This is a genomic window from Acidovorax sp. LjRoot117, assembly GCF_964252695.1.
Taxonomy (GTDB): Bacteria; Pseudomonadota; Gammaproteobacteria; order Burkholderiales; family Burkholderiaceae_C; genus Acidovorax.
In genome coordinates this window covers 111,352-166,154 of sequence record NZ_CAXUPO020000004.1, presented here as the reverse complement: position 1 = coordinate 166,154, position 54,803 = coordinate 111,352, and the positions used below count along the sequence as shown (strand labels likewise).

The window sequence follows — 54,803 nt, the reverse complement described above, 5'->3', positions numbered from 1 at the left end:
TCTCTGCGCGGGCGGAAGCCGTGTGGAGGTCCGCTGCAGAGCCGGCCGCAAGGCCAGTCGGTACGGCCTGATCCCACAGGTTTTCTCGCCAAGAGTGATGGATTTCACGGCGCGATCCGGTGGCGGCGCCGCATGCGGCGGCCGCCCGGGCGTGCCCATCTATGCTCGACCAATGCCCCAGTTCATTCGCTCGTTCACGCTGCTCATCGCGCTTCTTGGCAGCCTGCTCTTTGGCGCCTTGCTGATCACCTCCCTGCTGCAACCCACCTGGGTCGAGCACACGGCGCGCGACATGATCCGCCAGCACATTGAAAAGAAAACCGGCGAGAAGCTGCAGGCCCTGGATGAGCGCTTTCTGACCGGGCGGGCGCGGCTTCTCTGGCAGGGCAAGGAGCAAGAGATCGAAGCCGCCCGCCAGGCGCTGTCGGCAGGCCTGCCAGCGCGCGTGGCTGCCATAGCCGCCGAGATGGGCATTCCCGCCTGCGAGTGCCGCAAGCGGCGCGAGCAGCGCCTGCAGCTGGAGATCGGCACGGCGCAGCAGATGCAGGCCCGCCTCGACGCGTTGATCCGCACGGCTTACCTCGACACGGCAGACAAGCTGCTGCGCGAGCTGCGCATCTTCAGCGGCGCGAATGCGCTCGCGTTTGCCTTGCTGCGGCTGGCCGCATGGCGGCGCCGCGGTGCACAAGCGGCGGCGCTGGTACCGGCCGCGGCCACGCTGCTGGCGGCTACGCTGATCTGCAGCGGCGTGTACCTGTGGGGCCAGAACTGGCTCTCCACCATCGTCTTCGGCAGCTACGTGGGCTGGGGCCAGTTGGCCTACATTGCGGTGGTGTACGCGTGGCTGTGCGACCTGTTGTTCAACCAGGCCCGCGTGAGCGGACACCTGTGCCACGGCATGGGGAAGCATCTCCGTATCACCTTGCTGAAAATTTTCTCACCATGCGCATCGCTCTCGTCTCCGACATTCACGGCAATCTGGCAGCCCTCGAAGCCGTGGCGGCCGACATCCGCCAGCGCGGCGCCGACCGGGTGGTGAATCTGGGCGACAACCTCTCGGGCCCGCTGCTGCCGCGAGAGACGGCGCAGTGGCTCATGGCGTCGGGCTGGCTGTCGCTGGCGGGCAACCACGAGCGGCAGGTGCTGCACCTGCAGCCCGGGCGCGGAGGCCCATCGGACCAGTATGCGCACGCGCAGCTCACAGAGGCCGAGTTCGCATGGATGCGCACGCTGCAGCACCGCGTGCGCCTGACCGACGACGTGCTGTTGTGCCACGGCTCGCCGCGCAGTGACCACGAATACCTGCTGGAGACGCTGGACGGCCACGCCCTGCGCCTGGCGCGGCCCGCAGAGATCCGCGAGCGACTCGATGTAGAGACTGCGGTGCCTGTGATCGCCTGCGGGCACACCCATGTGCCGCGCGCAGTGCGGCTGGGCGCGCAGTTGCTGGTCAACCCCGGCAGCGTGGGGTTGCAGGCGTACAGCGACGACCACCCCGTCTACCACGCGGTGGAATCTGGCACGCCCGATGCGCGCTACGCGCTGATCACGCTGCACGGCGGCCAGTGGCAGGTGGAGCACATCGCCGTGGCTTACAACCATGACGCGATGGCGCTGCTGGCCGAGCAGCGGCAGAGGCCGGATTGGGCGCATGCGCTTCGCACAGGGTACATGCCCTGACGCAGATCGTGCGCCTCAGGCAGGGCCGCAATGCAGCGCACCGCTCAGCCGTGCACCCGGCGTGAATCCGCTGGCGCCTGTGCGCGGTCGTGCAGGCCGTAGTCGCGCACCACGGCGGCCACGCGCAGGCGGTAGTCGGCAAAGATGCCAGCGCGGCCGGCCTGCTGGGTGCTGCGGTGGGCCTCCACCTGGCGCCAGCGGGCCACGGCCTCTTCATCCCGCCAGAACGAGAGTGACAGCAGCTTGCCGGGCTCGCTCAGGCTCTCGAACCGTTCGATGGAAATGAAGCCGTCCATCTGCTCCAGCGCGGGCCGCAGCGCGGCGGCAGCGGCCAGGTAGGCGTCCTTGCGGCCGTGTGCGGGCAGCACCTCGAAGATCACGGCCATCATGGGGCGGACTCCACAGCGTGCGCGGGCAGGCCCAGCGTGCCTTCGACGCCCTGGGTGAAGGTGCGCTCCTCGCGCAGGATGAAGCGCTTTTCCTGCGCCATCGCAAAGTTGGCGCGGCCTTCGGGGTCGGTGCGCAGGCGGGCGCGGTAGGTCTCGTACGCGGCCAGCGAGTCAAAGCCGATGAGGCCCCACGCCTCGTAGTTGGTGCCCTCGTGCGGCAGGAAGTAGCCCAGCAGGTGGCCACCGCAGCGCGGGATGATCTGCCCCCAGCGGCGCGCGTATTCGGCGAACTGCTCGCGCTGGAAGGGGTCGATGTCGTAGCGGATGAAGCAGGTGATCATGGTGTGATGCCCGGGTCGGGATGCGTGTGGTGTGTGAGGGTTTGACGATAGGCGCTTGACGGCCCGGGATGGTTCGCCCAACATCGAACCATGAAAGACGGCCCCCACATCGCGCGCATTGCCGCGCTCATCGGCGACAGCGCGCGCGCCGAAGTCCTGACCGCACTGATGGCCGACCGCGCCCTCACCGCCACCGAGCTGGCGGACGTCGCCGGCGTCACCAAGCAGACCATCAGCGCGCACCTGGCCAAGCTGCTCGACGCCGGCCTGCTGTCGGTGGAGAGCCAGGGCCGGCACCGCTACTTTCGCCTGGCCGACCGCGACGTGGCGCAGTTGCTGGAGTCGCTGATGAACGTGGCGTTCCGTGCAGGCGCCGTGCGCTTGCGCGCAAGCCCGCGCGAACCCGCACTGCGGCGCGCCCGCGTCTGCTACGACCATCTGGCGGGCGAAGTGGGCGTGCAGTTGCACGAGGCGTTGCTGCGCCAGGGCTATCTGCACGCTGCCGATGGCGGCCTCGCGCTGACCACGGCGGGTGCCGAGTGGTTTGCCCAGCAAGGCATCGACACGGCCGTGGTGGAGCGCCAGCGGCGCATGCTGTGCCGCCCCTGCCTGGACTGGAGCGAGCGGCGCCACCACCTGGGCGGCGCGCTCGGTGCCGCGCTGCTGCAGCGCTTGGTGGAACGCGGCTGGGCGCGGCGCGACAAGGACTCGCGCGTGGTGCACTTCTCGGCCGAGGGCGAGCTGGCCCTGCGCGCATGGACGGCGCCTGCCGCTGGCGAGGCAGCGAGCAACGACACGGCCCACCGCCCCCGTCTGGCGAATGCGAAAACGAAAGCGCAGGTGGGCCTGTGAAGACCTTCGCACTCTTCGTGGCCACAGCGCTGGCCGAGATCGTGGGCTGCTACCTGCCGTGGCTGTGGCTGCGTCAGGGCAAGCCGGCATGGCTGCTGGTGCCCGCCGCGCTGAGCCTGGCGCTGTTTGCCTGGTTGCTCACGCTACACGACACCGCCGGCGCGGGCCGCGTGTATGCGGCGTACGGCGGCGTCTACATCGGCGTGGCGCTGGCCTGGCTGTGGGCAGTGGACGGCATACGGCCCACGCCGTGGGATGTGGCGGGGGTGCTGGTGGCGCTGGCGGGCATGGCGATCATCGTGTGGCAGCCCATGAAGTGAGTAACCGATGGGGTGCAGGCGGATGGATCGATCGCGCTGGCTGCCAGCGTGCGCAGAGCGGGGGTTTGTATTGAGGCTCTGCTGCTCACGCCCCCTCTCCCCAGCCCTCTCCCGCGAGGGGAGAGGGAGTTTTGGGGGGCTGTCTGCGGCTCTGTTGCCGTTGTGTGCGGCGAGATGCAGTGGATAAGAATGCTATACAAAGAATAGCTTTTAGCGCTCGTAGAAAGCGCGCCAGAGGCCATTTCCACCAGAGTCGTACCCTACCCCGGCTTTGACCCCCTCGCCCCTCGCGGGAGAGGGTCGGGGAGAGGGGGCCGTCTTCCGCGCACTACGGCTGCTTCACCCCAGCCACCTTCCAACCAGCAACCCGCCAACCCTCAATTCACCTTGATCAACCGCCAGTCGATGCGGTTGTCCGGCCGCTGCACCAGATCCACGTTCTTCTTCATGGCCCAGGCCAGCATCTGGTTGTGCAGTGGAATGTTGGCCACGGTGTCGTTTTGCAGTTGCAGCCCTTCGGTGAGCAGCCGGTTGCGCACCGGCAGGTCGATCTCGGTCTTCACGCGGTCCACGATGTAGTCCATGCGTTCGTTGCTGTAGCGGCCCAGGTTGTAGTTGCCGTCGCCGCCGGTGGTCTTGGTGCGCGTGAGCGACTGCAGGGTGTACAGCGCATCGAACGTGGGCACGCCCCAGCTGAGCAGCGCGATGCTGGCCTCGTGCCGCTGGGCCATAGGGTAGTAGGTGACGGCCGGCAGCGTGCGCAGCTTGGCCTTGACGCCCACGCGCGCCCACATCGAGGTGATGGCCTGGCACAGCCCTTCGTCCTGGATGATGGCGTTGTTGCTGCAGGCCAGGTCGACCTCGAAGCCGTCCTTGTAGCCCGCATCGGCCAGCAGCGCCTTGGCCGCGTTGGGGTCGTAGGGCAGGCGCTTGTCCACCGCCTCCGTCCAGCCGTTGACCAGCGGCGAGACGATGGCGCCCGTGGGCTTGGACATGCCGCGCATGGTCACGCGCTGCAACGTACCGACATCGATGGCCTGGTAGAGCGCCTTGCGCACCCGCATGTCCCTGAGCGGGTTCTTGCCCTTGATGTTGCTGCCCGGCAGCTCGTCGCGGAACTGGTCCATGGCCAGGTAGATGGTGCGGTTCTCGACCATCTCCATGACCTTGAGATTGGGGTTGGCCCGAAGCCGCTCCAGGTCCTGCAGGCTGGTGTCGCGCACCATGTCGACCTCGCCGGACAGCAGTGCCGCGATGCGCGTGGCCTCGGACTTGATGGGCGTGTAGGTGATCTCGGTCACGTTGCCCTCGGTCTTGCCGGCGTTCCACCACAGCGGGTTGGCGGCGAACACGATCTTCTGGTCGGGCACCCATTCCTTGAGCACGAAGGGCCCGGTGCCCATGGCGTTGCGGTGCGAAAACGTTTCGTCCTTGGCCTTGATGTCCTTGGGCTCCACCGCGTTGTTCTTCTCGGCCCAGGCCTTGCTCATCACGCGCAGCTCGGTCAGCTGGTTGAGCAGCACCGGGTTGGGGTTCTTCAGGAAGATGTCGATGGTCTCGCCATCCACCTTCGCGATGCGGTCCATGCCCTGGGTGTAGATGGCGTAGGTGGACGTCTTGCTCATCGCGCGCTGCAGCGAATACACCACGTCGTCGGCCGTCATGGCCGAGCCGTCGCTGAACTTCACGCCCTGGCGCAGCTTCAGGCGCAGCTGCGTGGGGGTGACCTGCTGCCACGAGGTGGCCAACAGCGGCTCGACCTTGAGCGTGCGGCTGTTGAACATCACCAGCGACTCGTACACCGCCGCATGGATGCCGTTGCCCAGGGCGCTGTTCTGCGAGTGGATGTCCATGGTCTGGATGTCGCTGGAACCGGCCCATTTGAAAGGCTTTGCGCCCGCGATGGCGGGCACCATGCACGCCATCACGGCCGCCAGTGCAGGGGCGGATAGCAGCGAAGAACGATCGAAACGCAGGCGCATACAAACCTCCAATGTGTTGTCAGCACGCAATGTGCAATAGCTCCCCGCTTCTGCGGATATGGAAATCCCTGGGGTGCGGCACCATGGGCGAGCCAAGGGCCTCGCGGTGCATGCACATGACATGCCACCGCCCGGCGCTGCATACGGTCCATTACATCTCTTACACGCAGGCCTGGGAGTTTCACGGCCAGAATCGCCGGTCCTCCTTTGCTCGACCCCGATCCCACCATGCCAGGGCTCTCCCTTCGCACTGTCTTTCGATGGGCCGCCGTCGCGGCCTCTGCCATTGTGCTGGCGGCCATGGCCACGCTGGGCTATCTCTTTGCCGTGGAAGACTACGTGACACGGCCCGGCTCGCCCGTGTACTACCTGGGCATCTCGTCGCTGGTCCGCGATGTACAGGTGCCCGACGGGGCGCAGGGCCGCGAGTACTTCGGCTCGGTCGGCGATGGGAACAAGCCGGCCCAATCGCAATTGAGCTTCAAGGTGCCGCCTGCAACCGCCGATGCGGTCTGGGACGCAATGACCCGGCAACTGCAAAACCTGGCCCTGCACTCCGTCAGCACCGGCGGCAACGACCCGACCGTGGCCAGCAACAAGCACACCGTCTCCCCGGGACTGCGGGAGGCGCAATACACCTCTGCCAAGCACGACCTGGTCCTGCTGACCACTTATGAGGACAGCGATGGGGGAACCCCGTTGATCCGCTTCGAAATCACCCACTTCGATTGATTCGACCAAGACGCCGCCCTTCGTGCCGGGCACTTCCTTTCCTCCACTTCCCCGTTGAACACCCATGTCATCTCGCTCGGACATTCCCAATCGCCTGATCTACACGTGCAATTGCGGCTGGATCGATATTGGCCACCTGGTGTCGGTCGAGAAGCCGGCCAACCGCCATGCGAGCGCCGCCTATCTGTGGAAGGACGTCTCGCTGGAACGCGGCCTGCAGGTCACGGGCAAGCCGGACCACCATCTGGTGATGTACCGCCAGGGGATGCGCAAGTTCGGCCTCTCGCGCGACTTCACGAAGTTCTACTTCATCCGCAAGGGCCTGCCGCTGGCCACCCAGCGCTCGGTGGCGCTGGCGATCTTCAAGGAAGTCTCGTTGGGTTTCGAAGACGTGCAGGCCTCGCTGTCGGCCTTCACGGACAGCGGCTTCAGCGAAGAAGATCTGGTGTCGAACCTGCTCGGCTTCTACGTGGCCGTGCTGGGCAATGTGGACTGGCGCAACCACTGCAAACCGGTGTCGGCAGAAGCCTCGCGCGTTGTCTGGGACACGCTGGGCCCGGTGGGTTCGCGCAAGAACCGCCAGTTCGTCCCCAAGCTGCATGCCTGCGAAGAGTGCAAGACCCAGCACCACATCACGCAGCCCGTGTTCCCACCCATTTTTTCGTCCATCCGCCCGGCCCAGCAAGGCGCAGATTTTTTTGAAGCCACGGACGCCACGCCCGGCCTGCCCGTCCCGGCGCACATGCTGTCCACCTTGTTCGTCTGATCGCGCCGGCGCGTGGCGCGCTACCGCTACCGCTGCTGGAGCGGCTCTGGCGGCGTCGGCGTCGGCGTCAGCGGCGCCAAGGGATAGCGCGCGGCACCACGCGCCGTGCCCACCTGCAGCAGGTTGACCACCCCCATCACGTCGTCCACCAGTTCCACGGCCTTTTCCATCGCCAGCGCCTGCTCGGCCGACTGCACGCAGCCCATCAGCGTGACCAGGCGGCGCTCGCCCAGCACCCACACGCTGGTATCGCCAAAGCGCCCGTCCTCGCGCAAGTAGTGCTGCACCCGCGGGATGATCTCGGCGTCGTACAGGTACGAGTTGGGCAGCCGGCAGCGCCCCACGCGGTGGCAGCTGCCGCCGTGCTGCGAACGCACATGCGCGAGCTCACGCACCTCGGCCTCGGTGTAGAGCGGGCCCTCGGGCACGGGGCAGGCGCGCATGGCGGACGTGACCTGCACGAACGGGTCGTTGAAGGCGTTGGTGCGGGCTGGCGCCGGGGCGCCAGCGCCTTGCGCCAGGGCGACAGACGCCGTGTTGGCCAGGATTGCCACGACGCACACGGAGCGCAGCAGGCGCCCAGTCAGGACGAGGTGCATGGAAACCACTTCCTTTCGGCAAAAGAATGCGCCATGGTACGGCTCAGCGCCCCCCTGTTCGCACCTGCGGATTCCACCCCGTGCTCAGCAACATGCGGCGTTGGCCTGCAGACGGCTGGGCCGATGTGGTGATGATGGCGGACAGTCGCCCAACATCAAGCGCTCACTATTTCATAGCAAAGAGGCTAATTCCATCCAGCGGCAGCACTGCTTTTTATCTGCAGCCCGCGTCCCTGACCATCACGCCATGCCCAGCGACCTCATCGTTCACCGCCCCGAAGGCCTGTACTGCCCGCCCGGCGACTTCTACATCGACCCCTGGCGACCGGTCAGCCGGGCGGTGATCACGCATGCGCATTCGGACCACGCGCGCATGGGCTCGGCGCACTATCTGGCGCACACGGACAGCGAAGGCACGCTGCGCAACCGACTGGGTGCGGACATCGACCTGCAGACGCTGGCCTATGGCGACGTGATTGACCAGCAGGGCGTGCGCGTGTCGCTGCACCCTGCGGGGCACGTGCTTGGCTCGTCGCAGGTGCGCATCGAGCATGGCGGCCAGGTGTGGGTGGCGTCGGGCGACTACAAGCTGGAGGACGACGGCACCTGCCCGCCGTTCGAGCCGGTGCGCTGCCACACCTTCATCACCGAGTCGACCTTCGGCCTGCCCATCTACCGCTGGCCATCGCAGCCGGTGCTGTTCGCTGACATCAATGCCTGGTGGGCTGCGAATGCCGCAGCGGGCAAGGCCAGCATCCTGTACGCGTACGCCTTCGGCAAGGCGCAGCGGCTGCTGCACGGGGTGGACCCGGACATCGGCCCCATCGTCGTGCACGGCGCGGTGGACCCGCTCAACGCCGTATACCGCGCAGCCGGCGTGGCACTGCCGCCCACGCTGCGCGTGACGGACCCGGGCGTCACCAAGGCCGAGCTGCGCCGCGCGCTCGTGCTGGCCCCGCCCTCGGCGGCGGGCACGCCCTGGCTCAAGCGCTTTGGCGAGCATTCAGATGCCTTTGCCAGCGGATGGATGCTGGTGCGCGGCGCACGCCGCCGCCGCGGCGTGGACCGGGGCTTCGTGATGAGCGACCATGCCGACTGGCCCAGCCTGCAAAAGGCCATCGGGGCCACCGGGGCCGAGCGCGTCATCGTCACCCACGGCAGTACCGAGGTGATGGTGCGCTGGCTGTGCGAGCAGGGCCTGGACGCGCAGGTGTTCAAGACCGAATACGGCGCCGACGACAACGAGGACGACGCCAACGCAGCGCCCCCTGCGGCCCCTGCCGAGGAGCCGGGCACGCAACCCGAGGCCGCGCCATGAAGGCGTTTGCCGAGCTGTTCCAGGCGCTGGATGCCACCACCGGGCAGTCGGCCAAGCTGGCGGCGCTGGTGGCCTACCTGCGCGCGGCGCCGCCGGCCGATGCAGCCTGGGCCACCTACTTCCTGGCGGGCGGCAAGCCGCGCCAGATGGTGCCCACCAAGCGCCTCAAAGCCCTGGCGCAAGAGGCCGCCGGCCTGCCCGAATGGCTGTTCGAAGAAAGCTACCAGGCCGTGGGCGACCTGGCAGAAACGCTCGCGCTGCTGCTGCCTGCGCCGGTGCAACCCGTAGACCTGCCGCTGGCCGAGTGGATGGCCCAACTGCTGCCCCTGCGCGCGCTGCCGCCCGACGAGGCCGACGCCCGCCTGCGCGCGCAGTGGGACAGGCTGGCACCCGAGCAGCGCTTCGTGTACTTCAAGCTCATCACCGGCAACTTCCGCGTGGGCGTGTCGCGCCTGCAGGTGACGCAGGCGCTGGCCACGGTGAGCGCGCTCGACCCCAAGCGCATCGCCCACCGGCTCATGGGCTACACGCAGATCGGCCGGCAGCCCGCAGCAGGAGACTACAGCGCGCTCGTGGCGCCCGTGGGCGAGGCTGCGGATGGCGACGCGGGCGATACGGTGGATGCCGGCATGGCAGGCCAGCCCTACCCCTTCTTCCTGGCCCACCCGTTCAGCCAGCCCGTGGCCGAGATGCCTGCGCTGCTCGGCACGCCCGGCGACTGGCTGGTGGAGTGGAAGTGGGACGGTATCCGCGCGCAGATCGTGCGGCGCGGCGGCGCGGTGTGGGTGTGGTCGCGTGGCGAAGAACTGGTGACCGACCGCTTTCCTGAACTGGCCGAGGCTGCCATGGCGCAGTTGCCCGATGGCTCGGTGGTCGATGGCGAGATCCTGGTGTGGCTGCCCGGCGAGCCGCAGCCCCGCCCCTTCGCCGACCTGCAAAAACGCCTGGGCCGCAAGACCCTGGGCCCCAAGCTGCTGCGCGAGCTGCCCGTGGTGCTGGTGACCTACGACCTGCTCGAACATGCGGGCCAGGACCTGCGCCAGCAGCCCCAGCAGGCGCGCCGCGCGCTGCTGGAGGCGCTGCTGCAACCACCGGCCGATGCAGCGCAAGGAACACTCGCAACCACCGAACCGTTCACAGCGGGCTTGCCGAAGCGCGGCGCTGGACTTCGACAGGCTCAGTCCGAACGGATGGTGGAGCTTGCCCCCGAACCCACACCCGCGCCCACGCCCTCTGCCACCATCGCACCGCAGCAGACCCTGCGCCTGAGTACGCTGCTGCACGGCGCCGACTGGGACGACCTGGCGCGCCAGCGCGAGGCCGCGCGCGGCATGGGCACCGAGGGCTTCATGCTCAAGAACCGCCAGGCGCACTACGGCGTGGGGCGCACCAAGGACGTGGGCGTGTGGTGGAAGTGGAAGATCGACCCCATGAGCGTGGACGCCGTGCTCATCTACGCCCAGCGCGGCCATGGCCGCCGCGCCAGTTTGTACAGCGACTACACCTTTGCCGTGTGGAACGGCCCGCCGGACGACCCTGAACGGCAACTGGTCCCGTTCGCCAAGGCGTACTCGGGCCTGACGGATGTGGAGATCGGCCAGGTGGATACCATCGTGCGCAAGACCACGCGCGAGAGCTTCGGCCCCGTGCGCAGCGTGGATGCGACCATGGTGTTCGAGCTGGGCTTCGAGGGCATCGGCAAGAGCCCGCGCCACAAGAGCGGCATCGCGGTGCGCTTTCCGCGCATGCTGCGCTGGCGCAAGGACAAGACCGTGGCCGAGGCGGACACGCTGCAAACCTTGATGGCGCTGTTGCCAGGGCAGGACGCACCGCAATGAGCACCGTTGCCAAGGCCCAGCCGCGCCGCCCGCGCAAGCCGTTGCCCACCGTCGCCCTGAGCGCCGCAGCGGGCTGGATGGCGGCGCGTGGCTGGCAACCCTTCGGCTTTCAGCAAGAAGTGTGGCGCGCCCTGGGCGAGGGCCGCTCGGGCCTGCTGCACGCCACCACCGGTGCGGGCAAGACCTATGCGGTGTGGCTGGGTGCGCTGCAGCACCTGGCGCTGGCTGCGCAGGCACCAGCGCTGGCGCCGACAGGGACATTGCCTGGACGGGCGACACCCCCACCCGTTCGGGCTGAGCCTGTCGAAGCCGGGGCAGGCTCCATCGAGGCTGCGACGTCCTCGGCCAGCACCAGCGACCGCACCGCCCTGCGCAAGCGCCGCGCAGCAGCCCCGCCCCTCACGGTGCTGTGGATCACCCCCATGCGCGCCCTGGCGGCCGACACGCTGCGTGCGCTGCAGGCCCCGCTGCCCGACCTGGCGCCCGACTGGACCAGCGGCCTGCGCACCGGCGACACCGCCAGCGGCGAGCGCGCCGCGCAGGACCGCCGCCTGCCCACGCTGCTGGTGACCACACCCGAAAGCGTGTCGCTGCTGCTGGCCCGCGCCGACGCCCACGAGCGCCTGCGCCATGTGCAACTGGTGGTCGTGGACGAATGGCACGAGTTGGTGGGCAACAAGCGCGGCGTGCAGGCGCAACTGGCGCTGGCCCGCCTGTCGGGCTGGAACCCGGCCTTGCAGGTGTGGGGCATGTCGGCCACGCTGGGCAACCTGCAGGAGGCGCTGGACACGCTGCTGCCCCGCCCTGCCCCGGGCGCCCCCGCGGCACCACCGGCCGTGCTGGTGCAGGGCCGCGTGGACAAGGCGCTGCAGGTGCAGGTGATGCTGCCGGCCAAGGTGGACCGCTTTGCCTGGGCCGGGCACATGGGCCTGGCACTGCTGCCGCAGGTGGTGGAGTCCATCGAGGCCTGCGCATCCTCCTTGGTCTTTACCAACACGCGCTCGCAGGCCGAGCGCTGGTACCAGGCCCTGCTGGAGGCGCGGCCCGACTGGGCCGGCACCCTTGCGCTGCACCACGGGTCGCTGAGCCAGGACGTGCGGGCCTGGGTGGAGAACGGCTTGAAAACCGGCCTGCTCAAGGCCGTGGTCTGCACGTCGAGCCTGGACCTGGGCGTGGACTTTTTGCCGGTGGAGCAGGTGCTGCAGATCGGCTCGGCCAAGGGCGTGGGGCGGCTGGTGCAGCGTGCGGGCCGCTCGGGCCATGCGCCGGGGCGCACGTCCAGCATCACGCTCGTGCCCACCCACAGCCTGGAGCTGGTGGAAGCCGCCGCCGCACGCCACGCGCTGGCCCAGGGCCGCATCGAAGACCGGCACACGCCGCGCGCACCGCTCGATGTGCTGGTGCAGCACCTGGTCACCATTGCGTTGGGCGGCGGCTTCGAACCCGATGCGCTGCTGGCCGAAGTGCGCCGCGCCCCGGCCTACGCGCAGCTGGCCGACAACGACTGGCAGTGGGCGCTGCAGTTCGTGCGCCAGGGCGGGGCCTCGCTGGCCATCTACCCCGACTTCCAGCGCGCCGCGCCGGATGAAGAAGGCATCTGGCGCGTGCCCGATGCGCGGCTCGCGCGCCGCCACCGCAGCAACATCGGCACCATCGTGAGCGACGCCAGCATGCAGGTGCAGTTCGTGAGCGGCGGGCGCCTGGGTTCGGTGGAAGAGAGCTTCATCGCCCGGTTGCGCAAGGGCGACGTGTTCATGTTCGCCGGCCGCCTGCTGGAGCTGGTGCGCACCCAGCAGATGACGGCCTACGTGCGCATCGCCCCCAAGGGCAGCGCCGCGCTGCCGCGCTGGAACGGCGGGCGCATGCCGCTGTCGAACACGCTGGCCGACGCCATGCTGGAGATGCTGGAGCAGGCCGAACGCGGCGTCTACGCATCGCCTGAGATGCAGTGCGCCCAGCCGCTGCTGGCGCTGCAGCACGCCTGGTCGGCCCTGCCCACGCCCAGCCGCCTGGTGGCCGAGACCCTGCATACCCGCGAAGGCTGGCACCTGTACCTGTACCCGCTCGCGGGCCGCCTGGTGCACCTGGGCCTGGCGGGGCTGCTGGCCTGGCGCGCATCGGAGCAGGTGCCCAACACCTTCTCCATCGCGGTCAACGACTACGGGCTGGAGCTGCTGTCCGCCAAGCCCGTGGACTGGGCCGCGCTGCTGCCGCGCCTGATCGGCGAGGGCACGCACACCACCATCGGCAGCGGGTTGGAGGACGAAGTGCTCGCCAGCCTGAACGCGACCGAGATGGCGCGCCGGCGCTTTCGCGAGATCGCGCGCATCGCGGGTCTCATCTTTCAAAGCCACCCGGGCGAGCAGCGCAGCAGCCGCCAGCTGCAGGCCTCGTCGTCGCTGTACTACGACGTGTTCGCGCAGTACGACCCCGACAACCTGCTGCTGGCCCAGGCCCGCGCCGAGCTGCTGGCCAACGAGCTCGACATGGAGCGGCTGGCCCGCACGCTGCGCGGCATGCAGGCGCAGACCCTGTCCATCCATGCGCTGGAACGCCCCACCCCGTTCGCCCTGCCGCTGATGGTGGAGCGCTTTCGCGAACGCCTGAGCACCGAAACGCTGGCCGACCGCCTGGCGCGCATGGTGCAGGCGCTGGAGAAGGCCGCCGACGACACCACCGGCACCCACCTCGCCGACAATACCGTGGCCCCGGCCGACATGGCCTGGGACGTCCCCGACGGCGCCACCGCATCCCCCCGGCGCGCACGCCGCGGCGACGCCGGTGCCGCGCCGCGCCGACCCCGGGGACGCCACGGATTCTGAGCACGACGACGAAGACGACGACCGACCGACCTTGCCCGTGACCGCAGACACCGACACCACCACCGCCCCTTCGCTGGCATCCCCACCTGCTGGCGCCCACGCCATCACTCTGCCCTGCAGCACCGCCCTGTGGCTGCTGCCCCAGCGCGCCGTGTGGTGGCCCGCCGCGCGCATGGCCTTCGTGGCAGACGTGCATTTCGGCAAGGCCGCCACCTTCCGCCGCGCAGGCCAGCCCGTGCCACACGGCACCACGGCCGACAACCTGGCCCGGCTCGACACCGTGCTGGCCGTGACGGGCGCGGAGCACCTTGTCTTTCTGGGCGACTTTTTGCATGCCCGCAGCGGAGCCGACGAACGGCTGTGGCAGCAACTGCAGCCCTGGCGCCAGCACCACGCGCACATCGCCATGACCCTGGTGCGCGGCAACCACGACCTGCACGCGGGCGACCCGCCGCGCGCCCTGGGCATCGACCTGGCCGACGAGCCGTGGCAACCCCTGCCAGGCGCCCCGGTGGCCGCCTGCCACCACCCGCAGACCGCGGAAGGCGCCACTGTGCTGGCCGGCCATCTGCACCCCACCACCACGCTGTACGGCCCGGCGCGCGATGCCATGCGGCTGCCCTGCTATGCCCTGACGCCCGGGCTGCTGGTGCTGCCGGCATTCGGTGCCTTCACGGGCACATCGAGCCAATCGGTGCCGCCGATGGCGCGGCGGTTTGCGGTGGTGGGGGACCGCGTAATGGCCATCACGCTCCCAGCTGCGGCCCGTTGAGCCCTGGTGCTTGGCCCTGCCTGCCATGGGGTTTAGCGTTTTTTTTGAGAACCCCTTTTCGCTTGGCGAATGCCCATGCCTGCATGGAAACGAGCGAAAAAAATGTGTTTACCCACCCGTAAATTTTGCATCGTGGAATTCGATTGCAAAAACCGGGGCCCGAGAAAGCGCCAAGGAAGGAGAATGCGAGAGCATCCGCGTTTGGCCTCTGTCCTGCACCGGTAGGGGCCGTCCACATACTCGTTTCGTGAGACAAGCCATGACGACTCAGCAACCGACCATCATCTACACCCTGACCGACGAGGCACCTCGCCTGGCCACGGCTTCCTTTCTTCCCATCATCCGCACCTTTGCCGCACCGGCCGGCATCAACGTGGCGGAATCGGACATCTCCGTGGCCGCCCGCGTGCTGGGCGAGTTCCCCGAGTTCCTGAAGGAAGACCAGCGCGCGCCGAACACGCTGGCAGAGCTGGGCAAGAAGACGCTGCAGGCCGATGCCAACATCATCAAGCTGCCCAACATCAGCGCGTCGGTGTCCCAGCTCAAGGCAGCCATTACCGAGCTGCAGGGCAAGGGCTACGCACTGCCCGACTACCCGGACCAGCCCAAGGACGACAAGGAAAAGGACATCAAGGCCCGCTACGGCAAGTGCATCGGCTCGGCCGTGAACCCCGTGCTGCGCGAAGGCAACTCCGACCGCCGCGCGCCCAAGGCCGTCAAGGAATACGCGCGCAAGAACCCGCACAGCATGGCCGAGTGGAGCCAGGCCTCGCGCTCGCACGTCTCGCACATGCACGCCGGCGACTTCTACCACGGTGAAAAGTCCATGACGCTGGACCGCGCCCGCGAAGTCAAGATGGAGCTGATCACCAAGAGCGGCAAGACCATCGTCTTGAAGCCCAAGGTCGCGCTGCTCGACCGCGAGGTCATCGACAGCATGTTCATGAGCAAGAAGGCGCTGCTGGCCTTTTACGAAAAAGAGATCGAAGACGCCCGTAAGACCGGCGTGATGTTCTCGCTGCACGTGAAGGCCACGATGATGAAGGTCTCGCACCCCATCGTGTTCGGCCACTGCGTACGTATCTTCTACAAGGATGCTTTCGAGAAACACGCCAAGACCTTCGACGAGCTGGGCGTGAACGTGAACAACGGCATGGTCGACCTGTACAGCAAGATCGAGACGCTGCCGCAAAGCCAGCGCGACGAGATCAAGCGCGACCTGCACGCCTGCCACGAGAACCGCCCCGAGCTGGCCATGGTCGATTCGGCCAAGGGCATCACCAACTTCCACTCGCCCAACGACATCATCGTGGACGCCTCCATGCCCGCCATGATCAGGAACGGCGGCAAGATGTGGGACGCCAACGGCCGCCTGAAGGACGTGAAGGCCGTGATGCCCGAGTCGACCTTCGCCCGCATCTACCAGGAGATCATCAACTTCTGCAAGTGGCACGGCGCGTTCGACCCCAAGACCATGGGCACGGTGCCCAACGTGGGCCTGATGGCCCAGCAGGCCGAGGAATACGGCTCGCACGACAAGACGTTCGAGATCGCCGAAGACGGCGTGGCCAACATCACCGACCTGGCCACGGGCGAAGTGCTGCTGTCGCAGAACGTGGAGCAGGGCGACATCTGGCGCATGTGCCAGGTCAAGGACGCCGCGATCCGCGACTGGGTGAAGCTGGCCGTCAACCGCGCCCGCAACTCGGGCATGCCCGTGGTGTTCTGGCTCGACTCGTACCGCCCGCACGAAGCGCAGCTGATCACCAAGGTCAAGATGTACCTGCACGAGCACAACACCACGGGCCTGGACATCCAGATCATGAGCCAGGTGCGTGCGATGCGCTACACGCTGGAGCGCGTGATCCGCGGCCTGGACACCATCAGCGCCACCGGCAACATCCTGCGCGACTACCTGACCGACCTGTTCCCCATCATGGAACTGGGCACCTCGGCCAAGATGCTGTCCATCGTGCCGCTGATGGCCGGTGGCGGCATGTACGAAACGGGTGCCGGCGGCTCGGCGCCCAAGCACGTGCAGCAGCTGGTGGAAGAAAACCACCTGCGCTGGGATTCGCTGGGCGAGTTCCTGGCACTGGCCGTGTCGTTCGAAGACCTGGGCCTGAAGACCGGCAACGACAAGGCCAAGGTCCTGGCCAAGACGCTGGATGCCGCCACGGGCAAGCTGCTGGACAACAACAAGAACCCCTCGCCCAAGACCGGCCAGCTGGACAACCGCGGCAGCCAGTTCTACCTGGCGCTGTACTGGGCGCAGGAACTGGCCGCGCAGACCGGCGACGCCGCCCTGGCCGCCAAGTTCGCGCCCCTGGCCAAGCAACTGGCCGACAACGAGCAGAAGATCGTGGACGAGCTCAATGCCGTGCAGGGCCAGCCCACCGACATCGGCGGCTACTACCTGCCCGACACCGCCAAGCTCGACACCGTGATGCGCCCCAGCAAGACGCTGAACGACGCGCTGAAAAGCGTCGCAGCCTGAGAGCCACGCCCCTGAGCCGCTGTGCGCTGTCCCCGACAGGGAACGCGCCAGTTATCCAGGGGGAGGGCGGATGGTGATTTATTGATGAAATAAGCCTCTACCGCGCTCCCAATAAGCGCTAGCAGCTATATTTTTCATAGCGCATTAAAACAAAGGCCCTGCTGACCAGCAGGGCCTTTGTGCTTTGCGGAGCCTGTTGCCGTCGTGGGCTCAGGGCCGTGTGCGGTCGTACCCCCGGCTGGCCAGGGGCGCCGGCACGTAGTCGGGCAAAAACGCGCAGCCCTTGCCGAAGGCAGCTTCGTTGGCAGGGCACTGCTGGGCGATGCTCTCGGGCGTGGGTTTGACGCCTTCATCCGCCCAGCGCAGCAGCGCGGTCAACAGCGTGGGGTAGGTCGGGTCGCTCAGGTAGCTGTGGGTGTTGTGGCGCGTGAAGGTCTGCACCAGCCGCGCGCCGCTGCCGCCCTGCTCCATCGTGGCCTTGAACTGCGCGTCCAGTTCGACGAACGCGGTGGGGTCGTCCACGCCCTTCACCGTCAGCACCGGCACGGGGATGCGGCCCGTGGGGTCGGTGTCCTGGCCGAAGCGCGCCACGGCCTGTGGGTCGGCCTGGTAGCGCAGCACGCCTGCGTTGAGCGCCGCATCGTCCGGCGAACCCTTGTAGACCACGCCCCGGTTGCCGAACGGGCTGGCGCCGCCGGTGCGGTGCTGCACCACGTCGCGGAAGTGGAAGGTGGCCCAGTTCATGTGGCCCTGGATGGAGCTGGCCGGAATGCGGATCACATCCGCGATGGTCTTGACCTTGGCCTGCTGCTCCGCCGTGCGCTCTGCGGCCGGCTTGTTCAGCCCCAGGCATTCGTTGAGCCGCGCCTGCAGGTCGTTTTGCGACATGGTGGCATCACGCGGCAGGCCGATGTTGAGCGGGTAGGCCGCCTCGGTGGGCCGGGGGTGGTTGTGGCACAGGTACTGGTAGACCACGCGCAGGTCGGTGCGAAAGTCGTACGACCGCGTGCCGCCCGCCAGCACGCCGCTGGTCAGCAGCACCGCGTCGTACGGGCGCTTGCCGTCGGCCGTGCGCTGGAACATCCCGGCCCCCTGGGCCGCCACGCTGGCGCCCCACGACTGGCCGTGCAGGATGGTGCGCTGCGGCTGGGCCACGTGCTGCACGAAGATCTGCCGCAGGCGTTCGGTGTCCTCGGCCGCGGCGCGCACTTCCACGCCGCCCTGGCGGAAGGTGCTGCCCGCCCAGGCATAGCCCGCGCGGACCATGATGGACCAGCGCTCCAGGTCCTCCACCGACCGTTCGGGCTTGGGCGCGCCCAGGGCCGGGCCGCCGTGCGCGTGCAGCACCAGGCGCTGGTTCCAGGTGGTGGGCATGGCGATCAGGTAATAGGCCCCGGCGGAATCCTGGCCTGCGAGGCACTTGGCGATGGCGGCCAGCTCCTTGGGACAGGCCGTCGCCGTGGGCGCCGCCTCGCGGGTGGCCTGGCCCGGCACCGCCTGCGCAGCCGAGGGCGCACGGGGTGGCACCGGGGCGCAGGCGGCCACCAGGCCGGCGAGCGCCACCAGTGTGAGGCGTGCGGGCAGGGGCGTGCGCGGGATGAGGGGATGGTGCTGCGTTGCAGTCATGCGGTTGTCTCCGTTGGAATAGTCATGGAATCGGCTGTCGCAGCGCATCGTAGGAACGCACGTTCCATACGTCAAATATGCTGATTTGCGGCATGCCATACGATTCACCTATGAACTGCTTTAACGCACCCTGCAGCCAATGACATGGACATCCGCCAACTGCGCTACTTCCTGGCCGTCGCCGAAGCGGGCCACATCACGCGCGCCGCCGAGCAGCTGGGCATGGCCCAGCCACCGCTGAGCCAGCAGATCAAGGCACTGGAAGGCGCGGTGGGCCTGGCCCTTTTCAAACGCCATGCCAAGGGCGTGACGCTCACCGAGGCCGGGCGTGCGCTGCAGGCCGACGCCACGCGCCTGGTGCACGACTTCGATGCGCTGCACAGCCGCATGCAGCTGCTGGCCGAAGGCAAGACCGGGCGGCTGTCCATCGCGTTCACCAGCTCGGCGGCGGCGCACGAGTTCACGCCGTTTGCCCTGCGCGAATGCCGCGCGCGGCACCCCGACCTGGTGCTGGAGATCGGCGAGAACAACGCCGCCGAGATCACCGAGGCCGTGGCCGATGGCCGCCTGCACTGCGGCCTACTGCGCGTGCCTGTGGCACGGCCTGTGGGCCTGGCGTTCGATACCCTGCAGCACGAACCCGCCATGGTGGCGCTGCCCATCGACCACCCGCTCGCGCTGCGCCAGCGCCGCGGCAAGCCGCTGCCCATCGAGGTGGCCGACCTGCACGGCGAGCCGATGATCCTGGTGCGCCGCACCGGGGCGCCGGGCCTGTACGCCAACCTGCTGGCGCTGTGCGACGAGCACGGCGTGCAGCCCCGCGTGGTGGCCGAAGTGGCGCGCATGCTGACCAACCTGAACCTGGTGGCCGCAGGCACCGGCATTTCCGTCGTGCCATCGTCGATGCTGGGCGTGCACCGCCATGCGATTGCGTACCGGCCGCTGGTGGACCACGGCCGGCTTGAAGTGCCGCTGACGCTGGTCTATCGCAGCGACGACAACGTGGGCCCCACGGCGACCTTCACCGCGCTGCTCAAGACACTGGCGGGTGCACTGCCGGCGGCAGCGCCACGCCGGACAACGCCGCGCCGGTAGCTCCGGTGGCGTTTGGGCCATTGCCATGGAGGGCACGCGCACGCGCAGGTTCATCGGCATCGGCAACAGCGACGGCAAGCGGACTGATGCCTGCAAACCGCCCCCCCAAACAGAACACCATCGCCACCCACCGGGTCGGTCACAAAAAAGGCCGCCGCGCCCCCTTCGGAGCGCAGCGGCCTTTTGCACATCAACCGATCAGTTGTTGCCCTGCGCCGTGCCCTCGCGCCGTGGGTCTGCACCACCGGCAAAAGTGCCCGCGCCCGGGTTGCGCGCGAACAGGCCGGGGGTGCCGTTGCCACGCACACCGTTGTAGACCGCGCCGTGCAGGCCGCTGGTGAAGGTGTCGGTCTGCGCCACGGTGTGGCCGCGGGCCTTCAGGCCGTCGCGGATGGCCACCGTGTCGATGACCGAGCCTTTTTCGATGGACGTGGTGGCGTTGGTCTGCGCGCCGAAGTTGGGCAGGTTGATCGCCTGTTGCACGTTCAGCCCCCAGTCCGTCATGCCCAGGATGGCCTTGGCGGTGTACTGGATGATGGCGCTGCCGCCGGGCGAGCCGATGGCGCCTTCCAGGTCGCCGGTGGTGGCGTTGAAGACGATGGTGGGCGCCATGGAGCTGCGGGGGCGCTTGCCGGGCTGCACGCTGTTGGCGATCGGCAAGCCTGCAGCGTCGGTGGCGGTGAACGAGAAGTCCGTGAGCTGGTTGTTGAGCAAAAAGCCCCGCACCATCTGCAGGCTGCCGAAGCCGTTCTCGATGGTGGTCGTCATGGACACCGCATTGCCCGCGTTGTCGATGATGGACAGGTGGGTGGTGGACGGCAGGGCGGCCGAGTTGTCGAGGCCCTTGGCGCCGCTCACGCCGGGCGGCGTGCCGGCAGTGGGCGTGCCGATGCTCTTGGTCAGGCTGATGAGCTTGGCGCGGTCCTTGAGGTAGTCGGCGTTGATGAGGCCGGCCTGCGGCACGTTGACGAAGTCAGGGTCGGCCACATACACGGCGCGGTCGGCATACGCCAGGCGGTAGGCCTCGGACACCACGTGCACCGAATCCAGCGTGTTGGGCTTCATGGCCGCCAGATCGAACCCTTGCAGCAGGCCCAGCGTCTGCAGCACGGCGATGCCGCCCGAGCTCGGCGCGGGCATGCCGCAGACGCGGTACTGGGTGCGGTACACGCCACAGACGGGCTCGCGCACCTTGTGGGTGTAGCTGTTCAGGTCGTCCAGCGAGAGCTTGCCGGGGTTGGTGGGGTGGCTCGCAACCTTGGCCACGATGTCCTTGGCGATGTCGCCTTTGTAGAACGCATCGGCACCGCCGGCCGCAATGGCGCGCAGCGTGGCCGCCAGCTCGGGGTTCTTGAGCAGCGTGCCGGCCGCCTTGGCCGTGCCGTCGGCGTTGAGGAAGTAGCTGGCGCCGGGCTCACCCTGTGCCTTGATGCGCGCGGCCGAGCCGGCGATGGACACGCTCATGCGCGGCGAGATGGCAAAACCGTTGTCGCTCAGCGCGATGGCGGGCTCGAACAGGTCCTTCCAGGGCAGCTTGCCGTGCACCTTGTGCGCGGCTTCGAGCATGCGCAGCACGCCGGGCGTGCCCACCGAGAGGCCGCCGTCCACCGCCGCCAAGAAGGCCAGGGGCTTGCCGTCTGCACCGATGAAGAGGTTGGGGGTGGCGTTCTTGGGCGCGGTCTCGCGGCCGTCATAGGCCAGGAGCTTGTTGGCGCCCTTGTCGAAATGCAGCATGAACGCGCCGCCGCCGATGCCCGACGACTGCGGCTCCACCAGGTTCAGCACCATCTGCACGGCAATCGCGGCATCGAGCGCGGAGCCGCCCTTGGCCAGGATGTCGACCCCGGCCTTGGTGGCCAGCGGGTTGGCCGTGGACACCATGTCCTTGTTGGCATAGCTGATGGTCTTTGGCGTGTAGCCCGAGGGCGGCTCTGGCGGCACGTACTGCTCGACGGGCTCGGGCGTGGCGACCGGGGTGGAGGGGCCGTCGCTGCCGCCGCAGGCCGACAGCACCGCCAGCGCGGCAAGGCTCAGCGCCCAGAGGGCGGGTTTGCGTGAAAAGTCTGAAGCCGTCATGAATGAAGTCCTTGGATGAGGGAAGGGGAAACGGGCCGACCGCACCGCAGTGCAGGGCGCTGCGAAACAGCACCCCGCACCACGTTGGCGTCAGCCCGGCAAAGCACGCCACGGCGAGCGCAGGTTCCGTGCCAGAACGCCCGCCCAGTATGTGACGAATTGATGAAAATCATTTTGCTTTTATTCCCGCGCAGGCGCCAAATAGGAGAAACGAGTTTTCATATTTGCCGTGAAACAGAATCTGGATTCCATCGACCGCCAACTGCTGGCCTTGCTGCAGCACGACGCCGAGACGCCGCTGGCCACGCTGGCAGAGGCCGTGAACCTCTCCAACACGCCCTGCTGGCGGCGCATCCAGTGGCTGCGCGAGAAGGGCTACATCACCCGGCACGTCGCGCTGGTGGACCCGCGCAAGGTCAACGTGGGCGTGACGGTGTTCGTGGCCATCAAGACCAACCAGCACCACCAGCAGTGGTTCGAGACCCTGCGCGACGTGGTGATGGGCATCCCGGAGATCGTGGAGTTCTACCGCATGAGCGGCGACGTGGACTACCTGCTGCGCGTGGTGGTGCCCGACATCCGCGCGTACGACGCGGTGTACAAGCGGCTGACCCGTGCCGTGGCGCTGTCGGATGTGAGTTCCAGCTTTGCGATGGAGGAGATCAAGTTCACCACGGCGCTGCCGCTGGACTATGCGCAGTGAGATCGCTGTACAGGCCAGCGCTTGCCGGCGCCGTGCGCACGGCACAATCCGGCCACTGCGCCGCACCGCGCCCGCTGCCATCGCCGCCGCCCGCCCTCCAGCAATCCAGCCAGGACTGGATTTTGTTAACCAAATAGTGAACTATTCGGGCATGACCAAAGACACCGAGACCCCCGCCAAGGAGCGCCAGCGGGACGCAGACCGATCGCAGGGCGCGATCTTCAGCGCCGCACGCGACGAGTTCGCCGAGCACGGCCTGGGCGGCGCCCGCATGGACCGCATCGCCGAGCGCGCGGGGCTGAACAAGCGGCTGATCTACTACTACTTCGAAGACAAGGAAAAGCTGTTCCAGGCCGTGCTGGAGCAGGCGTACCTGCACATCCGCGAGGAAGAGCGCAAGCTCAACCTGCTGGAGCTGGCGCCTGCCACGGCCATACGGCGGCTGGTGGAGTTCACCTGGACCTACTACCTGGAGAACCCACAGTTCCTCACCCTGCTCAACAGCGCCAACCTGCACAAGGCGCGGCACCTGCAGGAGTCCCAGCGCGCCCGGGAGATGAACTCGCCGCTGATCGCCACCCTGGCCGAGGTGCTGGAGCGTGGCCGCAGCGACGGCAGTTTTCGCGGCGGGGTGGACCCGCTGCAGCTGTACGTATCGATCGCCGGGCTGTCGTACTTCTATTTGTCCAACAACCACACCCTGTCGGCCATCTTCGGGCGCGACCTCATGGCGCCCAAGGCGTGCAACGAGCGGCTCTCGCACATGTGCGACGTGATCCTCGGCTACGTGCTGCGGGGCTAGAGGCGCCTGGCGCGCTGATGGCGCAGGCCCTGCACGAACTGCACGCTGCGCGACGGGACCGCAGTTCGCCTCGCCGCTGAGCGGCGCGCGGCAGGCGGCAGGACGGTCAGGCGAGGCACCGCAGTGCCGGGCTTCGGCGCAGCCCCGGGTAAACCCCTAAACCTTGGCAGTCACAGCGCGTTGACGTGCGCAGCGCATTCCTGAAAAATGCACTCTATTCACCAATCAGTGAATTAAAGAGCAAGTCCAAGCCTGCCAACGGAGACAAATCCATGCCCATCACCCGCACCACCCGCCGCGCTGCGGCCACCGCCCTGGCGGCGGTCGCGCTCACCACCCTGTCCTTGGGCGCCCTGGCGCAAGGCAGCTACCCGACCAAGCCGGTGCGCGTGATCGTGCCGTTCGCCGCGGGCAGCACCACCGACATCATTGCGCGCGCCATTGCCGACAAGATGGGGCAGAGCATGGGCCAGACGCTGGTGGTGGACAACCGGGGCGGTGCCAGCGGCACCATCGGCCAGCAAGCGGTAGCCACGGCCGCGCCGGACGGCTACACGGTGATGATCCATTCGTCGTCGCACACGGTGAGCCCTTCGACGTTTGCCAAGCTGCCGTTCGACACGGTGGGCGACTTTGCGGGCGTGACGCCGATCTCCTCGCTGCCCAACGCGCTCGTGATCTCGCCCGCCAAGGGCATCAAGACGCTGCAGGACCTGGTCGCCACGGCCAAGGCCAAGCCCGGCACGGTGAACTTCGCCTCGGCCGGCCAGGGCAGCGCCACGCATTTGAACGCCGAGAAGTTCAAGCTGGCCGCGAAGATCGACGCGCAGAACATCCCCTTCAAGGGCTCGGCCGAGGCCGTGACCGAGGTGCTGTCGGGCCGCGTGGACTACTACTTCTCGCCCATTGCGCCCGTCATCGGCCAGATCAAGGACGGCCAGCTGCTGGCGCTGGCCGTGGGCTCGCCCAAGCGCGCCGCCGCCCTGCCCGATGTGCCCACCACGGCCGAGGCCGGCGTGCCCGGCTCGGAGTTCAACTTCTGGATCGGGATGATGGTGCCGGCCAAGACGCCGCGCGACATCGTCAACCGCCTGCACGACGAGGTGGTCAAGGCGCTGGCCACGCCCGAGGTGAAGGAGCGCTTCCTGAAGCTCGGCGCGGATGCCTGGACGCTCAAGCCCGAGCAGTTCGACGCCTACATCAAGGACGAGATCAAGAGCAACGCCACGCTGGTGAAGGCGGCCGGTCTACAACCCACCCAGTAATCCCCCGCGCGCAGCACTGCAACGCCCGCCCCTGCCACGGGGTGGTCAGGCCGCGCCTTTGCCCCTTCTTTTTTTGCAATCTTTGAACTGTACGAACGGACCCACACCATGGCCACCCAACGACTCGGACTCATCATGCACGGCGTCACCGGCCGCATGGGCATGAACCAGCACTTGATCCGCTCCATCTGCGCCATCCGCGCGCAGGGCGGTGTGGTGCTGTCCAACGGCAACCGCGTGATGCCCGACCCCATCCTCATCGGCCGCAATGCCGAGAAGATGGAGGCCCTGGCCAAAGCCCATGGCATCGCGCGCTGGGGTACCGACCTGGACGCCGCCCTGGCCAACCCCGAGGACACGGTGTTCTTCGACGCCGGCACCACGCAGATGCGCCCCACCCTGCTGGCCAAGGCAATCCGCGCGGGCAAGCATGTGTACTGCGAAAAGCCGATTGCCACCAACCTGAACGAGGCGGTGGAGATCGCACGCCTGGCGTCGGGCTCGGGCCTCAAGCACGGTGCCGTGCAGGACAAGCTCTTTCTGCCCGGCCTGCGCAAGCTCGACATGCTGCGCCGCGCGGGCTTCTTCGGCCGCATGCTGAGCGTGCGCCTGGAGTTCGGCTACTGGGTCTTCGAAGGCGACCTGCAGCCCATCCAGCGCCCGAGCTGGAACTATCGCAGCGAAGACGGCGGCGGCATGATCCTGGACATGATGTGCCACTGGCGCTACGTGCTGGACAACCTGTTCGGCGAGGTCAAGTCGGTGTCCTGCATCGGCGCCACGCACATCCCCACCCGCTGGGACGAGGCCGGCCAGCCGTACCAGGCCACGGCCGACGATGCGGCCTATGCCACCTGCGAACTGACCGGCCACAACGGCGAGCCGGTGATCGCGCAGCTGAACATGAGCTGGGCCACGCGCGTGCGGCGCGACGACCTGGTGACCTTCCATGTGGACGGCACCGATGGCTCGGCCGTCGCGGGCCTGTCGAGCTGCCGCGCGCAGAGCCGCGTGGCCACGCCGCGCCCGGTGTGGAACCCCGACGAGAAACAGACCATGAACTTCTTCGACCAGTGGCAGGAGATTCCGGACTCGCAGGTCTACGACAACGGCTTCAAGATCCAGTGGGAGCACTTCATCCGCCACGTGGTGGAAGACGCACCGTACCGCTGGACCCTGCCCGAAGGCGCCAAGGGCGTGCAGCTGGTCGAAGCGGCCCTGGAGAGCTGGAAGGAACGCCGCTGGGTGGACGTGGCGCCATTGCAGGCGTGACGGCTACCAAAGGCAATCACTATCAATTTAATAGCTGCTAGCGCTTACTCATCAAGCGGCAGGCAGCATTTTGACTTCAATCCGCGAGCACACCATGGCCCTTAGCCTCCCCTTGCCCACGGCCGATGGCCGCATCAGCCCCTACACCCTGCAAGGCCGCCCGCCGGTCGTGCCGCAGCAGGGCGCTGCGTTCAACCGCATCGCCTACTCGGCCGCCCACGTGGTGGCCAACCCGCTGGCCGCGATCGACCCGTGGCTGCAGTGCGCGGTGGACTGGGACGCGACGATTGCCTACCGCCAGCGCCTGTGGTCGCTGGGCCTGGGCGTAGCTGAGGCCATGGACACCGCGCAGCGCGGCATGGGGCTGGACTGGCCGACGTCGCTGGAGCTGATCCGCCGCTCGCTGGACGCGGCGCGCGACTTCGGCCCCGGCGCGCTGGTCGCCTCGGGCTGCGGCACGGACCACCTGGTGCTCGACGAGGTCAAGTCCGTGGACGACGTGATCCGCGGCTACGAGGAGCAGATGGAAGCCATCGAGAAGCTGGGCGGCAAGCTCATCGTGATGGCCAGCCGGGCGCTGGCCCGCGTGGCGCAGAGCCCGGCCGACTACGAGCGTGTGTACGACCGCATCCTCTCGCAGGCACAGCAGCCCGTCGTGCTGCACTGGCTGGGCGACATGTTCGACCCGGCCCTCGCGGGCTACTGGGGCTCGCGCGACGTGGATGCGGCCATGGACACCGCCCTGGCCGTGATCGCCGCACACCCGGACAAGGTCGACGGCATCAAGATCTCGCTGCTCGACAAGGACAAGGAAGTCGCCATGCGCCGCCGCCTGCCCGCCGCCGGCGGCACCGACGGCCAGGGCGTGCGCATGTACACCGGCGACGATTTCAACTACGCGGAACTCATCGCCGGCGACGGCGCGGGCGGCACGCCGCGCCAGGGCCAGAGCGATGCGCTGCTGGGCATCTTCGACGCCATCGCACCGGCCGCCAGCGCGGCGCTGGCCGCCCTGGCCGCGGGCGACACGGCGCGCTTTCACGCCATCCTGGGCCCCACCGTGCCGCTGTCGCGCCACATCTTCGCGGCGCCCACGCGGTTCTACAAGACGGGCGTGGTCTTCATGGCCTGGCTCAACGGGCACCAGAGCCACTTCACCATGGTGGGCGGGCAGCAGAGCACGCGTTCGCTGGTGCACTTTGCCGAGCTGTTCCGGCTGGCCGACCAGGCCGACTTGCTGGAGCAGCCCGAACTGGCGGTGCAGCGCATGGGCCATCTGCTGGCACTGCATGGCGTGAGCGCCTGACCACCATGCGCGATTTCACCCAAGACCACCGCTGGCTCTCCATCAACACCGCCACCGTGCGCAAGCAGCAGGGTGCGGAAGTGCCGCTCGCACGCATCATCGACCAGTGCGCGGAGCGCGGCATCCGCGCCATCAGCCCTTGGCGCGACCAGGTGGCGGCGGCCGGGCTCGATGCCACCGCGCGGCAGCTGCGCGCCCACGGCATGGAGCTGTCGGGCTACTGCCGCGGGGGGTTCTTTCCGGCCGCGGACGCAGCGGGCCTGCGCGCCGCGCTCGACGACAACCGCCGCGCCATCGACGAGGCCAAGACGCTCAACGCCGCCTGCCTGGTGCTGGTGGTGGGTGCGCTGCCCGGTGCGCTCGACGGCACGCCGCACTACACCGACCTCGCCCGTGCGCGCAGCGAGGTGGTCGACGGCATCGCCGCATCCTTGGAGTACGCGCGCCAGGTGGGCATGCCCCTGGCCATCGAGCCGCTGCACCCCATGCAGGCGGCCGACCGCGCCTGCATCAACACGCTGGAGCACGCGCTGGACATCTGCGATGCGCTCGACCCGCTCACCACCGGCGCGAATGGACAAGCGCGGCCAGCCGCGCTGGGCGTGGCGCTGGACGTGTACCACGTGTGGTGGGACCCCAAGCTGCAGCAGCAGATCGCACGCGCCGGCACGGAGCGCCTGCTGGCCTTCCATGTCTGCGACTGGCGCCTGCCCACGCGCGACTTGCTCAGCGACCGGGGGATGATGGGCGACGGCGTGATCGAGCTTAAGAAGATCCGCCAGTGGGTGGAGGCTGCGGGGTTTGCGGGCTATGCCGAGGTGGAGATTTTCTCGGCGCTGGACTGGTGGCAGCGCACGGGCGAGGAGACGCTGGACACCTGCATCGAGCGGCACCGCAGCGTGGTCTGACCCGTCAATGCAGGCGATGCGATCGCCGCGATCGCCGACATCAACCGGGCATGGCATAGCACGGCGATGGCGTGCACCAGCGCGGCACGGGGGCCGCGTCAGTCCCGGGGTGGTACGCGCATGCCTTGCAGCACCTGGCGCGTCGAGGCTTCCACACGCTCTGCGCTGGACTGCAGTTGCGGGCCCTCCTCCACCAGGCGCTTGACGACGTCCAGCAGGCTGTCGAGTTCGATGGGCTTGACCAGGAAGGCGTCGTAGCCCTGGAAGACACGCCGCACCACGTCCTCGCTGGTGCCGCTCATGAACACGAACGGGATCTGGCCCAGGGCAGCATCCTGCTTCAGCACCGCACCGAACTCGCCGCCGTTCATGATGGGCATCATGAAATCGGACAGGATCAGCGCGGGGTGCTCACCGGTTTGCAGTATGTCCAGCGCGTGCTTGCCGTTGGACGCCACGGCGACGCGGTAGCCCTCCGCCTCCAGCAGGAGCTGCAGCACTTCGGCGTTTCCATATTCGTCCTCGACTATCAGAACAAGTTTCATCGAGACGATCTTTCATTTAAACAGCGGAGGCCTCACCGGCCTTGGAGAATGAAACGAACAAGTCGACCGTCGACTGTGTGGCCCCGCCACCGCCACCGCGCACCTTGCCGATCGTGAGCACACGCTGGTCCACCTTTCTGTCGCGCGTGGGCCCCGTCTCGAACGTGAACACGTTGTCGAACCAGCCCGTCACACCATCGGCCAGCGGCGTTCCTGCAGCGACGGCCAGCGCATCGGGGTCGACCGTGAACAGCGATGTCACACCGCGCTGCCTCAACTCGATCAGCAGGCGGCCGAGGAACCGGTAGCCACGCTCCGGAAACGCCAGGGTGTCCGCCAGTCCGGCAACCCCATCCACGACCAGCCGCCGGATCTTCAGCTCATCGACCAACCGCAGCAGTTTGTGGCCCATCTCGTCCATCGACTCGTCCTCGTGCCCCAGGTTCCTGATCGACAGGGCCCCGGAGCTGACCGCAGCCTCGATGCCGAGCCCCAGTTCCGAGCCGAGCTGGCGCAGGTCGCTGCCCAGTTCCGTGCACGAAAGCACCAAGCCTGGCGCGTCGGGTGTGGAGCAGGCGGCAAAGGCCAGAGCCAATGTGGTTTTTCCTGTGCCAGTTTGCCCTATCACCGCTGACGCACTGCCGGTCAGGATGCCGCGGCCGTGTAGGACGCCGTCGAGCGCGGGCATGCCGGTGGAGATGGCGGTCTTGCCCAGCCTGGCGTGGGTGCCGGTCAGCGGCAGGCTCTCCAATCGCGGAAAGAACTGCAGGCCCTGCGTGGAGATGCAGAACGTGTGCTGCCCGCGGATGATCTGGCTGCCGCGGAACTTGCGCACCTGCATGCGTCGCTCGGCGCGCCAGTGAAAGCCGTGGTCCTCGAACGAGAAGATCCCGTCCACCATGGTCTGCTCCGCGCTCAGCGCGTTGCCGTTGCCGCTGGTGAGAACCAGGCTGGTGCAGGACATGGCGCTGACCAGGCTTTGCAGCTCGTGCACGAACTGGCGCACCGAGTCGTTGGTCATGGTCTCCAGGCTGTTGACCACCAGGCCGTCGATGACGAGCAGCGATGCCCGGTGGCGCATCAGCTCGGCGCGCAGCAGCTCGACGACGGACTTGAGGCCGCCCTGCTCCAGCTCGCGGTAGCCGCTCACGTAGAACACGGTGGCGCTGACTTCCTGCTGGTCGAAGAAGATCTGCTGCTCCATGTGCTGCAGCATGCGCGCATGGGATTCGGCCAGCATGGTGACGTACAGCGTGCGGATCTCGCGCCGGGCCAGCGTGTAGGCGATCTGGTTGGCCAGCGTGGTCTTGCCGACCCCGGGCGGGCCCTCGAAGATGTACACGCCGCCCTCGAACAGACCGCCGTTGAGGATCTCGTCCAAACCTTCCACAAGGGTGGGCAATCGTTTCATTCTTATTGGCGTGACAGGAGGTGGTGGAGAACAGACCCGCGCCACCGCACGCCGGCGGCGCGCGAGACCGGGGTACCGGAAATGCCGATTCTAGGACGGCACGCGGCCTGCGAAACGCGCGCAGAGCGCCCGCCACCGGCGCGCCGCACAGCCGCCGCAAGACGCCCAATCACCATGGCATCCATGGGGTAATCGGTCGAGGGACGGCATAATTACGAATCAGTCTCATCACCAATCCCACTCGCATCTTCGCACCCATGGCCACCAGCGCAGTCTCCCGCCTGAACATCGTTTCGCGCATCGCAGCGGGGGTGCTGGGCGGGTATGCCTTCACCTGGGGCTTCATCGCGCTGGCCATCGGCCTGCTGTTCGCGGCCCGCATGGAGTTCCACGACGCCGAGGCGCTGGGCTACATCGTGGGTTTCATCGTCTTTCTGGTGGCCTTTGTGTGGGCCTTTGCGGCGGCGAGCGTGAAGCGCGTGTGGCTGGTGCTGGCCGGCGGCGGCGCGGTGATGACGGGTGCTGCCTGGCTGGTGCAGCGCGCCATCCTGTGATCTGCACGCCCTAAGGAGATAGGTCCCATGTTTCAAAATTTCCGGCTCACCATGGCCTGGCTGCACACCTGGTTCGGCCTGGTGCTGGGCTTCGTGCTGATGGTCGTTTTCTTCTTCGGCTCGCTGTCGGTGTTCGACCGCGAGATCGACCGCTGGGCGATTCCTGCGACGCGGTTCGAACCGCAGCCGATGCCCTCGTTCGACAAGGTCCTGAAGCCGGTGTTCCAGGACATGAAGCCCGATGCGGCCAACGTGGAGGCGGCCAAGAGCCGCGTGAACGGGCCCATCGCGCAGAGCTTTCCGGTCATCAACACCTGGAGCGCCTACACCACCCACCGCGACCCGGTGCTGGGCCTGTTTGCAGGCTATGAGCTGCCCAACGCCAAGGACCCCGAAGACACCGTCTGGGGCAGCCGCACCATCGACCCGCGCTCGGGCGCGGCGCTGCCCGATGACCACCTCAAGATCGGCAGCCAGTTCTTCTACCCGCTGCACTACAGCCTGAACCTGAACTGGAAGAACCTGGGCACCTGGGTCGTGGGGTTCGCAGCGCTGATGATGCTGGTGGCCCTGGTCAGCGGCGTGGTGATGCACCGCAAGATCTTCCGCGAGCTGTTCACCTTCCGCCCCAAGAAGCACACGCAGCGCAGCGCGCTCGACCTGCACAACCTCACGGGCGTGGTGGCGCTGCCGTTTCACTTCACCTTCGCGTTCTCGGGGCTGGTGATCTTTGGCGGGACCTACTTTCCCATCACGCACACGCAGCTGCACCCGCTGCACGAGCTGCATGAAAAACACGAGGCCGCCGAGACCGGCCTGCCCCACGACCGCGCGGGCGTGCCCGGCACGCTGGCCTCCGTGGACACCATGGTCACCGAAGCCCAGCGCCGGTGGGCCGCGCAGGGCATGGCGGGCGACGTGGGCTTTCTGGTGGTGCGGCACGTGGGCGATGCCAATGCGTACGTGAGCATCTACCGCGCGGGCACCGACCGCATCGCGCTGGTGGGCAACGGCATCCACTTCAAGGGCAGCACCGGCGACGTGCTGCGCGAAGACCCGCCCCAGACCGCGGTGGCCAGCGTCAACACCTTCCTCACCGGCCTGCACCTGCAGCACTTTCGCCACTGGCTGCTGCGCTGGCTGTATGTGCTGGGCGGCCTGTCGGGCTGCGTGTGCATTGCCACCGGCTTCATCTTCTTCGTGGAAAAGCGCAAGCGCCAGCACGCCAAGCAGGGTGTGACCGGTGCGCGCTGGGTGGATGCGTTCGCGGTGTCCACCGTGACGGGCATCGTCATCGCAGCGCTGACCATGCTCATCGGCAACCGCCTGCTGCCCACAGACCTCGCAGGGCGCGGAGACTGGGAACAAGCCATCTTCTGGGGCGCCTGGGCCCTGGCGTTCGCGCACGGCATCTGGCGCACCGCCCCCGTCGCCAGCGCCCGCATGGCACCGGCCTGGGCCGAGCAGTGCTGGGCCATCGCCGTGCTGGGCGTGGCCGCGGTGCTGCTCAACTGGGTGACCACCGGCGACCACCTGCTGCGCACCATCGGCAACGGCTACTGGCCGGTGGCCGGTGTGGACCTGGCCATCCTGGCCAGCAGCGCCATCGCCGTGCTCGCCGCGCGCAAGCTCCATCGCCGCGCTCAGTGTCAGTTGACCCCCTCTGGCACAGATGCAGGCGCCGCCGCTGCGCTGGAGACCGCCCGTGCCTGACGCCCTGCTGCTGACCGCCGCCGTGGCGGTCAATGTGATCAGCCTCGGATGGCTGGCCTTGTCGATGGACGCGCACTGGGAGCAGGTGCGCGGCACCGAGCCCCTGCAGCGCCACACCGTGCGCACCCTGCGCTGGATGGGCGCCACCGGCCTGCTCGTGGCCCTGGCCCTGTGCCTGGCCGTGGACCACGCATCGATGGCGTCGCTGGTATGGTTCATGGCGCTCGCGGGCGCGGCGCTCACCATCGCGTTCACGCTGTCGTGGCGCCCGCGTGTACTGAGCGTGCTGATCGCCTGGGTGCGCCGCAGTCCCGCTGGCGTGGCCAGGTAACCGCCGTCACCCACAGATTGCTCGCTGAACTCAGGGCTTGATGGTGCAACGTTTGCGCACCGGCTTCGACAAGCTCAGCCCGAACGGGTTGTGAAATATCGGGAGGCGCGGCTGCCCAAGCCCGATTCCGCCACGCCCTCAACCACTGGCGCGCCCCCAACGCCAGTGCACCCGTGGAACCGGCTTCGCCGGGCCACTGGGTGCGTCCCCCTGAGGGGGAAGCCGCGCAGCGGCTCAGGGGGCTTCAGGCCTTGCCCATGTAATCGCGCTTGCCCAGCTCCACGCCGTTGTGGCGGGCCAGCGCATAGGCGGTGGTCACGTGGAAGAAGAACTGCGGCAGGCCGTAGTGCAGCAGGTACTGCTCGCCCACAAACTGCTTTTCCTTCGGCGTGCCGGCCTGCAGGATGATGGTGCGCGTGGCGGCATCGGCAAAGGCCTCCACGGGCAGGCTCGCGATGAAGGCGAGCACGGTGTCGATGCGCTGGTTCAGATCAGCAAAACCGGGGCGGTCCGCGTCCGGGTACGAGGGCACGTCCACACCCGCCAGCCGCGCCGCCACGCCCTTGGCGAAGTCGCAGGCGATCAGCACCTGGCGCGCCAGGGGAAACATGTCCGGGAACAGCCGCGCCTGCAGCAGGGCGTCGGGCTCGATCTTGCGGGCCGTGGCGTGGGCCTCGGTCTTGGCCAGGATGTCTTTGAGCGAGTTCAGCATCTGGCGAAGAACCGGGACGCTGGCGTTGTACAGGGGAGAGGTCATGGCAGGGTTTCTGGTCTGGGGATGGGGTCAAGCACAGGGAAAGAATGGTCAGTGCCCGGCGGCTGGGTTGTTCGTTGCCTGCCGGGACCGGAGCGCATTGCAGCACATCGGCGCACTCCATGCTGGCACCCTGCCTTTTTCTGCGCGCCGGCCCGGCCGCGTCAGGCCAGGCGCTGGCGCAGCTGGATCACGTTGCCTTCGGGGTCATGGCCATCGCAGGCCCGAAAGCCCCGGGCCTCCCATTCCTTGCCTGCAGGCGCTATCTGCCCGCCCAGCTCCGCAGCCCGCAGCCGGGCCTGGGCGAGGTCCGGCACGGCGAAGAACAGCTTGATGGGGGTCTCCTCACGCACCACGGGCGGCTGCGTGATGGTGATGGTCCGGGCGATCCGCTTCGGAATGGCGTGGACCACGATCTGCACCGCGCCCGACTCCAGCACGATGTGGTCGCTCTCGGCATGCACCACGGTCAGGCCGCACAGCTGCTCGTAGAACGCAGCGAGCCGCTGAATATCCTTGGCAAAAACGACGGCGCCGGACGGGGGCATGGTGGACACAATTTTCCTGAAGCTATGGTGGATGAAAGTCTAGGTGAACTCTGCCTCTGGCGCGTCGCTCAGTGCCCAAGCCAGCAAGGCCTCCTGCATCGCACGCAAGGCTTCGGCTGGGCTTGTCCAGTGCCCTGCGGCTTCTGCGGCATGGTTGAGATGACTCGTGCTGCGGGCACCCCAGGTACCGCTGGCGACTCGGGGTGGAGGGCCGTCATATTCCGTCAGGTCCATGGCGTCCCCCGCCAACGTGGCGGCAAACCAGGGGGCGCCCAGATGTTCCCAGGTGGCACGGGCAGCAGCACTGTCTGGGTTGCGGTGCTTTTCCCAGTGTTGCCAGCAAGCCTCGGATGCCTGTACCGCAGCCAACCGGGTGGCGTCACCGGGACAAGCGATGTAGTTGCGGGCCGCGGCCATCGCAGCGTTTCGCAACACCAACAACGCAGCAGGAGCGCGGTTGCGCGCAGCGAACTGCAGCTCTGCGCACGCGAGAGCCGCGCGCTGTATCGACTGCGCGCCCCAGAAGGCCACGCAGCGCACAAAAAGATCCGTAGCTTTTTGCTCCACAGAAAGCCCCAGGCCATGGGGGTCGGGTTTCAATTGTGGATCGCGTGCAAAGATTTTGGAGTGGGGAATCGCCAGACCTTGCCGCTCCAAGGCCGCAATGGAATCGCGGTGTCCTAGCCAGGCAGCCAAGCTGGTCTTCGGCGCTGCAGTTATCGAGGTCCCGAGCGTCTTCCAGGCAGCGAGCCCTTTGCGCCTCGAAGACGAAAACAGGATTTTTCCGGTGTCCAATATTGCCGTCTGCGCATGTTCGTCGTTGGAGTCGTTCTCCAGCAATGCCAGCAGTTCACTGAGCGGCATGCCGTCAGGATTACCAGGCAATGCCACCCCTTTGGTGGTCAATTTCTTTTTAGCCATCTTTCAGTCCACTATTGCCACAACGAAATAGGCTCTCGCTGAACCTGCGGCTGCGGTGGACATCGCGTACCAAGTCACGGCTTGCACCGTCCAACGCACGGCTACATTGTCGCCCAGCCTCGTCGCACGATCTCACCGCACAGGGGTCGCAACAGCTGGTGGCTCAGTCAGTTCTCTCCATCAAGCCAGGGCTGTCCTGCGCACCCGGCGCACATTGAACGCGCTGGCGATCAGCACGCCCTGCACCACGGCCAGCCCCAGCAGCACTGCCGTGAAGCGGCCCTGGTCGAGCAGCACGCCGAACAGCAGCGGCGACAGCGCCTGGCCGATATCCAGGCCCGAGTACACGATGCCGTAGACGCGGCCGGTGGAGCCCTCGGGCGTGGAGCGCTTGACCAGCAGGTCGCGCGACGGGCCGGCGATGCCCGCGCAAAAGCCCATCACGCCGAACAGCACGGGCACCAGCACGCCGGGCGGGTGCGCCAGGGCCAGTGCCACGGCCACGCAGGCCGCCAGGCCGAAACCGATGCCCACGATGCGCTCGCAGCGGGTGGGGTCGGCCGCCAGAAAGCCGCCCAGCACCATGCCGCCCGCGCTGGCCACCATGTAGACCGTGAGGCACATCGCAGCCAGCGCCACGGGCACGGCGTGCAGCTGGCGCGCGGCCTCGGGGGCGAAGGCCTGCACCACGTTCAGCGCCACGGCGTAGAAGAAGAAGAACGCAAAGCACATCCACACGGCCGGGATGCGCAGGAACGCGAAATTGCCGCCCTGCCCCGCCGCACCCGTGGCGGCGGACTTGGCCGCAGGGCTCGGCGCAGGCAGGGGTGGCAGCGCCAGGTGGCGGCGGCTGACCAGCAGCACCAGCAGCACCGAGAACGCCAGCACGCCCGCGCACACCAGCGCCACGCGCCACGAGGTGGCGATGGCGATCGGCACCAGCATGGCGGGGGCGAGCGCCCAGCCCAGGCTGCCGGTGATGCCGTGCACGCTGTAGGCATGGCCCAGGCGCGGCGCGCTCACCCGGCGGTTGAGCAGCGTGTAGTCCACCGGGTGGAATACGCCGTTGCCGATGCCTGCCAGCACCGAAAAGCCCGCCAGCATGGCGTAGCTGGTGCTGGCCGCAAAACCGAAGGCCGCCAGGCCCAGCAACGCCAGACCGCCGAACAGGATGGGCCGGGGCCCGAAGCGGTCCACCACGAAGCCCGAGCCCGCCTGCACCGCGCACGAGACCACGAAGAAGATGGTCATGAGAAAACCCAGCTCGGTGTAGCCGACCTGGAACGCGTCTTTCAGCCACGGGAACAGCGGTGCGAGCAGCAGCTGGCTGTAATGGCTGATGAGGTGGGCGATGCCGACCAGCCCGATGACGCTGGCGTCAGCGCGCAACGGGATGGGGGCAGGCGGAAGGCTGGTGGCGTTTGCGGTGGTCATGGGGGCATCGTAGTATTGGGCCCCGGTTTCTGGAATGCGACGGAACGACAGCTTTCGGCGAATTTGCGCCAAACCGTTGGTCTGCGGCAGACCGCCAGCGCAACACACCGCTTTTTTTGCCAACCCCGCCATGGCCCGCACCAGCCAAGCCGCTCCGCTTGGAGACATCGACCCGTTCACCCCCACGCCCGAGAGCCCCGTGCGGGTGCGGGCGCGCGACATGCCGGCCGACATGCACTTCGAGCCCCACCGCCACGCCTGGGGGCAGCTGGCCTACTGCGCCAGCGGGGTGATCCAGGTGAGCGTGCACGCCGCGGCCGCCGCCACGGCGTACATCGTGCCGCCCTCGCGCGCGGTGTGGATCGCCCCCGGCGCGCTGCATGCGGTGGCGGTGCTGGAGGCCGCGGCCTTTCGCACGCTGTACATCGACCCCAGCGTGGTGCCGGCCGTGGGGGCCCACTGCCGCGTGATGGCGGTGACGCCGCTGCTGCGCGAACTGGTGTCCGCGCTGGACCCGGTGGGCGGCCCGCCGCCCGGCCCCGCGCGCATGGCGGCCCTGACCGGTCTGGTGCTCGATGAGATCGGCCACGCCGAAAGCCTGGCCCTGGGCGTGCCCCTGCCCGGGCCGGGCAGCGACAAGCGCCTGCGTGCGCTGTGCCAGGCCGTGCTGGACGCGCCGGGCCGCTACGCCACGCTGCACGACTGGGCGGCCGACAGCGGCGCCAGCGAGCGCACGCTGGCGCGCCTGTTCCGCGCGCAGTTCAGCATGGGTTTTGCGCAGTGGCGCCGCCAGGCGGTGCTGGCCCACGCCCTGCCCCGCCTGGCGCGCGGCGAGCCCGTGGCCCAGGTGGCGGCGGCCAGTGGCTACGCGAGCGACAGCGCGTTTTCGGCGATGTTCAAGACGGCCATGGGGCAGCCGCCAAGCTCTTTCATCGGCAAAAGCACTGCCTAGCGCGCTCTCGGCAAGCGCTAGAAGCTATTTATTTAATAGCAAATAATGGAGCGTACGTTGTGCCTGCCCGCGGTGCCGGCGGCGCGCCAGCCGCAGACTCCGCTCAGCGGGGCGCGCCCGTTTGCTGCGCCAGCTCCATGGCGAACCGGCCGTGGCCCACGGACCAGTCGGAATAGTCGTTCTCGTGCATGAAGATGAACACATCGGCCGGGGCCACGCCCGCCATCGACTGCAGGTTGCGCGCAACGGCGGCATACAGGGCGCGCTTCATCGCATCGCTGCGCCCGCGCCGCAGGGTGATCTCCACCACCACCACGCGGTCGGAGCGGGCCACGCCGTTGAAGGTGCGGCTGCAGGCGAAGTCGCCTGGCGCATAGCCGGCCACCAGGTTGAACAGTTCGTCCGGCGGCATGCCGATGCTGTCCACCAGTGCCTGGTGGATACCTTGCACGATGGCTTCGCGCGTGGCGGCGGGGGTGTCTTGCGGAACGTTGGTACGGATGAAGGGCATGAAGTGCTTCCTGTATGTTCTTCAATATCAAATAATCGGAGTTCGGTGGGTCGGGGCAGTCACACGCCTTTCAGGCCGCCACCGCACCAGCCGGCGGCCATTCTTGCCATCCGCCTCTTCCATGAAAAGCGATGATTTCTCCACCCATGCGTGCCATAAACTCACATAGATGAGCCACCACCGCCTGCCCCCGCTGAGCGCTCTGCGCGCCTTCGAAGCCGCTGCCCGCCTTGGCCGCATGACCGCTGCGGCCGATGAGCTGTCGGTCACGCCCGGCGCGGTGAGCCGCCAGGTGCGCCAGCTCGAGCAGCACCTGGGCGTGCCGCTGTTCGACGGCAGCAAGGCCCGGCCCACGCTCACCCCGGCGGCGCGCGTGCTGCAGCCCGTGCTGACCACGGCGTTCGCGCACATCGCCGACGCCGTGCGCGAGGTCAGCGACGGCAGCCGCGGCCCGGTGGACGTCGCCTGCTTCAGCACCCTCACCGTCAAGTGGCTGATCCCGCGGCTGTTCGACTTCCAGGCGCGGCACCCCGGCATCGAGGTGCGCCTGCGCACCGGCCCCGGAGCCGACCCCACGCACTGCGACGTGGCCATCACCGCCGAAGCCTGCGACCACTCGGGGAACGCCCCGGAGTACGGGGGTGAGCCAGGCACCGGCACCGCCCCGCCGCGCCTGTTTGCCGAACACCTCGGCCCGGTGCTGAGCCCCGCGCTGGCACAGCGCCTGACCCTGCGCCAACCCGCCGACATGGCCACCCCGGCCCTGCCGCCGCTCATGCTGCACACCCGCACGCGGCGCAATGCCTGGGCCATGTGGGCCGCAGCCTCCGGCGCGCCGCTGCCCACGGCGGGCCCCACGGCGCCCGAGTTCGAGCACTACTACTTCACCCTGGAAGCCGCCGTGCGCGGCCTGGGCGTGGCCGTGGCGCCCTGGCACCTGGTGATGGACGACGTGCAGGCCGGCCGGCTGGTGGCACCGCTGGGCTTCGTGGCCTCGGGCTACGACTACGTGCTGCGGCGCCGCGCGGGCACCCACCCGCGGCTCGACGCGTTCTGCGCCTGGCTCCTGGCGCAGGCCGCGGCCCAGGCGATACCCCCAGGCCCGCACGCAGGCTGAGTTGGTTCTACGATGGGCCTTCCTGCGTCCCTTGCATCCAACCCGCACCCGCCCAGCGCGCCCGCCATGACCGATTCCGCCATCCACAGCTACGAACCCCGCCAGGGCCACGGCCTGCCGCACGACCCGTTCAACGCCATCGTGGGGCCGCGCCCCATCGGCTGGATCTCCACGCAGAGCGCGGCGGGCGCCACCAACCTGGCGCCCTACAGTTTTTTCAACGCGTTCAACTACGTGCCGCCCATCGTGGGCTTTGCGAGCATCGGCTTCAAGGACACGGTGCGCAATGTGCAGGAGACCGGCGAGTTCGTGTGGAACCTGGCCACGCGCGACCTGGCCGAGGCCATGAACCAGAGCTGCGCCAACGCGCCGCCCGAGGTCAGCGAGTTCACCCTTGCGGGCCTCACGCCGCGGCCGTCCGCGCAGGTGCGCCCGCCGCGCGTGGCCGAGAGCCCCGTGGCCTTCGAATGCCGCAGCACGCAGATCCTGCAGCTGCAGGGCGCCGATGGCGTGCAGGTGCCCACCTGGCTGGTGCTGGGCGAGGTGGTGGTGGTGCACATCGACAAGCGGCTGCTCAAGGACGGTGTGTACGACACCGCCAACGCCGGCCACATCCTGCGCGCCGGGGGCCCGGCCGACTACTTCACGGTGGGGCCGGAGCAGCTGTTCAAGATGTACCGGCCGCGCTGAGCAGGAGCGCCGGGGCTACGGCGACTCCAGCGGCAGCGTGACGCGCACCTCGAACCACGGGATCTGCGCCCAGTCGCTGCGGCGCGTGACCAGGGTGTCGCCGGCAGCCATCTCCACGATGTACGCCTCGGCCGGACCCGGCAGGCTGCCGGCGCCCTCGCGGCCGCGGCGGTTGCGGGGCTCCCAGCCGCAGCACACGAAGTGCAGGCGCGCCATGCCGGTGCGGCGCACGAGGTAGCGCTCCACGGCGGCGGCCTGGGCGCCCGGCACGCGGTAGGTGGCGACCAGGGCGCGCAGTTGGCGAAAGTGGTCTTCGGTGCATCCCGTCCATTGCAGGCCCGGCGGCGTGTGCCGCTGCGCGGCCAGGAAATCACCGCACGCGGGAGCAGGCACCGTCTGGCCGACAGCGGCGGGTGCCAGCAGGGCCAGCGCAAGGCTCAGACACAGTGCAGCGGTGCGCGCCATGGCTGGTCAGCGCCCCAGGGGCGCGCACAGCCCGGCGGCCGGGGTGCGTGCCCATTGCTCGGTCCAGGCCCAGACCTGCTGCACCCCGTCGGCGGCCCCATCGGCAGTGCGGCGCTGCAGGCCGTGGTCGGCGCCGGCAAGGCTGCGCGCGCAGTACGGCACGGTGCGCACCGCGGCCAGCCCGGTAAATCGCTCGTAGGCCGCAGCGGGCACCAGCGCATCGTCGGCGCCCCACACCTGCAGCAGCGGCCAGGGGCTGCGCACCAGCGGCAGCGTGAGCGGCCAGCTCCACAGGTCGCGCCAGTAGCCCAGGCTGCGGCCCTGCGCCACGGCGGTGTCGGGCTGGCGGCTGGCCACCCTGCGGGCCAGTGCGTCCCAGTCCGCCTGCGCGCCCAGGCGCTGCGCATGCAGCGTGCCCGCCTCCTGCGGATCGAGCCCACTGGCCGACAGCAGCACCAGGCCCGCCAATTGCGGCACGTCGGGCGCCAGGGCGGGCAAGAGCTCGGCCCCTTCGGAGATGCCGACCAGCAGCTGGGGCAGCGCGGGCCCGCCTTCCCGCGCGCGCTGCTGCGCATCGGCCTGCAGGGCAGCGCGTGCATGCGCGAGCCAGGCGGACAGGCGGTCGTGCAGCACAAAGTCCCGCGCGCAATCGCCCGGGGCCGTGCGTGCCTGCGGGTCCACACCGGGCTTGTGCAGCACCAGCACCTGCGCGTGCAGCAGACCGGCGAAGTAGCGCTCGGCGATCGGCCCCATGCCCGCGCAGCCGGAGCCCGGGATGACGATCACGCGGTAACGTAACGGCGCGGTGCGCGCGTCGCGCGTGAGGACCTGCAGCGTCGTGGCCCCGTCCGCACCTGGCAGCGACCGGCGCACGAAGTGCTCGCCCTGCGCTGCAGCCACTGCAGCAGCGTCGGCGTCATCGGCAGAAGCGGGTTCATACCCGCCCGCCATGGTCTCGGACACTGCCGGTGCATCAACCTGCGCCGGCCCCGCGCACCCGGTCAGCAGCCCCGCCACACCACCCAGCGCCATGCAAAAGGCCAGCGCAAGGCTGGCCCGGGGCCGCAGCGATGCGGCGAACGAACGGAAGGAAAGGTTTCGGAGCGGTGGTTGCCGGGCGTGGTGCACACCGAAGTCTGGCATGGCCGCAATGTCCTCAGAAATGCCGTCAAACACTATGGCACAGCGCCCCGCACTGGCACGCCCCAGGCCAGTGCCACCGTGGAACTGGCTTCGCCAGGCCACGGGTGGCGCCCCCCTTTGGGGGAAGCGGCAAAGTCGCTCAGGGGGTTACTTCAAGATGATGACTTGCTCAGGCTGCTGTGGCTGCGGCACAGGCATGGGCTGGCCGCCCTGCTGGTACACCGGTGCCGGGCGCACGCCGCGCGCCAGGTGGGCGTCGGTGTAGCCCAGTTGCATGGCCATCTGCTGGTACACGTCCTGCGCCAGCGACAGCGAGGTCTCGCGGATCACCTTGGCGCGGTTGGGCGGGGCGATGTCGCCACGGATCGACAGGATCTTGGTGTCGTTGCCCTCGCCCTGGGCGGAGAACGCAGCCTTGATCTCGTACGTCTTGGTGTTGATCAGCGAGAAGTCCGCCAGGAGCTGCAGGCCGTACTGGCGCGTGGCACTGGTGGTGCCCTGCAGGGGCGAGAGCGCGTCGGTGAAGTCGATGCTCGACACCACGCCGAACAGCACGTAGTCGGCGCCGTTGAACTCGCCCTTCTTGATGCGGCTGATCACGTCGTTGACCTGGGGCTGCACCTGCGGCGTGGCCATCTTGCCGCCCTGCACCTGGTTGAGCACCTGCTCGGCCTTGGAGGGCTGGGGCTTGCCTGCGTCGAAGCCCTTGCCCTGGATCAGGCGGAAGTAGGTGCCCTGCAGGATGGCGCCCTTGATGTCGTTGGTGTAGCCGCCCAGTTCGCGCTGCTCGATGTAGCTGTAGCGGCCGGCCACGTAGGTGCCGCTGGCCTGCTCGGACGCCTGCATGGACTGCTGGCCCGAGTACGAGCCCGAGCCGCCGTACATGCCGTGGCTGTGGCCGCCGCCGTGGCTGGCCTGCGCGCTCATCTGGCTGCTGCGCTGGTAGGTGCCGGCCAGGAAGTACTCGGACACGCGCTGGGCGTAGGCCAGGTCGGTCACGGCGATCTTGGGCGCCGCGCCGGGCTGCTGCGCCAGGGCGGTGCCGCCCCAGGCCATGGTGGTGGCGGCGATCACGGCCAGGGCCGTGTGCAAAGTGGTTCTGCGTTGCATGGTGTGCTCCTTGTGAGCGTCTTCAATGATTCATTCGGACGGCGCCGGAGGGACCCCACGCCGCATGAAGTGAGCGCGCCGCCCGCCAGCGCCACCGTGGAACTGGCTCCGCCAGGCCACGGGTGGCGTCCCCCTCGGGGGAAGGCGCGCAGCGACTCAGGGGGGCTTCTTACCTTTTGCTTGTTTTGCGAATCTCTTTTTCGTCCTGCCATTCGATCGTGCCTTCCTGCACGTCAAACAGCTTCAGCGTGAACTTGTAGTACACGTCCTTGGTGGCGTTGTTCTGCTTGACGATGCTGGTCAGCTCGCCTTCCATGGTGTATTTGGCCGCCGTCATCTGGCCGACCTTGGCGGTGGTGCCCTGCTTGTACAGGCCGCTCTGGTTCTGGCGCTGCAACTCGTCCACGCCCTGCTGCATCTCGTTGATGGAGCGCACGAAGCGCACCTTGCCCGACTTGACCAGCGCGGTCTGGATCGAGCTCATCACGTTGGTGGTGTCGATGTATTCGCTGGTCTTGTTCTTCACGGTGGAGATCGTCACCGTGGGGCGGCCCTGGAAGATGCCGGTTTCCAGCAGGCCGCCGGTCATCTTCTCGGCAATCATCTGCAGGTCGGTGGAGCCGAACTCGTTGGTCACCAGCTCCACAGCCTTGGCGTCGCCGTAGTTGACCTGGCGGTCAAAACGCACGGTGGGCGAAGACAGGTTCTGGCAGGCCGACAGGGCCAGGGTGCTGGCCGCGAAGGCCAGGACGAGCGCGCTGCGCCGGATGGTGTTCTTTGTCATGGTTTTCTACTCCTCACTCAACAATATTTCGATGGGCAACGCTGGTTCAGCGCGGCTCGACGTTCATCTCTAGGCGCAGGTCGACCGCTGCGGCGGTAGGGGCCACGCTTTTCACGGTCTGCTGGCCCAGGCCGAGCACGCTCATCTGCTTCCAGGATTCGCCGTCGCCCACCTGGTTGCCGACGTTGTCCAGCCACTTGAATCGGTAGAACACGGTGCGGTCGGTGCGGCCCATGTTGGCCATGTCGGCCTGCACCACCAGGATGTCGTTCTTGCGCACGATGCGCATTTCGCGCACGGCGATGCTGTTGGCTTCGCCGCGCAGGGCGACCTTGGAGGCCACGGCCAGCGGGGTGGCCGGGTCGTGCAGCTGGGCGCTGGCCGCGGTGGCCAGGGTCAGGGTGAGCGCCGCGCACGCAATGGCAGGTGCTGCGGCAGCAAGGGCGATACGGGTTCTCATGCCAGAGGCTCCTTGGATATGGGACATGGTGGTTTTCAGTTCTTCGCGGCAGGCGCGGGCTTGGTCGAGGTGGACTTGACCGCCGACTTGGGCACCTGGCGGGCGCGGTTGTTGGTGGTGGTCGTCGTGGTGGTGCGGGTCGTGACGGCAGGCTCTGCAGCGGGCTGCGATGCAGCGGCCACAGTGGGCAACTGGCCCAGCATGGCCACGTCGCCGGTCAGCACGCTGTTGTCGTACATGCGCAGGGGCACCAGGGCGTACTGGCCGTCGATCTTGATGGGCTGGGGCAGTGCGCGGCCGTTCACCGTCACCACGTGCTCGCCCGGAGGCAGGTAGCCGCGGGCCACGTACACGCGGCCGGGCAGCATGCGCCACATGCGGTCGTCCGCCTGCTCGGTGGCCACCGAGGCGGCTGCGCCGATCAGGCCGCCGACCAGGCCGCCGCGCTTTTGCAACTCGTTTTGCAGCACGCCCTTGGCCACCGCGCGGGTAAAGCCACGCAGCACCATGCCGGGCATTTCGTCCTTGAGCGCACGGCGGGCCATCACGTTCACGTCCACCACTTTTTCCAGCTTGAGGTTGGTGCCGGCGGCCGAGATCGTGGTGAGCAGCGCGTCCTTGGAGGGCTCGATCACCGGGTAGGAGATGCTGGCCGTGACCAGGCCCCGGCCCGTGGGAACGGGCAGCGTGAACGCCTTGGGCTTGCGGGCGGGCGCGTCACCGGCTTCGACGATGAAGAGCACGTCCGTCATGCGCTGGCGGCGCTTCCAGGTGAAGCCGGTGCGCGTGTCCAGGCCACGCAGGCCTTCTTCGAGCACGCCGGTTTCGGGCTTGAGTTCGATGGCCTTGCGGTAGCCGGGCGCTGCCAGGCCGGGCTCGTTGAGCATTTCGTACAGGAAACCCGCGAGGTAGTGGCTCAGGGCGTTGGAGTAGCCGTTCTTGAGCGCCAGCACTTCGGGATCGTTGAGCGTCTCGACGGGGTAGCCGTTGAGCTCCTTGCCGCCCGAGGTCGCGCCCTTGGACTTGGCTTCTTCTTCGGCCGCCAGGGTTTCCTTGGCGCGGAACTCGGCAATGATGGCTTCGCGCTCGTGCGTGCGCTTGATGTCCACGCGGGCGTTCTCGAAGTCGCCCACGGCCATGCGGTTCAGGGCCAGGCGCGTGGTGACCCACACCTTTTCATAGTCCTGACCTTCGTAGACCTTCAGGCGTTCGCTGATCAGCGCGGCGCCCACGGTGCCCATGAGTTTGCTGGGGTTGGTCTTGGCGGTCTCCTCCCATTCCTTGACCTTGGTGTCGGCCAGCAGGAAGGCGTTGGTGCTGTCGGGGTAGCGGCGGTCCATGCGCAACAGCTCGCCACGTTCCATGTTGTAGAGCAGCGCTGTCTTTTCATCCTCGGTCTTGGCCGTGCTTTCCAGCTGCGCGATGGCCGCGGGAATGCCGCCCGTGCGGCCGGCGGCCTGCATGTCGGTGGCGAGCTTGTCGTGGCTCTGCATGGTGGCGCAGCCGGTCAGGGCGGCGCTCAGCGTCAGCACCCACAGCAGGCGTGGGCGAAAACGGGACAGTTGGGTGGTCATGGATGTTCCTAGCAGGACGGTCGGTTGCGCACCAGAAAACCCCGGCACGGCCCGCACGCAGGACGACCCCGCGCCACGATGGCGCCGCCGCAAGCGTGCGCACCATGACGGCGTTGAAAACAACGGGTGTCTGCAGGGTGGGACGGCCGGATGAGGACGGTGCTGGCGGCACGTGCGCCCCCTCTCGGCGCATTAACGTGCTGCTGGCGACCCCCTCTGGCTGTGAGTTTCTTGGTTGTTTTGTATGGGGTTGTAGCCAGACACGCAATGTAGCAAAAGCTTGTATCTTTTCTGTAACCGACAGTGATCGTGTTGCAACCGCACATATCAAGCCTCCGCACGGTGTAGCGGCATGCGGTAGAGCCACACCACGCGCCCGCCCGGCACGCGCAACTGCACGCTGGGCAGCACGCCGGGCACCGCGAACTCCAGGCTGACCAGCCACGCGCCGGGGGCCAGCTCGGCCTGGGCCTTGGCGGCGGCGCGTGCCATGCTTTCAGGCCGCTGGAACACATACACCATCCGGTAGGGGCTCCAGTCCTCGGCCCACATGTCGGCGCGGCGCACGTAGGCCCAGGGGCAGCGCAGCGCGCACAGCAGGCGCAGGGGCCAGCTCCACTCGATGCCCTCGAGCTGCGCGGCCGGGTAGGCCTGGCGCAGGGCCTTGAGGCCATCGCCCAGCCCGCTGCCGGCATCCAGGATGCGGGCATCGAGCGGCAACGGCGCCTGCGAGGCCAGCGACTTGAGCGCATGCGGGGGCGTGGGGAACACCGGGGCATCGCGCCAGGCATTGAGCGGGTAGACCAGCAGCAGCAAGATCAGCGGCACCAGCCAGGCCCAGGTGGGCAGGCTGGCCGCGCCCAGCAGCGCCAGCGACAGCGGAAACCCCGCGGCAATCAGGCCGCGGCGCCACCAGCTGCCGCCCAGCAGGCTGGCCGCCGTGCCCAGCACGCAGGCCACGCCCAGCGCAGCCACGGGCGGCACGGCCGCGCGCTGCAGCGCGACGAAAACCAGCCACGCGCAGGCCCACGCGACCAACGCGGGCAGGGGCCAGGGCATGCGCAGGGACGGCATCGCTGATGTGTCAAAGGTTGAACAACTGCCGGCGCGCAGCACGCCCCTCAACGCGCCCGGCAGGGCCGTGCAGGGCGGAACGGGGAGCGCCTGTCTCGTTCGCGGGCGCACAGGCGGCAAGGCCGGGCCCCGGCAGGCCGCAGGGCTTGCCCAAGGACGAACGAAGCGCGAAAGAGAGCATGGTCTGTGGATTCCAGAAGGTGGATCGATCACCCGGCAAACCATCGTGGACTGCAGCACGCACGCCATGTGCGTGGCGGTTCTGAAGCGGCCTGGCCATCGTCAACCCGGGGTGTTGAACGCAGCGCAGTGTAGGCCTCGCACACACGCATTTTGCCTGTGCAAGTTACGTGTGGAAACTGCTTGTGTGCGCTATTTCACGCATCGCACCGGCAAGACGGGGCGCGCCACCCTGCCGCGCCCCTGCCGCGAACCTGCCGGGCCACCGGGCGGTGGCGCATCCGCTCGCCGCAGGGCGCCACCCGCCGCCCGGGCGGGCATCTACTTTACTTACTTTCGCAGCCGATCAATCAGGCCGTTGAGCGCCTCGAGCGAGCCGAACTGGATCGCCAGCTCGCCCATGTCTTCCACGCGGCCGTGGCGCTTGACGCGTTTCTTCACGCGCACCTCCACCTCGGCCATGAGCAGGTCGGACAGCTCTTCTTCCACCCGCTTCAGGTCGCGCGACTTTTCCTTCTGGGGCTTTTGCGGCACCAGGCTGAACTCGGCGCCGATTTTCTTGACCAGGGCCTCGGCCTCGCGCACCGACAGCTTCTTGGCCGCGATCTGGTTGCCGGCGGTGATCTGCGCGGCGCGGTCGAGCGACAGTAGCGCGCGCGCGTGGCCCATGTCGATGTCACCCGCCATCAGCATGGTCTGCACCGGCTCGGCCAAGTTCAAGAGGCGCAGCAGGTTGCTGGCCGCGCTGCGCGAGCGGCCCACCGCCTGTGCGGCCAGCTCGTGCGTGAGGCCGAACTCGCGGACCAGGCGCTGCAGGCCGTGGGCTTCTTCCAGCGGGTTCAGGTCCTCGCGCTGGATGTTCTCGATGAGCGCCATGGCCGCGGCGGACTCGTTGGGCACGTCGCGCACCAGCACCGGCACGGTGTCCAGGCCCGCCAGGCGCGCGGCGCGAAAGCGCCGCTCGCCCGCGATGATTTCGTACTTGCCGGCGTTGTCCCCATCGGCCAGGCGCCGCACCAGGATGGGCTGCATGATGCCCTGGGCCTTGATGGACTCGGCCAGCTCGTACAGCGCGCCTTCGTCCATGCGGGTGCGGGGCTGGTACATGCCCGCCACCATCTCGGTCAGGGGCAGGGTGCTGGGCAGGCCGGCTTCGACGGCCTGCGCCTGCTCTGCTTTTTCAGCGACTTTGGGGCCCAGCAGGGCTTCGAGGCCGCGGCCGAGGCCCTTGGGTTTCTTGGTGACCATGGGTGAGTGTCCGGAAGATGGATGGAAAGAATGGGTGCCGATCAATGCCGCTCAGCGGTCGATGATCACCAGCGTGCCGTGGCTGCCCTCGGCCACCGCGTGCGGGACGCCGGCCGGGACGATGTAGACCTCGCCCGCGCCCACCTGCACGCGCCGGCCCTGCAGGTCCAGGTTCATCTGGCCGTCCAGGACGAGCAGCGCTTCGTCGAAGTCGTGGGTTTCGTCGGGGTAGGCCTGCGCGTCCATGCGCAGCACCTTGACGTTGGCGCCCGCCGCCCGGCCCACGACGGTGGAGCGCCAGGCATGGGGCAAGGTATGGGCGACGGAAGGCAGATGGATCTGGGACATGCGGCAAGGTGGGTCAGCGGGAGGATGTTCGCGAAGGGAATGCGGGGGCCAGGCGGCGCTGTGCGTGCGGCATCAGCCCTTGGGGCGCCCTGCCCCGCGCCCCCGCACCCGCCCGCGCCACAGGCGCAGCCAGATGCCACAGGCCACCACGCACAGCACGGCGGCCAGCACGAACTGGCCCAGCGCCGCCACCACCACGGCGCTGCTGGGCAGCAGCCAGGCCAGCACCGCCTGCAGGGCATCGCCCAGCCAGAAAGGTGCCGCACGCCGCCGGGGCGTTGCAGGGGCGGTGGCTGCGGGCTGCGCAGCGCCCCGGCGCCCGAAGAAGAAGGGCCATCGCATGAACTTCATGCCACCGGCTGCGCCTGCAGCAGTGGTTGCAGCCAGCCATGGCCTTCGTCCCAGTCGGCAAGGCCCGACTCGGCATTGATGTGGCCGCGCTCGCCGTAGTCGACGAACCGGGCGCCCCAGGCCTGCGCCATGCCCTGCGCGCGCTCCAGGCTGCAGTAGGGGTCGTTGCGGCTGCCCACCAGCAAGGCCGGAAACGGCAGCGGCTGGCGCGCGATCGGTGCCCAGCCGTGGATCTGCGCGGCCAGGTCGGGCCGCTCCACATCGCCCGGCGCCACCAGCAGCGCGCCGCGCACGCGGTGGGCCAGGGGCGAATGCGCGGCCCACCACGCCGTGAGGATGCAGCCCAGGCTGTGGGCGACGAGCACCACCGGGCCGTCGGCATCCACCACCGTCTCCTGCAGCCGGGCCGACCAGTCGCCCCGCAGCGGGCGCATCCAGTCGTGCTGCTCCACGCGGTGGTAGCCGTGCACAGCCTCCCAGCGGCTTTGCCAATGGCCGGGGCCGGAGTTCTGCCAGCCAGGCAAGAGCAAGATGTTGGATGCCTTCATTGCTATTAATTTAGTAGCTGCTAGCGCTCGCCTATCAAGCGGTAGGGGCCATTTTGACCACTGAATCGGCCGTTGCCGCCCCCGGTGCGGGCATGGTCTGCACGCGCTCGACCATCTCTTGCGCGAACTCGACGAACGCCTGGCTGCCCTTGGCCGCCGGGTCGAACACCACGCCGGGCAGGCCGTAGCTGGGCGCCTCCGCCAGGCGCACGTTGCGCGGGATCACGCTGTTGAACACCTTGTCGCCAAAGTGGCCCTTGAGCTGGTCGCTCACCTGCTGCTGCAAGGTGATGCGCGGGTCGAACATCACGCGCAGCAGGCCGATGATCTGCAGGTCGGCATTGAGATTGGCATGCACCTGCTTGATGGTGTTGACCAGGTCGGTCAGCCCTTCGAGCGCGAAGTACTCGCACTGCATCGGCACGATGACCCCGTGCGCGCTGCACAGGCCGTTGAGCGTGAGCATGGACAGCGACGGCGGGCAGTCGATGAGCACGAAGTCGTAGTCGCCGTCCACCTCGGCCAGCGCGGCCTTCAGGCGCTTTTCGCGGTGCTCCAGGGTCACCAGCTCCACCTCGGCGCCCGCGAGCTCCCGGTTGGCGCCCAGCACCCAGTAGCCGCATTTGTCCGAGTGCACCGCGGCTTCCTTGACCGAAGCGGATTCGAGCAGCACGTCGTACACCGTGAGCTCCAGGCTGCGCTTGTCCACGCCCGAGCCCATGGTGGCATTGCCCTGGGGGTCCAGGTCGACCATCAGCACCCGCTGCCCGATCTTGGCCAGCCCGGCGGCCAGGTTGACGGTGGTGGTGGTCTTGCCGACCCCACCTTTCTGGTTGGCAACGCAAAAGATCTTGGCCATGTGGATGCAGCAGTCCGTGTAGTTTTATTTGGAGATGGCCAGCTTGATGCCAAAGCCGATGAGGAACACGCCGGCCAGCTTTTCCAGCCCGCGGCCGATGCGCGGATTGGCGCGCATGCGCTCGGCCAGAAAGTGGGTGAGCAGCACGGCGATCAGGCCGTATGCGAACGTGAGCGCGGCCACGGTGGCGGCCATCACGCCGAAGGTCAGCATGCCCTGGTGGCGCGCCGGGTCCACGAACAGGGGGAAGAACGCCATGTAGAACACGATGGCCTTGGGGTTGAGCAAGGTGATCAGCGCGGCCTGCTTGAAGTAGTGGCGCGGCTCGATGTTCAGGACCGGCTTGGCGCCGGGTTTGGCGGTCAGCATCTTGAACCCCAGCCAGGCCAGGTAGGCCGCGCCCAGCCACTGCACCGCATGGAAGGCCGTGGGGTAGGTAGCCAGCAGGGTGGCCACACCGGCCACCGCGGCCCACATCAGCACCTGGTCGCCCGCGATCACACCCATCGTGGCGCCGAGGCCGCCCCGCACGCCGCCCTTGCTCGTCGAGGTGATCAGCGCCAGATTGCCAGGACCCGGGATGGCCAGGAACAACACGATGGCGGCGACAAAGGCGCCATAGTCTGCGATGCCGAACATGATCTCTCCCGGTGTGCTGGGTGGGTGCCGCGGTATGCGCACCCACCGAATGAGCAGCCGAGTTTAAGCGACCACCCTGCCCTGCTCCGTCGTTCGCGTGCCACCCGCCGGTCCACACGCCCCAAAAACTTCAGGCGGGCTTCAACCAGATGATGCAGCGCTCGGCCTCCAGGCCCGGCACGGACAGTGGTTCCACGTGAAACACCGATGCACCCGCGGGCAAGGCGGCGATCTCATCCTCGGGGTGCTTGCCCTTCATGGCCAGCCACACGCCGTGGGGCGTGGCCAGCGCGCCCTGCGACCAGGTCACGAAGTCGGGCAGCGAGGCAAACGCGCGGCAGCTGATGATGTCGAACGGTGTCGTCAAGGTCTCCACGCGTGCATGCACCCCGTGCAGGTTGCGCAGCTTCAAGGACACCGCCGCCTGCTGGATGAAAGCCGCCTTCTTGCCCACGGTGTCCACGCAGCTCACATCCACCCCCGGGCAGCAGATCGCAAACACCACCCCGGGCAGACCGCCGCCCGAGCCCACATCCAGCAGGCGCACCGTGCCCGCCGCCAGGCCCTGCGACTCCAGGGTGGCGAGGTGCCGGCGCAGCGGCGCCACTGCCGCCAGGCTGTCCAGCAGGTGGTGCGTCATCATCTCCTGCGGGTCGCGCACCGAGGTCAGGTTGTAGACCTTGTTCCACTTCTGCAGCAGTGCCAGAAAGTCCATCAGCTGGCCGACCTGCCCATCCTCCAGGCCCAGGCCCAAGGCCTCGGCGCCCGCCTGCAACTGGCTGCGCAACACGTCGTTGTGGGATACCGTCATCGTCATGCCGCCACTTCGCCTTCGGCCTTGGACGGGGCCACGGCAAACTCCTTGAAGCCGCCCTTCTTCAGGTGGACCATCAACAGAGAAATCGCCGCCGGGGTGATGCCGGTGATGCGCGACGCATGACCCAAGGTCTCCGGCCGGTGGCGGCTCAGTACCTGGCGGGCCTCGAAACTCAGGGCAGTGACCTGCAGGTAGTCCAGGTCGGGCGGCAGGCGCAGCTTCTCGAAGTGGGCGGCGCGCTCCACCTCGTCCTTTTGCCGGTCGATGTAGCCCGCGTACTTGGCGGCGATCTCGACCTGCTCCAGCACCGAGTCAGTGAGCGCACCCAGCGTTTCACGTGAAACATCGGCCGAGGCATGCTTGCCGCCGTCCAGCGACATCAGGTTGGCGTAGCTCACGTCGGGGCGGCGCAGCAGTTCAAACAGGTTGTACTCGTGCTCGATGCTCTTGCCCAGCACGCGCTCCGATTCGGCCGCAGGCAGGCTGCGCGGGTTCACCCAGGTGGCCTTCAGGCGTTCTGTTTCACGTGAAACAGCGTCCCGCTTGCGGCTGAAGGCATCCCAGCGCGCGTCGTCCACCAGGCCCATGCGGCGCCCTGCTTCGGTCAGGCGCATGTCCGCGTTGTCTTCGCGCAGCTGGAGGCGGAACTCGGCCCGGCTGGTGAACATTCGGTAGGGCTCGGTCACCCCCTTGGTGATCAGGTCGTCCACCAGCACGCCCAGGTAGGCCTCGTCGCGGCCGGGCAGCCAGGGGGCATCGCCCCGGCACTGCAGCGCGGCGTTGATGCCGGCAAACAAACCCTGCGCCGCCGCTTCTTCGTAGCCGGTGGTGCCGTTGATCTGCCCGGCAAAGAACAAACCCTGGATCTGCCGCGTCTCGAAGCTGCTCTTGAGCGAACGGGGGTCGAAATAGTCGTACTCGATGGCGTAGCCGGGGCGCAGGATGTGCGCGTTCTCCAGCCCCGGCATGCTGCGCACCAGATCGTACTGGATGTCGAACGGCAGGCTGGTGGAGATGCCGTTGGGGTAGAACTCGTGGGTCGTCAGGCCTTCGGGCTCCAGGAAGATCTGGTGGCTGTCCTTGTCGGCAAAGCGGTTGATCTTGTCTTCCACACTCGGGCAGTAGCGCGGGCCCACGCCCTCGATCTTGCCGGTAAACATGGGGCTGCGGTCGAAGCCGCTGCGGATGATCTCGTGCGTGCGCTCGTTGGTGTGGGTGATCCAGCAGGGCATCTGGCGCGGGTGCATCGCGGCACCGCCGTGCGCATGGGCCATGTAGCTGAACACCGGCACCGTGCCCTCGTTCACGCCGCCCGGCATGCCGTCGCCGGGCTGCTCCAGGCACTTCGAAAAGTCGATGCTGCGCCCGTCCAGGCGGGGGGGCGTGCCGGTCTTGAGCCGGCCCTGCGGCAGCTGCAGCTCCTTGAGCCGCGCCGACAGCGACACGGCGGGCGGGTCCCCTGCCCGGCCGGCCGCGTAGTTGTTCAGGCCCACATGGATCTTGCCGTCCAGGAAGGTCCCGGCGGTGAGCACCACCGTGCGCGACCGGAAGCGGATGCCCACCTGCGTCACGGCGCCCACCACCCGGTCGCCCTCCACCATCAGGTCGTCCACCGCCTGCTGGAACAGCCACAGGTTGGGCTGGTTCTCCAGCATGCGGCGGATGGCGGCCTTGTACAGAATGCGATCGGCCTGGGCCCGGGTGGCACGCACGGCCGGGCCCTTGGAGCTGTTGAGAATGCGGAACTGGATGCCGCCCTCGTCCGTGGCCAGCGCCATCGCGCCGCCCAGAGCGTCCACTTCTTTCACCAGGTGGCCCTTGCCGATGCCGCCGATGCTCGGGTTGCAGCTCATCTGCCCCAGCGTCTCGATGTTGTGCGTGAGCAGCAGGGTTCTTTGCCCCATGCGCGCGGCAGCCAGCGCGGCTTCGGTGCCTGCATGGCCACCGCCGACAACGATCACATCAAATTCCTGGGGGTACAACATGGAGAACTCCGAGAGCCTGGTGGGCCCGATAATGAAAACCCGGGGGTGTGCAGCGGCTGACTGGCAGGTGCGCAAGCCCCTCGGCCCGCCTCGGCAGCCTGGGCACAACGGCCCGGAGCCCGGCGGGTAACCCGCGATTTTCCCACTTTGCGCTGGCCGTGTCTGTTTCTACGCCCCTTACCCTGTTCCTGACCCAGTTGCTGGGCTCCGCGCCGCCCCCCGTTCAGGATTGGTGGGCCAGTGCCCAGCGCCTGCAGTTGCAGCGTGGGCAACCGCTGCTGCAAGCGGGCGATCGCTGGCAGCACCTGTGGTGGGTGGAGCGCGGGGCCCTGCGCCTGTACTACCTGGACAGCGAAGGGGCAGAGTCCAACAAGAACTTCTTCCTGGACGGCAGCATGCTCTGGCCTGTCACCCCTTGGCTGCGCGAAACACCGGCAATGTTTCACGTGGAACCGATGGAAGACGCCACCGTGCTGTGGGCCCTGCGCTGGCCGGCCACGGTCGGGCCAGCCGCCACCTGGCCCGCATGGGCAAGCCTGGAACACCGCACGCTCTGCGCACTGCTGGACGGCAAGATGCAGCGCGAGCAGGAGTTCCTGCAGCTCGGCGCCCGCCAGCGCTACGAAAAGCTGGTGCGCGAACGCCCCCAGTGGGCCGACCGCATTCCGCTGCGGCACCTGGCCTCGTACCTGGGCATGACGGACGTCACCCTGTCACGGGTGCGCAGCGAACTGGGGCTTATCAAAGGTTAAGGCGCTGGATGCCGAAGGTTGCGACAGTGGGCAGGTCGCCACTCCCCGCACCGCCAGACCATGCCCAACAGCCCCTCTACCTTCACCACCTCCGGCCCCTCCCCGCTCGCACTCGCACCCCATGCCTTGGCCGTGCTGTGGCTGGGCCTCATGGCCGGTTTCTTCGGCACCTACAGCGCCAACGTCAACCTGGCGCTGCTGCAGATGGACGGTGCGACCTACGCCACCGTGCAGTCGGCCCTCAACCGCAACGTGCGGCATGCGCTGTTCTTCACCTTCTTCTTCGGCCCGCCCCTGTGGTGTGCACTGGCCCTGGCCACGGCCTGGCGGGAGCACCGGGCAGGCTGGTGGCGCGGGCTGGGGCTGGTGGGGGCGGCCTACGCTTTGGGCATCGTGTTCTTCACCCAGGAGGTGAACCTGCCGCTGAACCACACCACCGAATCCTGGAACCCCCAGGCCCTGCCGGCCGACTGGGCGGATGTGCGCGACCGGTGGAATGCCGCCAACCTCTGGCGCGCCGGGCTCAGCCTGGCGGCGTTTGCCACCGCGCTGGGCACGCTGGTGTGGCGCAGCGTGCCACAGGCCCGGCCCGGGCTGCCGGCCGCACCCATGCACGACCGCTGAGGCGTCCCCACCCTCGGGCACGTCTTGCAGGATTCCTGCCGCGCGCCTGTGCTCCAATCGCAGGCACCATGCCCACAACCACTCCCTCCCTCCTCGTCTTCGCCGGCAGCACGCGCCAGCAGTCCTTCAACCGCAAGCTGGCCCACGCCACCGCCGCCATCGCACGCGATGCCGGTGCCACGGTCACGCTGCTGGAGCTGTCGGACTTCGACATCCCGCTGTACAACGCCGACCTCGAAGCCCAGGGCACGCCGGCCGACGTGATCCGGCTCAAGGAAATCCTGTGGCGGCACCCCGCCTGGGTGATCTGCTCGCCCGAGTACAACGGCAGCTACACCGCCCTGCTCAAGAACACCATCGACTGGGCGTCCAGCCCCGTCAAGGGCAACCCCGACTGGGA

The 54,803-nt window shown here is 68.1% G+C and carries 56 protein-coding genes (2 of these 56 only partly in view); 28 read left to right on the top strand and 28 right to left on the bottom strand.

The window, feature by feature from the left end:
- The 3 genes from ACSQ3D_RS13980 to ACSQ3D_RS13970 all read left to right on the top strand — a co-directional run.
- A protein-coding gene (locus ACSQ3D_RS13980) for an alpha/beta fold hydrolase (protein ID WP_436127310.1) crosses the window boundary here: on the top strand, positions 1-71 show its 3' portion. Its footprint begins 670 nt before the window's first position; the window shows 71 of its 741 coding nt (coding positions 671-741); the start codon falls outside the window, past its left edge; it ends in the stop codon at positions 69-71.
- 101 nt (positions 72-172) lie between these two features.
- Complete coding sequence (locus ACSQ3D_RS13975) at positions 173-1,039, top strand: hypothetical protein (RefSeq protein WP_436127309.1); 867 nt, start codon at positions 173-175, stop codon at positions 1,037-1,039.
- Positions 943-1,680 carry a metallophosphoesterase family protein gene (locus ACSQ3D_RS13970; RefSeq protein ID WP_436127308.1) on the top strand — a complete coding sequence of 246 codons (738 nt, stop codon included), beginning with the start codon at positions 943-945 and terminating at the stop codon, positions 1,678-1,680. Before ACSQ3D_RS13975 ends, ACSQ3D_RS13970 begins: the two co-directional genes overlap by 97 nt.
- Before the next feature lie 44 nt (positions 1,681-1,724).
- Here ACSQ3D_RS13970 and ACSQ3D_RS13965 read toward each other — a convergent pair whose 3' ends face one another.
- Both ACSQ3D_RS13965 and ACSQ3D_RS13960 read right to left on the bottom strand, forming a co-directional pair.
- Positions 1,725-2,069 (bottom strand): antibiotic biosynthesis monooxygenase family protein, encoded by a 345-nt coding sequence (locus tag ACSQ3D_RS13965; protein ID WP_436127307.1) that lies wholly within the window; start codon positions 2,067-2,069, stop codon positions 1,725-1,727.
- Positions 2,066-2,410, bottom strand: coding sequence for an NIPSNAP family protein (locus ACSQ3D_RS13960; protein WP_436127306.1), 345 nt, complete (start codon positions 2,408-2,410; stop codon positions 2,066-2,068). The genes ACSQ3D_RS13965 and ACSQ3D_RS13960 overlap by 4 nt, the downstream gene beginning before the upstream one ends.
- Positions 2,411-2,500: 90 nt before the next feature.
- On the opposite strand from ACSQ3D_RS13960, the gene ACSQ3D_RS13955 reads away from it, so the two are divergent.
- Positions 2,501-3,262 carry an ArsR/SmtB family transcription factor gene (locus tag ACSQ3D_RS13955; RefSeq protein ID WP_436127305.1) on the top strand — a complete coding sequence of 254 codons (762 nt, stop codon included), beginning with the start codon at positions 2,501-2,503 and terminating at the stop codon, positions 3,260-3,262.
- Complete coding sequence (locus tag ACSQ3D_RS13950; protein WP_056166658.1) at positions 3,259-3,582, top strand: YnfA family protein; 324 nt, start codon at positions 3,259-3,261, stop codon at positions 3,580-3,582. The genes ACSQ3D_RS13955 and ACSQ3D_RS13950 overlap by 4 nt, the downstream gene beginning before the upstream one ends.
- Positions 3,583-3,959: 377 nt before the next feature.
- Here the strand turns inward: ACSQ3D_RS13950 and ACSQ3D_RS13945 are convergent, their stop codons facing one another.
- Entirely contained in the window at positions 3,960-5,507 is a 1,548-nt protein-coding gene (locus ACSQ3D_RS13945; protein WP_436127452.1) for an ABC transporter substrate-binding protein, read from the bottom strand.
- 285 nt (positions 5,508-5,792) lie between these two features.
- Here ACSQ3D_RS13945 and ACSQ3D_RS13940 point away from each other — a divergent pair, with 285 nt between their 5' ends.
- Positions 5,793-6,296 carry a hypothetical protein gene (locus ACSQ3D_RS13940; protein ID WP_436127304.1) on the top strand — a complete coding sequence of 168 codons (504 nt, stop codon included), beginning with the start codon at positions 5,793-5,795 and terminating at the stop codon, positions 6,294-6,296.
- A 64-nt stretch (positions 6,297-6,360) separates the two neighbouring features.
- Positions 6,361-7,062, top strand: coding sequence for a hypothetical protein (locus ACSQ3D_RS13935; RefSeq protein WP_056410510.1), 702 nt, complete (start codon positions 6,361-6,363; stop codon positions 7,060-7,062).
- A 26-nt stretch (positions 7,063-7,088) separates the two neighbouring features.
- Here the strand turns inward: ACSQ3D_RS13935 and ACSQ3D_RS13930 are convergent, their stop codons facing one another.
- Complete coding sequence (locus ACSQ3D_RS13930; RefSeq protein ID WP_396504248.1) at positions 7,089-7,661, bottom strand: BON domain-containing protein; 573 nt, start codon at positions 7,659-7,661, stop codon at positions 7,089-7,091.
- Positions 7,662-7,908: 247 nt separating this feature from the next.
- Here ACSQ3D_RS13930 and ACSQ3D_RS13925 point away from each other — a divergent pair, with 247 nt between their 5' ends.
- From ACSQ3D_RS13925 to ACSQ3D_RS13905, 5 genes are all read left to right on the top strand, one after another.
- Positions 7,909-8,979, top strand: coding sequence for a ligase-associated DNA damage response exonuclease (locus tag ACSQ3D_RS13925; protein ID WP_436127303.1), 1,071 nt, complete (start codon positions 7,909-7,911; stop codon positions 8,977-8,979).
- A complete protein-coding gene (locus ACSQ3D_RS13920) occupies positions 8,976-10,817 on the top strand; it encodes an ATP-dependent DNA ligase (RefSeq protein ID WP_436127302.1) in 1,842 nt (613 codons plus the stop codon). The genes ACSQ3D_RS13925 and ACSQ3D_RS13920 overlap by 4 nt, the downstream gene beginning before the upstream one ends.
- Entirely contained in the window at positions 10,814-13,639 is a 2,826-nt protein-coding gene (locus ACSQ3D_RS13915) for a ligase-associated DNA damage response DEXH box helicase (RefSeq protein WP_436127301.1), read from the top strand. The genes ACSQ3D_RS13920 and ACSQ3D_RS13915 overlap by 4 nt, the downstream gene beginning before the upstream one ends.
- 37 nt (positions 13,640-13,676) lie before the next feature.
- Positions 13,677-14,411: a ligase-associated DNA damage response endonuclease PdeM gene (pdeM, locus tag ACSQ3D_RS13910; RefSeq protein WP_436127300.1), complete on the top strand. Its 735-nt coding sequence runs from the start codon at positions 13,677-13,679 to the stop codon at positions 14,409-14,411.
- Between the two features lie 259 nt (positions 14,412-14,670).
- Positions 14,671-16,908, top strand: coding sequence for an NADP-dependent isocitrate dehydrogenase (locus tag ACSQ3D_RS13905; protein WP_056410531.1), 2,238 nt, complete (start codon positions 14,671-14,673; stop codon positions 16,906-16,908).
- Positions 16,909-17,118: 210 nt separating this feature from the next.
- Here the strand turns inward: ACSQ3D_RS13905 and ACSQ3D_RS13900 are convergent, their stop codons facing one another.
- Positions 17,119-18,534, bottom strand: coding sequence for a hypothetical protein (locus ACSQ3D_RS13900; RefSeq protein ID WP_436127299.1), 1,416 nt, complete (start codon positions 18,532-18,534; stop codon positions 17,119-17,121).
- Positions 18,535-18,678: 144 nt separating this feature from the next.
- Between ACSQ3D_RS13900 and ACSQ3D_RS13895 the strand changes: the two genes are divergently transcribed.
- On the top strand, positions 18,679-19,629 hold the full coding sequence (locus ACSQ3D_RS13895) for a LysR family transcriptional regulator (RefSeq protein WP_436127298.1): 951 nt from the start codon (positions 18,679-18,681) through the stop codon (positions 19,627-19,629).
- Between the two features lie 198 nt (positions 19,630-19,827).
- Here the strand turns inward: ACSQ3D_RS13895 and ggt are convergent, their stop codons facing one another.
- Positions 19,828-21,705 (bottom strand): gamma-glutamyltransferase, encoded by a 1,878-nt coding sequence (gene ggt / locus ACSQ3D_RS13890; protein WP_056410539.1) that lies wholly within the window; start codon positions 21,703-21,705, stop codon positions 19,828-19,830.
- 241 nt (positions 21,706-21,946) lie between these two features.
- Here ggt and ACSQ3D_RS13885 point away from each other — a divergent pair, with 241 nt between their 5' ends.
- From ACSQ3D_RS13885 to ACSQ3D_RS13860, 6 genes are all read left to right on the top strand, one after another.
- Positions 21,947-22,408: an Lrp/AsnC family transcriptional regulator gene (locus tag ACSQ3D_RS13885; protein WP_056411578.1), complete on the top strand. Its 462-nt coding sequence runs from the start codon at positions 21,947-21,949 to the stop codon at positions 22,406-22,408.
- Between the two features lie 151 nt (positions 22,409-22,559).
- Complete coding sequence (locus ACSQ3D_RS13880) at positions 22,560-23,210, top strand: TetR family transcriptional regulator (RefSeq protein ID WP_436127297.1); 651 nt, start codon at positions 22,560-22,562, stop codon at positions 23,208-23,210.
- A gap of 272 nt (positions 23,211-23,482) precedes the next feature.
- Positions 23,483-24,475, top strand: coding sequence for a tripartite tricarboxylate transporter substrate binding protein (locus ACSQ3D_RS13875; protein WP_056410545.1), 993 nt, complete (start codon positions 23,483-23,485; stop codon positions 24,473-24,475).
- 108 nt (positions 24,476-24,583) lie between these two features.
- The gene (locus tag ACSQ3D_RS13870; RefSeq protein ID WP_056410549.1) at positions 24,584-25,747 is read left to right on the top strand and encodes a Gfo/Idh/MocA family protein; all 1,164 of its coding nucleotides are present in this window, start codon (positions 24,584-24,586) and stop codon (positions 25,745-25,747) included.
- Between the two features lie 94 nt (positions 25,748-25,841).
- The gene (locus ACSQ3D_RS13865; protein ID WP_436127296.1) at positions 25,842-27,053 is read left to right on the top strand and encodes a dihydrodipicolinate synthase family protein; all 1,212 of its coding nucleotides are present in this window, start codon (positions 25,842-25,844) and stop codon (positions 27,051-27,053) included.
- A gap of 5 nt (positions 27,054-27,058) precedes the next feature.
- On the top strand, positions 27,059-27,961 hold the full coding sequence (locus tag ACSQ3D_RS13860) for a sugar phosphate isomerase/epimerase family protein (RefSeq protein WP_436127295.1): 903 nt from the start codon (positions 27,059-27,061) through the stop codon (positions 27,959-27,961).
- 98 nt (positions 27,962-28,059) lie between these two features.
- Here ACSQ3D_RS13860 and ACSQ3D_RS13855 read toward each other — a convergent pair whose 3' ends face one another.
- Together ACSQ3D_RS13855 and ACSQ3D_RS13850 are read right to left on the bottom strand one after the other, a co-directional pair.
- Positions 28,060-28,506, bottom strand: coding sequence for a response regulator (locus ACSQ3D_RS13855; RefSeq protein ID WP_056410558.1), 447 nt, complete (start codon positions 28,504-28,506; stop codon positions 28,060-28,062).
- 16 nt (positions 28,507-28,522) lie between these two features.
- A complete protein-coding gene (locus ACSQ3D_RS13850; protein ID WP_436127294.1) occupies positions 28,523-29,908 on the bottom strand; it encodes an RAD55 family ATPase in 1,386 nt (461 codons plus the stop codon).
- A gap of 266 nt (positions 29,909-30,174) precedes the next feature.
- On the opposite strand from ACSQ3D_RS13850, the gene ACSQ3D_RS13845 reads away from it, so the two are divergent.
- Genes ACSQ3D_RS13845 through ACSQ3D_RS13835 form a run of 3 tightly spaced genes read left to right on the top strand, consistent with a single transcriptional unit; the run spans position 30,175 to position 32,515 of the window.
- Positions 30,175-30,471 carry a hypothetical protein gene (locus ACSQ3D_RS13845; RefSeq protein WP_056410563.1) on the top strand — a complete coding sequence of 99 codons (297 nt, stop codon included), beginning with the start codon at positions 30,175-30,177 and terminating at the stop codon, positions 30,469-30,471.
- Between the two features lie 27 nt (positions 30,472-30,498).
- Positions 30,499-32,184 carry a PepSY-associated TM helix domain-containing protein gene (locus tag ACSQ3D_RS13840; RefSeq protein ID WP_436127293.1) on the top strand — a complete coding sequence of 562 codons (1,686 nt, stop codon included), beginning with the start codon at positions 30,499-30,501 and terminating at the stop codon, positions 32,182-32,184.
- Positions 32,177-32,515 carry a DUF3325 domain-containing protein gene (locus ACSQ3D_RS13835; protein ID WP_396504237.1) on the top strand — a complete coding sequence of 113 codons (339 nt, stop codon included), beginning with the start codon at positions 32,177-32,179 and terminating at the stop codon, positions 32,513-32,515. The genes ACSQ3D_RS13840 and ACSQ3D_RS13835 overlap by 8 nt, the downstream gene beginning before the upstream one ends.
- 244 nt (positions 32,516-32,759) lie before the next feature.
- On the opposite strand, the gene ACSQ3D_RS13830 is transcribed toward ACSQ3D_RS13835, so the two are convergent.
- From ACSQ3D_RS13830 to ACSQ3D_RS13815, 4 genes are all read right to left on the bottom strand, one after another.
- The gene (locus ACSQ3D_RS13830; protein ID WP_056166591.1) at positions 32,760-33,272 is read right to left on the bottom strand and encodes a DUF1993 domain-containing protein; all 513 of its coding nucleotides are present in this window, start codon (positions 33,270-33,272) and stop codon (positions 32,760-32,762) included.
- A 161-nt stretch (positions 33,273-33,433) separates the two neighbouring features.
- Positions 33,434-33,817, bottom strand: coding sequence for a VOC family protein (locus ACSQ3D_RS13825; RefSeq protein WP_056410568.1), 384 nt, complete (start codon positions 33,815-33,817; stop codon positions 33,434-33,436).
- A gap of 39 nt (positions 33,818-33,856) precedes the next feature.
- Positions 33,857-34,738 (bottom strand): hypothetical protein, encoded by an 882-nt coding sequence (locus tag ACSQ3D_RS13820; RefSeq protein ID WP_436127292.1) that lies wholly within the window; start codon positions 34,736-34,738, stop codon positions 33,857-33,859.
- A 180-nt stretch (positions 34,739-34,918) separates the two neighbouring features.
- Positions 34,919-36,172 (bottom strand): MFS transporter, encoded by a 1,254-nt coding sequence (locus tag ACSQ3D_RS13815; RefSeq protein ID WP_056166581.1) that lies wholly within the window; start codon positions 36,170-36,172, stop codon positions 34,919-34,921.
- 130 nt (positions 36,173-36,302) lie between these two features.
- Here ACSQ3D_RS13815 and ACSQ3D_RS13810 point away from each other — a divergent pair, with 130 nt between their 5' ends.
- Positions 36,303-37,124 (top strand): AraC family transcriptional regulator, encoded by an 822-nt coding sequence (locus tag ACSQ3D_RS13810; protein WP_056410577.1) that lies wholly within the window; start codon positions 36,303-36,305, stop codon positions 37,122-37,124.
- A 103-nt stretch (positions 37,125-37,227) separates the two neighbouring features.
- Here the strand turns inward: ACSQ3D_RS13810 and ACSQ3D_RS13805 are convergent, their stop codons facing one another.
- Positions 37,228-37,635, bottom strand: a complete 408-nt coding sequence (locus ACSQ3D_RS13805) for a tautomerase family protein (RefSeq protein ID WP_396504232.1) — start codon at positions 37,633-37,635, stop codon at positions 37,228-37,230.
- A gap of 169 nt (positions 37,636-37,804) precedes the next feature.
- Here ACSQ3D_RS13805 and ACSQ3D_RS13800 point away from each other — a divergent pair, with 169 nt between their 5' ends.
- Together ACSQ3D_RS13800 and ACSQ3D_RS13795 are read left to right on the top strand one after the other, a co-directional pair.
- Positions 37,805-38,752, top strand: coding sequence for a LysR substrate-binding domain-containing protein (locus tag ACSQ3D_RS13800; RefSeq protein ID WP_056410584.1), 948 nt, complete (start codon positions 37,805-37,807; stop codon positions 38,750-38,752).
- A 66-nt stretch (positions 38,753-38,818) separates the two neighbouring features.
- Positions 38,819-39,442, top strand: coding sequence for a flavin reductase family protein (locus ACSQ3D_RS13795; RefSeq protein WP_436127291.1), 624 nt, complete (start codon positions 38,819-38,821; stop codon positions 39,440-39,442).
- A 15-nt stretch (positions 39,443-39,457) separates the two neighbouring features.
- On the opposite strand, the gene ACSQ3D_RS13790 is transcribed toward ACSQ3D_RS13795, so the two are convergent.
- The 15 genes from ACSQ3D_RS13790 to mnmG all read right to left on the bottom strand — a co-directional run bounded on the left by ACSQ3D_RS13790 (position 39,458) and on the right by mnmG (position 53,027).
- Positions 39,458-39,907 carry a DUF4952 domain-containing protein gene (locus ACSQ3D_RS13790; protein ID WP_436127290.1) on the bottom strand — a complete coding sequence of 150 codons (450 nt, stop codon included), beginning with the start codon at positions 39,905-39,907 and terminating at the stop codon, positions 39,458-39,460.
- A gap of 6 nt (positions 39,908-39,913) precedes the next feature.
- Entirely contained in the window at positions 39,914-41,050 is a 1,137-nt protein-coding gene (locus tag ACSQ3D_RS13785) for an alpha/beta hydrolase (RefSeq protein ID WP_436127289.1), read from the bottom strand.
- Between the two features lie 147 nt (positions 41,051-41,197).
- Positions 41,198-42,160, bottom strand: coding sequence for a hypothetical protein (locus ACSQ3D_RS13780; RefSeq protein WP_396504228.1), 963 nt, complete (start codon positions 42,158-42,160; stop codon positions 41,198-41,200).
- Between the two features lie 169 nt (positions 42,161-42,329).
- Entirely contained in the window at positions 42,330-42,944 is a 615-nt protein-coding gene (gene lpoB, locus ACSQ3D_RS13775; RefSeq protein WP_436127288.1) for a penicillin-binding protein activator LpoB, read from the bottom strand.
- A gap of 46 nt (positions 42,945-42,990) precedes the next feature.
- Positions 42,991-43,404 carry a YcfL family protein gene (locus ACSQ3D_RS13770; protein WP_056171663.1) on the bottom strand — a complete coding sequence of 138 codons (414 nt, stop codon included), beginning with the start codon at positions 43,402-43,404 and terminating at the stop codon, positions 42,991-42,993.
- Positions 43,405-43,439: 35 nt separating this feature from the next.
- On the bottom strand, positions 43,440-44,978 hold the full coding sequence (locus ACSQ3D_RS13765; RefSeq protein WP_056410598.1) for a COG3014 family protein: 1,539 nt from the start codon (positions 44,976-44,978) through the stop codon (positions 43,440-43,442).
- Between the two features lie 327 nt (positions 44,979-45,305).
- Positions 45,306-46,052, bottom strand: coding sequence for a hypothetical protein (locus ACSQ3D_RS13760; RefSeq protein ID WP_056410600.1), 747 nt, complete (start codon positions 46,050-46,052; stop codon positions 45,306-45,308).
- A gap of 510 nt (positions 46,053-46,562) precedes the next feature.
- Entirely contained in the window at positions 46,563-47,480 is a 918-nt protein-coding gene (locus tag ACSQ3D_RS13755; protein ID WP_436127287.1) for a ParB/RepB/Spo0J family partition protein, read from the bottom strand.
- Positions 47,481-47,531: 51 nt separating this feature from the next.
- Positions 47,532-47,828 (bottom strand): cupin domain-containing protein, encoded by a 297-nt coding sequence (locus ACSQ3D_RS13750; RefSeq protein WP_056410606.1) that lies wholly within the window; start codon positions 47,826-47,828, stop codon positions 47,532-47,534.
- Positions 47,829-47,900: 72 nt separating this feature from the next.
- Positions 47,901-48,179 carry a hypothetical protein gene (locus ACSQ3D_RS13745; protein ID WP_436127286.1) on the bottom strand — a complete coding sequence of 93 codons (279 nt, stop codon included), beginning with the start codon at positions 48,177-48,179 and terminating at the stop codon, positions 47,901-47,903.
- Positions 48,176-48,727: an RBBP9/YdeN family alpha/beta hydrolase gene (locus ACSQ3D_RS13740; RefSeq protein WP_436127285.1), complete on the bottom strand. Its 552-nt coding sequence runs from the start codon at positions 48,725-48,727 to the stop codon at positions 48,176-48,178. Before ACSQ3D_RS13740 ends, ACSQ3D_RS13745 begins: the two co-directional genes overlap by 4 nt.
- Positions 48,728-48,761: 34 nt before the next feature.
- Positions 48,762-49,586: a ParA family protein gene (locus ACSQ3D_RS13735; RefSeq protein WP_056410612.1), complete on the bottom strand. Its 825-nt coding sequence runs from the start codon at positions 49,584-49,586 to the stop codon at positions 48,762-48,764.
- A 24-nt stretch (positions 49,587-49,610) separates the two neighbouring features.
- Positions 49,611-50,225, bottom strand: coding sequence for a LysE family transporter (locus ACSQ3D_RS13730; protein ID WP_056410615.1), 615 nt, complete (start codon positions 50,223-50,225; stop codon positions 49,611-49,613).
- 130 nt (positions 50,226-50,355) lie between these two features.
- Positions 50,356-51,036: a 16S rRNA (guanine(527)-N(7))-methyltransferase RsmG gene (gene rsmG / locus ACSQ3D_RS13725; protein WP_436127284.1), complete on the bottom strand. Its 681-nt coding sequence runs from the start codon at positions 51,034-51,036 to the stop codon at positions 50,356-50,358.
- Positions 51,037-51,038: 2 nt separating this feature from the next.
- The gene (mnmG, locus tag ACSQ3D_RS13720) at positions 51,039-53,027 is read right to left on the bottom strand and encodes a tRNA uridine-5-carboxymethylaminomethyl(34) synthesis enzyme MnmG (RefSeq protein WP_436127283.1); all 1,989 of its coding nucleotides are present in this window, start codon (positions 53,025-53,027) and stop codon (positions 51,039-51,041) included.
- 158 nt (positions 53,028-53,185) lie between these two features.
- Here mnmG and ACSQ3D_RS13715 point away from each other — a divergent pair, with 158 nt between their 5' ends.
- The 3 genes from ACSQ3D_RS13715 to ACSQ3D_RS13705 all read left to right on the top strand — a co-directional run.
- Positions 53,186-53,779 (top strand): Crp/Fnr family transcriptional regulator, encoded by a 594-nt coding sequence (locus ACSQ3D_RS13715; RefSeq protein WP_436127282.1) that lies wholly within the window; start codon positions 53,186-53,188, stop codon positions 53,777-53,779.
- Between the two features lie 60 nt (positions 53,780-53,839).
- On the top strand, positions 53,840-54,403 hold the full coding sequence (locus tag ACSQ3D_RS13710; RefSeq protein WP_436127281.1) for an anthrone oxygenase family protein: 564 nt from the start codon (positions 53,840-53,842) through the stop codon (positions 54,401-54,403).
- A gap of 68 nt (positions 54,404-54,471) precedes the next feature.
- Positions 54,472-54,803 carry the 5' portion of an NADPH-dependent FMN reductase gene (locus tag ACSQ3D_RS13705; RefSeq protein WP_436127280.1) on the top strand. The gene runs 277 nt beyond the window's last position, so only the first 332 of its 609 coding nucleotides appear in the window; the start codon lies at positions 54,472-54,474; its stop codon lies off the right edge, out of view.

Bases quoted from the DNA above. Each gene is read 5' to 3' on its own strand.
- ACSQ3D_RS13830 (WP_056166591.1), bottom strand. From the start codon at position 33,272: ATGACCTCTCCCCTGTACAACGCCAGCGTCCCGGTTCTTCGCCAGATG.
- ACSQ3D_RS13945 (WP_436127452.1), bottom strand. From the start codon at position 5,507: ATGGCGTGCATGGTGCCCGCCATCGCGGGCGCAAAGCCTTTCAAATGG.
- ACSQ3D_RS13900 (WP_436127299.1), bottom strand. From the start codon at position 18,534: ATGACTGCAACGCAGCACCATCCCCTCATCCCGCGCACGCCCCTGCCC.
- ACSQ3D_RS13745 (WP_436127286.1), bottom strand. From the start codon at position 48,179: ATGAAGTTCATGCGATGGCCCTTCTTCTTCGGGCGCCGGGGCGCTGCG.
- ACSQ3D_RS13960 (WP_436127306.1), bottom strand. From the start codon at position 2,410: ATGATCACCTGCTTCATCCGCTACGACATCGACCCCTTCCAGCGCGAG.
- mnmG (WP_436127283.1), bottom strand. From the start codon at position 53,027: ATGTTGTACCCCCAGGAATTTGATGTGATCGTTGTCGGCGGTGGCCAT.
- ACSQ3D_RS13825 (WP_056410568.1), bottom strand. From the start codon at position 33,817: ATGCCCCCGTCCGGCGCCGTCGTTTTTGCCAAGGATATTCAGCGGCTC.
- ACSQ3D_RS13820 (WP_436127292.1), bottom strand. From the start codon at position 34,738: ATGGCTAAAAAGAAATTGACCACCAAAGGGGTGGCATTGCCTGGTAAT.
- ACSQ3D_RS13810 (WP_056410577.1), top strand. From the start codon at position 36,303: ATGGCCCGCACCAGCCAAGCCGCTCCGCTTGGAGACATCGACCCGTTC.
- ACSQ3D_RS13790 (WP_436127290.1), bottom strand. From the start codon at position 39,907: ATGGCGCGCACCGCTGCACTGTGTCTGAGCCTTGCGCTGGCCCTGCTG.
- ACSQ3D_RS13785 (WP_436127289.1), bottom strand. From the start codon at position 41,050: ATGCCAGACTTCGGTGTGCACCACGCCCGGCAACCACCGCTCCGAAAC.
- ACSQ3D_RS13780 (WP_396504228.1), bottom strand. From the start codon at position 42,160: ATGCAACGCAGAACCACTTTGCACACGGCCCTGGCCGTGATCGCCGCC.
- ACSQ3D_RS13875 (WP_056410545.1), top strand. From the start codon at position 23,483: ATGCCCATCACCCGCACCACCCGCCGCGCTGCGGCCACCGCCCTGGCG.
- ACSQ3D_RS13760 (WP_056410600.1), bottom strand. From the start codon at position 46,052: ATGCCGTCCCTGCGCATGCCCTGGCCCCTGCCCGCGTTGGTCGCGTGG.
- ACSQ3D_RS13805 (WP_396504232.1), bottom strand. From the start codon at position 37,635: ATGCCCTTCATCCGTACCAACGTTCCGCAAGACACCCCCGCCGCCACG.
- ACSQ3D_RS13955 (WP_436127305.1), top strand. From the start codon at position 2,501: ATGAAAGACGGCCCCCACATCGCGCGCATTGCCGCGCTCATCGGCGAC.
- ACSQ3D_RS13915 (WP_436127301.1), top strand. From the start codon at position 10,814: ATGAGCACCGTTGCCAAGGCCCAGCCGCGCCGCCCGCGCAAGCCGTTG.
- ACSQ3D_RS13840 (WP_436127293.1), top strand. From the start codon at position 30,499: ATGTTTCAAAATTTCCGGCTCACCATGGCCTGGCTGCACACCTGGTTC.
- ACSQ3D_RS13755 (WP_436127287.1), bottom strand. From the start codon at position 47,480: ATGGTCACCAAGAAACCCAAGGGCCTCGGCCGCGGCCTCGAAGCCCTG.
- ACSQ3D_RS13855 (WP_056410558.1), bottom strand. From the start codon at position 28,506: ATGAAACTTGTTCTGATAGTCGAGGACGAATATGGAAACGCCGAAGTG.
- ACSQ3D_RS13975 (WP_436127309.1), top strand. From the start codon at position 173: ATGCCCCAGTTCATTCGCTCGTTCACGCTGCTCATCGCGCTTCTTGGC.
- ACSQ3D_RS13765 (WP_056410598.1), bottom strand. From the start codon at position 44,978: ATGACCACCCAACTGTCCCGTTTTCGCCCACGCCTGCTGTGGGTGCTG.
- ACSQ3D_RS13940 (WP_436127304.1), top strand. From the start codon at position 5,793: ATGCCAGGGCTCTCCCTTCGCACTGTCTTTCGATGGGCCGCCGTCGCG.
- ACSQ3D_RS13895 (WP_436127298.1), top strand. From the start codon at position 18,679: ATGGACATCCGCCAACTGCGCTACTTCCTGGCCGTCGCCGAAGCGGGC.
- ACSQ3D_RS13800 (WP_056410584.1), top strand. From the start codon at position 37,805: ATGAGCCACCACCGCCTGCCCCCGCTGAGCGCTCTGCGCGCCTTCGAA.
- ACSQ3D_RS13730 (WP_056410615.1), bottom strand. From the start codon at position 50,225: ATGTTCGGCATCGCAGACTATGGCGCCTTTGTCGCCGCCATCGTGTTG.
- ACSQ3D_RS13965 (WP_436127307.1), bottom strand. From the start codon at position 2,069: ATGATGGCCGTGATCTTCGAGGTGCTGCCCGCACACGGCCGCAAGGAC.
- ACSQ3D_RS13880 (WP_436127297.1), top strand. From the start codon at position 22,560: ATGACCAAAGACACCGAGACCCCCGCCAAGGAGCGCCAGCGGGACGCA.
- ACSQ3D_RS13740 (WP_436127285.1), bottom strand. From the start codon at position 48,727: ATGAAGGCATCCAACATCTTGCTCTTGCCTGGCTGGCAGAACTCCGGC.
- ACSQ3D_RS13735 (WP_056410612.1), bottom strand. From the start codon at position 49,586: ATGGCCAAGATCTTTTGCGTTGCCAACCAGAAAGGTGGGGTCGGCAAG.
- ACSQ3D_RS13770 (WP_056171663.1), bottom strand. From the start codon at position 43,404: ATGAGAACCCGTATCGCCCTTGCTGCCGCAGCACCTGCCATTGCGTGC.
- ACSQ3D_RS13870 (WP_056410549.1), top strand. From the start codon at position 24,584: ATGGCCACCCAACGACTCGGACTCATCATGCACGGCGTCACCGGCCGC.
- ACSQ3D_RS13710 (WP_436127281.1), top strand. From the start codon at position 53,840: ATGCCCAACAGCCCCTCTACCTTCACCACCTCCGGCCCCTCCCCGCTC.
- ACSQ3D_RS13905 (WP_056410531.1), top strand. From the start codon at position 14,671: ATGACGACTCAGCAACCGACCATCATCTACACCCTGACCGACGAGGCA.
- ACSQ3D_RS13860 (WP_436127295.1), top strand. From the start codon at position 27,059: ATGCGCGATTTCACCCAAGACCACCGCTGGCTCTCCATCAACACCGCC.
- ACSQ3D_RS13865 (WP_436127296.1), top strand. From the start codon at position 25,842: ATGGCCCTTAGCCTCCCCTTGCCCACGGCCGATGGCCGCATCAGCCCC.
- ACSQ3D_RS13920 (WP_436127302.1), top strand. From the start codon at position 8,976: ATGAAGGCGTTTGCCGAGCTGTTCCAGGCGCTGGATGCCACCACCGGG.
- ACSQ3D_RS13970 (WP_436127308.1), top strand. From the start codon at position 943: ATGCGCATCGCTCTCGTCTCCGACATTCACGGCAATCTGGCAGCCCTC.
- ACSQ3D_RS13815 (WP_056166581.1), bottom strand. From the start codon at position 36,172: ATGACCACCGCAAACGCCACCAGCCTTCCGCCTGCCCCCATCCCGTTG.
- ACSQ3D_RS13845 (WP_056410563.1), top strand. From the start codon at position 30,175: ATGGCCACCAGCGCAGTCTCCCGCCTGAACATCGTTTCGCGCATCGCA.
- ACSQ3D_RS13750 (WP_056410606.1), bottom strand. From the start codon at position 47,828: ATGTCCCAGATCCATCTGCCTTCCGTCGCCCATACCTTGCCCCATGCC.
- ACSQ3D_RS13795 (WP_436127291.1), top strand. From the start codon at position 38,819: ATGACCGATTCCGCCATCCACAGCTACGAACCCCGCCAGGGCCACGGC.
- ACSQ3D_RS13930 (WP_396504248.1), bottom strand. From the start codon at position 7,661: ATGCACCTCGTCCTGACTGGGCGCCTGCTGCGCTCCGTGTGCGTCGTG.
- ACSQ3D_RS13935 (WP_056410510.1), top strand. From the start codon at position 6,361: ATGTCATCTCGCTCGGACATTCCCAATCGCCTGATCTACACGTGCAAT.
- ACSQ3D_RS13925 (WP_436127303.1), top strand. From the start codon at position 7,909: ATGCCCAGCGACCTCATCGTTCACCGCCCCGAAGGCCTGTACTGCCCG.
- rsmG (WP_436127284.1), bottom strand. From the start codon at position 51,036: ATGACGGTATCCCACAACGACGTGTTGCGCAGCCAGTTGCAGGCGGGC.
- ggt (WP_056410539.1), bottom strand. From the start codon at position 21,705: ATGACGGCTTCAGACTTTTCACGCAAACCCGCCCTCTGGGCGCTGAGC.
- lpoB (WP_436127288.1), bottom strand. From the start codon at position 42,944: ATGACAAAGAACACCATCCGGCGCAGCGCGCTCGTCCTGGCCTTCGCG.